Genomic DNA, 57,671 nt, shown 5'->3' with positions numbered 1-57,671 from the left:
CCCTCGTTCGACGCGTCGGTGCTGGAAATGCTGCTCGCCATCGGTCGCGGCGGCACGCTCGTCGTCGTCCCGCCGGGCGTCTACGGCGGTGAGGAACTGCGCGACATCCTCATCACCGAAGAGGTCACCCACGCGTTCGTGACCCCCGCCGCGCTGGCCACCTTCGACGCCCGCGGCCTCGATCACCTGCGGGTGCTCGCCGCCGGTGGTGAAGCGGTCCCGCCGGAACTGGTCGCCAAGTGGGCTGTGCGCCTGCCCAACGGTTCGCGGCGCATGCTGGGCAATGTCTACGGCCCCACCGAAACCACCATCGCGTCCAACCTCAGCGAAGGGCTGATCCCGGGGGAGCGGGTCGTCATCGGTGGCCCCATCCGCGGCGTCCACACCCTGATCCTCGACGACCGCCTGCGCCCCGTGCCGGTCGGTGTCGCGGGTGAGCTCTACATCGGCGGCGTCGGTATGGCGCGTGGCTACCACGCGCGCGCCTCGCTGACCGCCGACCGATTCGTCGCCAACCCGTACACCCCCGGCGAGCGGATGTATCGCACCGGTGACGTGGTGCGCTGGACCGCCGATCGCAATGTGGAATACGTCGGCCGCTCCGACTTCCAGGTGAAGGTCCGCGGTTTCCGGATCGAACTGGGCGAGATCGACTCCGCGCTCGCGTCGCACGAGACCGTCGACTTCGCGGTGAGCATCGGCCACAAGAACAAGGGCGGCAGCACCTCGCTGGTGTCCTATGTCGTCGCGGTGCCCGGTAGTTCGATCGATATCGCCGAACTGACCGACCACGTCGCGCAGCGTCTGCCCGCGTACATGGTGCCCTCGTCGATCATGGTGCTCGCCGCGGTCCCGCTGACCGTCAACGGCAAGCTCGACCGTCGCGCGCTGCCCGCGCCGGTGTTCGAGGTGCGCGAGTTCCGCGCGCCCACCACCCCGATCGAGCAGATCGTCGCGCAGATCTTCGCCGACGTGCTCGAGCTGTCGCGCGTCGGTGTCGAGGACGACTTCTTCGAACTGGGCGGCAACTCGCTGATCGCCACCCAGGTCGCCTCCCGCATCGGTATCGCCCTCGATACCCGTGTCCCGGTCCGCATGCTGTTCGAGGCGCCCACGGTGGCGGCGCTGGCCGCCCGCGTGGAGTCCCAGGCCGGTGACGGCGCGCGTAAGGCTCTGGTCGCCCGCGAACGGCCCGACCTGGTGCCGCTGTCGCTGGCGCAGCAGCGCATGTGGTTCCTCAACCGGTTCGACACCGCCTCGGCGGTCAACAACATCCCGGTCGCGATCCGGCTCTCCGGTGATCTCGATGTGGCCGCGCTGCAGGTCGCGGTCATCGATGTCATCGACCGGCACGAGTCGCTGCGCACTGTGTTCCCCGACTCCGGCACCGGCCCCGTGCAGGTGGTCCTCGATGCCGCGCAGATCGTCCCCGACCTCACCCCGTACCGGGTCACCGAGGACAACCTCATCGATCATCTGATCGATCTGGCGTCGATGGCGTTCGATGTGACCAGCGAAGTGCCGCTGCACGCACGGCTTTTCGAGGTTTCCGAGTCCGAGTACGTGCTCGGCATGGTGGTGCACCACATCTCCGCCGACGGCTGGTCGATGGCACCGCTCTCGCGCGATGTGATCATGGCCTACGCGGCCCGCACCTCGTGGGAAGCGCCGACCTGGGCCGAATTGCCGGTCCAGTACGCCGATTACTCGCTCTGGCAGCGTGAGGTCCTCGGCTCCGAGGACGATCCGCAGTCGTTGATCTCCTCCGAGATCGCCTACTGGGCGAAAGAACTCGCCGACCTGCCCGACGAGCTGGTACTCCCGGCCGATCACCCCCGCCCGCCTGCCGCGTCCTACCGGGGCGGTACGTACAGCTTCGTCATCGCGAGCGAAACCCAGCGCGCCCTGGTCGAATTGGGCCGCCGCTACAACGCGTCGCTGTTCATGGTCATGCACAGCGCGCTCGCGGTGCTGCTGGCCCGGGCCAGCGGCACCAGCGATATCGCGATCGGTACCCCGGTCGCGGGCCGCGGTGATCAGGCGCTCGACGACCTGGTCGGCATGTTCGTCAACACCCTGGTGCTGCGCTCGCAGGTCGACGGCGCGACTCCGTTCGCTACCCTGCTCGCCCAGGCCCGCGAGACCGACCTGCAGGCCTTCGCGCACGCCGACGTGCCGTTCGAGCGCCTGGTCGAGGTGCTCAACCCGGCCCGTTCGCAGGCCCGCCACCCGCTGTTCCAGGTGATGCTGTCGTTCCAGAACAACAAGCAGGCCTCGCTCCAGCTGCCCGGCCTCGCGGTGAGCGGTATCGACTACGACCCCCAACTGGCCAAGTTCGACCTGCAGCTCACCCTCACCGAGGTGCAGGACACCGACGGTGAAGCCGGCGGCATGGCGGCCGAGTTCTCCTACGCGCTCGACCTTTTCGAGGAATCGACGGTCGCCGCGTTCGCTCGCAGGCTCGACAACATCTTCGCCGCGGTCGTCGCCGATCCCGAGGTGTTCGTCGGCGATATCGATCTGCTCGCGCCCGAGGAGCACGCGCAGGTTCTCGTCGACTGGAACGACACCGCGCACGCCGTCGCGTACGGCACGCTGGTGTCGCTGTTCGACGCCCAGGTCGAGCGGACCCCGGACGCCGTCGCCCTGGTCTTCGAGCAGGAAGAACTGTCCTACCTCGAGCTCCAGGAGCGGGCCAACCGCATCGCCCGCCGCTTGATCGCCGACGGCATCGGCCCCGGTGACCATGTGGCACTGGCGATCCGGCGCTCCACGGAGCTGGTCGTCGCGATGTACGCGGTGCTGCAGACGGGTGCGGCTTACGTGCCGCTCGATCCGGATCAGCCCGCCGACCGCATCGGCCACATCATCGAGACCGCGCAGCCGCGCCTGGTGCTCACCAGCCGACGCGACTCGTTCGAAGCCGACGGTGTCACCGTGGCTGCGGTCGAGAACATCTTCTCGCCCGCCGACTTCAGCGGTGCCCCGATCACCGATGCCGAACGCGTGCGACCGCTGCGGGCCACCAACACCGCCTACGTGATCTTCACGTCCGGCTCGACCGGCCGCCCCAAGGGTGTGGCGGTCGACCACGCCGCGATCGTCAACCGGCTGCTGTGGATGCAGCACGAGTACCCGATCGACGCCGCCGACGCCGTCCTGCAGAAGACCCCGGCCACCTTCGACGTGTCGGTGTGGGAGTTCTTCTGGCCCTTGCAGACCGGCGCCCGCCTGGTCGTGGCCAAGCCCGACGGCCACCGCGACCCGGTGTACCTGGCCCAGATCATCGCCGAACGCCAGATCACCACCGCGCACTTCGTGCCCTCGATGCTGTCGGTGTTCGTCTCGACGCTGGGTACCAACGGGAACGGGCATGCGGTGCGCCTGCGTCAGGTGTTCGCCTCCGGTGAGGCGCTGCCCGCGCCCACCGCGCAGCGTCTGCGTGAGCTCACCGGCGCGCGCCTGCACAACCTGTACGGCCCCACCGAGGCCGCGGTCGACGTCACCTATCACGAGGTCGTCGACGCCGATGTGGAGTCCGTGCCGATCGGCCGCCCGGTGTGGAACACCAGGGTGTTCGTGCTGGATTCCCGGCTGCACCCCGTGGCCCCCGGTGTCGCGGGAGAGCTCTATCTGGCGGGCGATCAGCTGGCCGTCGGCTATCTCAACCGGGCCGATCTGACCGCCGACCGTTTCGTCGCCAACCCGTACGGCGCGGCCGGTTCGCGGATGTACCGCACCGGCGACCTCGTCACCTGGACCGCGGTCTCCGATGGTGACCTGACGTTCGGCGAGCTGAACTACCTGGGCCGCACCGACTTCCAGGTAAAGCTGCGCGGTCTGCGCATCGAACTCGGCGAGATCGAGGCGACCCTGCTGGCCCAGCCCGGCGTCGCGCAGTCGGTCGTCGTCGTGCGCTCCGACGCGCACGCCGGTGACCAGCTCGTCGGTTACGTTGTGCCAGAGGCGGAGACGACCGTCGACGTGGCCGCCGTGAAGGCGGGCATCACCGACGAGCTGCCCACCTACATGGTGCCATCGGCGCTGGTCGTGCTGGATGCCTTCCCGCTCAACGCTTCCGGCAAGCTCGACCGTAAAGCGTTGCCCGCGCCCGTGTTCGAGGCGAAGGTGTTCCGTGCGCCCTCGACCCCGATCGAGGAGATCGTCGCCGAGATCTTCGCCGACCTGCTCGGCGCCGAGCGTGTCGGCGTGGACGACGACTTCTTCGCCCTCGGCGGCAACTCCCTGGTCGCCACCCAGGTCGCGGCCCGCCTGAGCAAGGCGCTCGACGCCGAGGTCGGCGTGCGCACCCTGTTCGAGGCGCCCACCGTCGGTGCGTTGGCCGCCCGGGTGGAATCGCACGCGGGCACCGGTCTGCGTGCCGAGCTCACGGCCCGTCAGCGTCCCGAACATCCGCCGCTGTCGCTCGCGCAGCAGCGCATGTGGTTCCTGAACCGCTTCGACATCGCCGATACCGGCACCTACAACATCCCGGTCGCGGTCCGCCTGCAGGGCCTGCTCGACCTGCCCGCCCTGCGCGGTGCGGTCGCCGACGTGGTCGCCCGCCACGAAACCCTGCGCACGGTCTACCCGGTGTACGTGGCCCCCGAGTCGGGCCGCGCCACCATGGCGGACGGCACCGCCTATCAGAAGGTCCTCGCCGCCGCGGGCTCGATCCCGGACGTCGAGCTGATCGAGGCCGACGAGACCGATATGGCGATCTCGCTCTACGAGTTCGCCCGCCGCGGTTTCGATGTCACCGCGAACGCGCCTGTGCGCCTTCGGGTCTACGAGCTCAGCGAACGCGAGCACGTGCTGGTGATGGTGGTCCACCACATCGCCGCCGACGGTTTCTCGCTGCGCCCGCTGGTGCGCGACCTGATGACGGCCTACGTCGCCCGCACCGCGAGCACCGAACCTGGCTGGCCGCCGCTGGCCGTGCAGTACGTCGACTACGCGCTCTGGCAGCGCGAAATCCTCGGCGACGAAACCGATCCCACCTCGCTGATCTCCGAGCAGCTCGAGCACTGGCGCGGCGCGCTGGCCGACCTGCCCGACGAACTGCGCCTGGGCCACAAATCGCGGCCCGCGCAGGCCAGCTACCAGGCGGGCACGCACCGATTCGAAGTGCCGGGCGAGCTCGTCGAGGCATTGAACCGGGTCGCCCATGAGCACAGCACCACCCTGTTCATGGTGGTGCACAGCGCTTTCGCCGTGTTGCTGTCGCGCCTGTCGGGCACCTCCGACATCGCCATCGGCACCCCGGTCGCGGGCCGTGGTCAGCAGGCACTCGACGATCTGGTCGGCATGTTCGTCAACACCCTGGTGTTGCGCGCCCAGGTCGACCCCGGCGCGACCTTCACCGAGCTGCTCGGTCAGGTCCGCGAACACGACCTGGCCGCCTTCGCGCACGCCGACGTGCCGTTCGAGCGCCTCGTCGAGGTGCTCAACCCGGCGCGTTCGCAGTCGCGGCACCCGCTGTTCCAGGTGATGCTCTCGTTCCAGAACCTGGGCCGCACCACCCTGGAACTGCCCGGCCTCACGGTCTCCGAGCTGGGCATCGACCAGCACATGGCCAAGTTCGATCTGCAGCTCGCGCTCAGCGAGGTCCCGGCCGACGACGACAGCCATATGGATGCCGAACTCGTCTACGCGACAGACCTTTTCGACGCGGGATTCGCCGCGACCTTCGGCGCCCGCCTGTTGCGCGTGCTCACCGCCGTCGTGGTCGACCCCTCGGCCCCCGTCGGTGACATCGAACTGCTCGACTCCGCCGAGCGTGCCTTGGTGCTCGATCGCTGGAACGACACCGAATTCGCCGTCGACGCCGCGCTGAGCACGCCGAGCGACGACGATCCGGCCACCCTCCACGCCCTGTTCGAGGCCCAGGTCGCGCGGACCCCCGACGCGACCGCGCTCACGTTCGAGGGGACGAGTCTGGCCCACCCGTCGCCCGACCACCACCCCTCATCGAGTCACTCCGTGACGCTCACCTATTCCGAGTTCGCGGGCCGGGTCCGACAGCTGGCACGTTGGCTCAAGGACGCCGGTGTGGGCCCGGAATCGTATGTGGCCCTTGGTATGCGGCGTTCGATCGACCTGCTGGTCGGCATGTACGCCGTATCCGCCGCCGGTGGCGCGTACGTGCCCCTCGACCCCGATCACCCGGCCGAGCGCATCGAGCACATCCTCGAGACCGCGCAACCGGTCTGCGTGCTGACCTCCGGCGAGAGCCTGCCCGCCGCCGCCGGTCGCGAGGTCCGCATCGACCAGCTCGATCTGTCCGGCCACTCCACCGCGCCGGTCACCGATGCCGATCGGCATCGCCCGCTGCGCTCGGACAACACCGCCTACGTCATCTTCACCTCCGGCTCGACCGGGCGCCCCAAGGGTGTCGCGGTCAGCCACGCGGCGATCGTCAACCGCCTGGTGTGGATGCACGCCGCCTACGGCCTCGCCGCCGACGATGTGGTGCTGCAGAAGACCCCCGCCACCTTCGACGTGTCGGTGTGGGAGTTCTTCTGGCCCTTGCAGGTCGGCGCGCGCCTGGTCGTCGCCAAGCCGGACGGGCATCGCGACCCGGCCTACCTGGCCCGCCTGATCGTGGCCGAGCAGGTCACCACCGTGCACTTCGTGCCGTCGATGATGGCCGTGTTCGTCACCGAACCGCTTGCCGCCGAATGTGTCTCGCTGCGCAATGTGTTCGCCTCCGGTGAGGGCCTGCCCGCGCCGACCGCGCAGCGTCTGCGCGAATTGACCGGCGCCGCACTGCACAACCTCTACGGACCCACCGAAGCCGCGGTCGACGTGACCTATCACGAGGTCACCGACGCCGACACCGAGACGGTGCCGATCGGCGCGCCGGTGTTCAATACCCGCCTGTACGTGCTCGATTCGCGGCTGCGCCCCGTTCCGGTTGGTGTCGCGGGTGAGCTCTACCTCGCGGGCGTGCAGCTGGCCCACGGTTACGTCGGTCGCGCCGACCTGACGATGGACCGCTTCGTCGCCGACCCGTTCGCGCCCGGCGAGCGCATGTACCGCACCGGTGACCTCGTCACCTGGACGGCGGACGGCGAGCTGGAATACCTGGGCCGCACCGACTTCCAGGTGAAGCTGCGTGGTCTGCGCATCGAACTCGGCGAGATCGAGTCGGCGCTCACCGCACTGCCGGAGATCGCCCAGTCGGTGGTCGTGGTTCGCGCCGATGAGCACACCGGCGATCAGCTGGTCGCCTACGTCATTCCGCAAGCCGGCGTCACCATCGACACCGACGCGGTCAAGGACGCGCTCGGCACCGCGCTGCCCGTCTACATGGTCCCTGCCGCGTATGTGGTGCTGAACGCGTTCCCGCTCAACGCCTCCGGCAAGCTCGACCGCAAGGCGCTGCCCGCACCGGTCTTCGCCGCGCGCACCTTCCAGGCTCCGGTCACCCCGGTGCAGCAGATCGTCGCCGCGACCTTCGCCGAGGTACTCGGTGCCGGTCAGGTCGGCCTCGACGACGACTTCTTCGAACTCGGTGGCAACTCGCTGGTCGCCACCAGGGTCGCGGCGCGGCTGTCCGAGGCGCTCGACACCCAGGTGCCGCTGCGCGCGCTGTTCGAGGCCTCGACCGTGGCCGCGCTGGCGGCTCGCGTGGAAACGCACACCGGTCGTGGTGGACGCATCCCGCTCGCCCCGCGCCCGCGCCCCGAACTGGTGCCGCTGTCGCAGGCCCAGCAGCGGATGTGGTTCCTCAACCGCTTCGACAACCGCACCGCGGTCAACAACATCCCCGTCGCGATCCGCCTCACCGGTGACCTCGATGTCGCCGCGCTCGAAGCGGCCATCGCCGATGTGGTGGCCCGGCACGAGTCGCTGCGCACCTTCTACCCGGCATCCGGCATCGCCGCCGGCGCGGTGGACGAAGGCGCCGGCTACCAGCAGGTCCTGCCCGCCGACGAGGTCCGCTTCGCGCTGCCAGCCCAGCCGGTCGCCGCGAGCGACGTGGTCGCGCGCGTGATCGAGCTGGCGAGCGTGCACTTCGACGTCACCCGCGAAGTCCCGTTCCGCGCGAGCCTGCTGCGCGTCGACGACCGTAGCCACGTGGCCGTGCTGGTCATGCACCACATCAGCGGTGACGGCTTCTCGCTGCGTCCGCTGCTGCGCGATGTCGTCATCGCCTACACCGAACGCACCCGCGGTGAGATCCCCGCCTGGGCGCCGCTGGAAGTCCAGTACGCCGACTACACCCTGTGGCAGCGTGAGGTCCTCGGCGAGGAGTCCGATCCCGAGTCGGTCGCCGCGAGCCAGCTCACCTACTGGACCGAGCAACTGCGCGACCTGCCGGATCAGCTCGAACTGCCCGCCGACCGGCCGCGCCCCGAGGTTGCCACCAATGCCGGTGACCTGCACCGTTTCTCGGTCGACGCGCACCTGCACCACGCGCTGACCGAGATCGCCCGCGCCCGTGGCGTCACCCTGTTCATGGTGATGCACGCGGCACTGGCCACCTGGGCCGCGCGCCTGTCCAACAGCACCGACATCGCCATCGGCACCCCCATCGCCGGTCGTGGCGAGCGCACGCTCGACGACCTGGTCGGCATGTTCGTCAACACCCTGGTGCTGCGCAGCGAGGTCGACTCCAGCGCGAGCTTCAGCGACCTCCTGGATCAGATCCGCAAGGTCGACCTGTCCGCGTTCGCCAACGCCGATGTGCCCTTCGAGCGCCTCGTCGACGTGCTCAGCCCCACCCGTTCGCAGGCGCACCACCCGCTGTTCCAGGTGGCGCTCACCTTCGAAGCGGCCACCGCCGCCGACACCGGCACCATCGCACTGCCCGGCCTCGACCTGTCCGTCGTCGACTTCGACCCGGGCACAGCGAAATTCGATGTGCAGCTGACCGTGGGCGAAGCAGCCGACGGCTCCCTGGCGCTGTCGTGGAACTATTCCACCGATCTGTTCGACATCGAGACGGTCGCCGCATTCGGTGACCGCCTGGTACGCATCCTGCGCAGCGTCGCCGAGAACCCCGACGTGATCGTCGGCGATATCGACCTGCTCGGCGAGGCCGAACAGCGCGATGTCGCCCAGCGCTGGGTGTCCTCCGGTGTCGACGCCATCGGTCTGCCGGTCATCCACGACGCCAGCACCCCCGCCGGCTACCGGCGCGGCCTGTTCGGCAACAAGCACACGACCCTGGTCGACCTGTTCGACGCCGCGGCCGCCGCCTATCCGGACCGCATCGCCGCCAAGTTCGGTGTCGAGTCGCTGACCTACGCCGAACTCGATCGCCGCGCGAATGTGCTGGCGCGCAGGTTGATCGACGACGGCGCGGGCCCGGAATCGCTGGTCGCGGTGATCCTGCCGCGCTCGCTGGATCTCGTCGTCGCGCTGCTCGCCGTGGTCAAGACCGGTGCGGGCTACGTGCCGGTCGACCCGACGTACCCGGCCGAGCGCATCGCCTACGTGCTCGAGGACTCGCGCCCCACCAGCGTCGTCCTCGATTCCACCGTCCAGGTGAGCGTGCCCGAGCACCTGCCCTCGGTGGTGCTCGACGGATTCGCCGTGGAAACCGGCAATATCGAAGACGCCGACGACGCGCCGATCACCGACGCCGACCGGATCGCCCCGCTCTCGCCGGACAATGTCGCCTACGTCATCTACACCTCCGGCTCGACCGGCCGCCCCAAGGGTGTCGCGGTCGCGCACCGCAATGTGGTGCGCCTGTTCGCCAACACCGACCGCGACTTCGGCTTCGGCCCGCGCGATGTGTGGACGCTGTTCCACTCCTACGCGTTCGACTTCTCGGTGTGGGAACTGTGGGGCCCGCTGCTGTTCGGTGGCTCGCTGATCGTCGTCGACTACTACACCTCCCGTTCGCCCGAACAGTTCCTGGAACTGCTGCGCGTCGAACAGGTGACAGTGCTCAACCAGACGCCGTCGGCCTTCTACCAACTGGCCGAGGCCGACCGCAACGCCGGACCCGGTCTGGAACCACTCGCGCTGCGCTACGTCGTGTTCGGTGGCGAGGCGCTCGAGCTACGTCGTCTCTCGGATTGGGTCGCGCGCCACGGTGACAGCTCGCCGACGCTGGTGAACATGTACGGCATCACCGAGACCACGGTGCACGTGTCGTTCCGTGCGCTGGACGCGAAAACCATTGCCGCCGCTGCCGGTTCGGTGGTCGGCCGGGCCATCGCGGGTCTGGGCGTGTACGTCCTGGACAACCGGTTGCGTCCGGTGCCGGTGGGTGTCGCGGGCGAAATGTATGTCGCCGGACCGCAGTTGGCGCGCGGCTACCTCGGCCGCCCCGACCTCACCGCCACCCGTTTCGTCGCCAACCCGCTCGCGGGCCCGAACCAGGGCGGCTCGCGCCTGTACCGCTCCGGCGACCTCGCGCGCTGGAACCGCTTCGGTGAGCTCGAATACCTGGGCCGTGCCGACGATCAGGTGAAGGTTCGTGGCTTCCGTATCGAACTCGGTGAGATCGAAGCCGCCGTGCTCGCGCAGCCGGGTATCGCCCAGGCCGCGGTCATCGTGCGTGAGGATCAGCCGGGTGACCAGCGGATCGTCGCCTACGTGGTCGCCGAGGGCGACCACGAACCCGATCTGGAGACCATCCGCAGCGGTGCGGCCGAACAGTTGCCCGCCTACATGGTTCCCGCGGCGCTCGTGCGCCTCGAGTGGATCCCGCTGACCGTCAACGGCAAGCTGGATCGCCGCGCGCTGCCCGCACCCGCGGTGCAGGCACGGGCCTTCCGCGCACCCGTCACACCGGTGCAGGAAACCGTGGCCGCGGTCTTCGCCGATGTGCTCGGCCTCGACCGGGTCGGTGTCGACGACGACTTCTTCGACCTCGGCGGCAACTCGCTCATCGCCACCCGCGTCGTGGCCCGCATCGGTGCGGCGCTCGGCGCCACGGTGCCGGTGCGCGCGCTGTTCGAAGCCTCCACCGTGGAAGCCCTCGCGGCACGGGTGGAATCGCACACCGGCGGCACCGCCCGCGCGGCGCTGGTCGCCCGTGAGCGCGCCGACGGTGAACTGGTTCCGCTGTCGTTCGCACAGCAGCGCATGTGGTTCCTCAACAAGTACGACACCACTTCGGCCGCCTACAACCTGCCCGTCGCGATCCGCCTCACCGGTGAACTCGACACCGAGGCACTGTCTTTGGCGCTGGCCGACCTGGTCCGCAGGCATGAGTCGCTGCGCACTCGGTACCCCGAGCACGGCGGCACCCCGGTGCAGCAGATTGTTGCGGCGGAACGTATTTCGCTGGATCTGCGCCCGGTCGCCATCGATCGGGACGAGCTGTTCGAGACCGTCACCGAGTTCGTCTCCACCGGTTTCGATGTGGCCGAACAGGTTCCGATGCGCGCGCGTCTGTTCCGCGTCGCCGCCATCGACGACCGCACCGGCGTGACCCGCTCAGTCGGTGAGTCCGAGCCTGCCGGTAGCGCCGCTGCCACCGAGCACACCGCTGCCTCGGAGTCTGCCGGTCGTGCTGCGGCCGCCGAGCACGTCTTGGTCGTGGTCGTGCACCACATCGCCGCCGACGGCTTTTCCATTGCACCGCTGACCCGCGATGTGATGCGCGCCTACACGGCCCGCGCCCAGGGCACCGCGCCAGGCTGGGCACCACTGCCCGTGCAGTACGCCGATTTCGCGATCTGGCAGCGCGCCGTGCTCGGCACCGAGGACGACACCGAGTCGCTGATGTCGCGCCAGGTCGGCTACTGGCAGTCCCAGCTCGCCGGCGTCCCCGACGAGCTGACCCTGCCGTTCGACCGGCCGCGTCCGGCGATCGCCTCGCTGCGCGGCGCCTCCGTGCACCGCGAGCTCTCGCCCGAACTCGTCGCCAAGCTCGACGAGGTGGCCCGTCGCCAGGGTGCGTCGCTGTTCATGGTCATGCACACCGCGCTGGCGGTGCTGCTGGCTCGCCTTTCCGGCTCCGACGACGTCGCGATCGGCACCCCGATCGCGGGCCGTGGTGAGCAGGCGCTCGACGACCTGGTCGGCATGTTCGTCAACACCCTCGTGCTGCGCACCGGCGTGCGTCCCGCCGAGTCGTTCACCGATCTGCTCGAGCAGGCCCGCAAGACCGACCTCGACGCCTACGGCAACGCGGATGTGCCGTTCGAACGCCTGGTGGAACTCCTGGCGCCCGAGCGCTCGCAGTCGCGCAACCCGCTGTTCCAGGTGATGCTGGCCTTCCAGAACCTGGATCGCACCACCCTCGAACTGCCCGGCCTGGCTGTCTCCGCGCTCGACCTCGACGAGAGCGTCGCCCGCTTCGACCTGCAGTTCACCCTCTCCGAGCTGGGCGAACCCGGCCACGGCGGGATGGCGCTGGCACTGAACTACGCCACCGAACTGTTCGATGAGGACACCGTCGCCACTATCGCGACCCGCTGGGAACGAGTGCTCGAAGCTGTGGCCGCCGATGCGTCGGTGACCGTGAGCGCGATCGATGTGCTCGATGGCGCCGAGCGGGCCGACCTGGTGTTCCGGGTCGGTGAACCGCCGGTGCCCGCGCGCACCCTGCGCACCCTCCTGGCCGAGGCTGTCGCCCAGAACCCGACCGGCCCGGCCGTGGTGTTCCAGGGCGCGAGCGTTTCGTATGCCGAGCTCGATGAACGCTCGAACCGACTGGCGCGCTTGCTGATCGCCGAGGGTATCGGCGCCGAAGACCTCGTCGCGATCGGCGTCCCCCGCTCGGCCGACTCGGTGCTGGCCGCGTGGGCAGTTGCCAAGACCGGTGCCGCCTTCGTCCCGGTCGACCCGACTTACCCTGCCGACCGCATCGCCCACATGGTCACCGACTCCGGTTCGCCGCTGGGCATCACCGTCGCATCAGTACTGGGCGGACTGCCCGACATCGCGCCGCGTGCTGCGGCCGGTGTCGAATCCACGCCGCACGCGTCGGCTGGGGTGGGGGAGTCCGAGACGGGGCTCGACAGCTCGTCCGCGGATGCTCCCGCGGCCGGTTGGCTCGTGCTCGATGAGCTGGACCTCGCCCGCTTCGACGGCGGACCGATCGCCGACTCGGAACTGGTCCGCGAGACCAGCCCCGAGCAGCCCGCCTACGTCATCTACACCTCCGGCTCCACCGGCGTGCCCAAGGGCGTAGTCGTCACCCACGCCGGTCTGGCGAACTTCGGCGAGGAGCAGGCCAAGCGCTACGCCCTCGACACCGACACGCGCGCACTGCATTTCGCCTCACCCTCGTTCGATGCCTCGATCCTCGAACTGCTGCTGGCCCTGGCCCGTGGTGGCGCGCTGGTCGTGGTCCCGCCGGGTGTCTACGGCGGCGACGAGCTGTCCGAGCTGATCCGCACCGAGCGGGTCACCCACGCCTTCATCACCCCCGCCGCCCTGGCGACCTTCGACCCCAGCGGGCTCGACTCGCTGCGCGTGCTGGTCGCCGGTGGTGAAGCGGTGCCCGCCGACCTGGTGAGCAAGTGGGCAGTTCCGTTGGCATCCGGCACAACTCGTGCCTTCCACAACGGGTACGGCCCCACCGAGACCACGATCATGACCAACATCAGCGCCGCGCTGGTGCCGGGCGAGCTGGTCACCATCGGTGGCCCGACCCGCGGCATGCGTTCGCTGATCCTGGACGCCCAGCTCCAGCCCGTTCCGGTGGGTGTCGCGGGTGAGCTGTACCTGTCGGGCATTCAGCTGGCTCGCGGCTACCACGCCCGCGCCGGGCTCACCGCCGACCGGTTCGTCGCCGACCCGTTCGTCCCAGGGGAGCGGATGTACCGCACCGGTGACGTCGTGCGCTGGACCGCTGATCGCACGGTCGAGTACGTCGGTCGTTCCGACTTCCAGGTCAAGATCCGTGGCTTCCGTATCGAACTGGGCGAGATCGACTCCGCGCTCGCCTCGCACGAGACCGTCGACTTCGCGACTACCGTCGGCCACAAGAGCACCGCGGGCGCTGTCTCGCTGGTCGCGTATGTGGTTGCCGTACCGGGTCATTCGATCGATGTCGCCGCGCTGACCGCGCACGTCGAGGAGCGCCTGCCCGCCTACATGGTGCCGTCGTCGATCATGGTGATCGACCACGTGCCGCTGACCCCGGTCGGCAAGCTCGACCGAAAAGCGTTGCCGGAGCCGGTCTTCGCCACCGAGGTCACCTTCCGGGCCGCGCGCAACCCGATCGAGCAGACCATCGCCGAGGTCTTCGCCGAGGTCCTCGGTGTGGAGCGCGTCGGCGTGGACGATTCGTTCTTCGCCCTCGGCGGCGACTCGATCGTCTCCATCCAGCTCGTCTCCCGCGCCAAGGCTCGCGGCGTGCTGTTCTCGCCGCGCAATGTCTTCGAACAGCGGACCGTCGCCGGGTTGGCCTCGGTCGCCGAAACCGCCGATGTGGCAGCGGCTTCCGCGATCACCCTGGCCGAGCTGCCGGGCGGTGGCGTCGGCGAGATGCCGCTGACCCCGGTCGTGCGGTTCATGGCGGAGCGGCCCGGTTCGTTCCACCGGTTCAACCAGACCATGGCGCTCGAGCTGCCGGTCGGCATCGACCGCGCGGGCATCGCCGCCACCGTCGGCGCGGTCATCGACCGCCACGACATGCTGCGCTCGCGTCTGCACCAGGTCGACGGCCGCTGGATCGTCACCACAGCCCCCACGGGCACCGTCGAGGCCACCGCGCTCATCGACCACACCAGCTTCGACCCCGCCGTCTCCGACGCCGAGCTCGTCGACATCGCTTCGGCCGCACTGGATGCGAGCCTGGATCGACTCGACCCGGCTAACGGTGTCGTCGTGCGTTTCGTCTGGCTGGAGCCGGACGCGAACGCCGCCGTCGGCGGCACTGCCAAGGCGGGCACAGCTGAGGCGGGCACAGCTGAGGCGGGCAACGGTGTAGGTGCCGACGCCGCCACCGGCGATGCCATCGTGGCGGGCACCGCTGTCGCCGCCGGTGCGTCGAACGCGCCTCGCGCAGGCCGCCTGATCGTCGTCGCCCACCACCTGGTCGTCGACGGTGTCTCGTGGCGCATCCTCGTCCCCGATTTCGTGGCCGCGTGGGGTCAGCTCTCCGCGGGTCAGCAGCCCGAACTCGTCGCTCCCGCCACCTCCATGCGGGCCTGGGCGCACGCGTTGGCCGACGAGGCGCGCACCACCGAACGCGCCGCCGAGCTCGACTTCTGGCGTGCGGTCGTCGCCACCCCGGACCCGCTGCTCACCACGCGGGCGATGGACCCCGCGGTCGACGTTTCCGGCGTGATCGAGAAGCTGCCGGTCGAGGTGTCCGCCGAGGTCACCAAGGCCCTGCTCACCACGGTCCCCGCCCTGTTCCACGGTGGCGTCAACGACGGCTTGCTCACCGCGCTGGCGCTGGCCGCCGCCAAGTGGCGCTCCACCCGCACCGGCCCCGGCGCACTCGGCAACGGCCGCCGCGCCGACTCGGACAACGACGCACTGCTCGTGCGGCTCGAAGGCCACGGTCGCGAGGAAGAGGTCGCGCCCGGCGCCGACCTGTCCCGCACCGTCGGCTGGTTCACCGCGATCTTCCCGGTCCGCCTCGACCTGGCAGGCATCGACATCGACGCCGCGCTCGCCGGTGGTCCGGCGCTGGGCCAGGCCGTGAAGGCGGTCAAGGAACAGCTGCTCTCGGTGCCCGACAAGGGCATCGGCTACGGCCTGCTGCGGTACATGAACGCCGAGACCGCCGCCGAACTGCCCACGCAGCTGCCCGGCCAGATCAGCTTCAACTACCTCGGCCGCGTCGCCGACAGCGATGTCCCCGACGCCCTGCGCGGCTTCGGCTGGATCCCCGCACCCGAGCTGGCCGCCCTCGGCGGCGCCTACGACGCCGACATGCCCGCGATGGCGCCCCTGGACGTCAACGCGATCGTCGTCGGCGACAAGCTCAGCGCCAATATCGGCTACCCGAGCACGCTGCTCGCCGAGGCCGAGGTGCGCGAATTCGCGGACCTGTGGATCACCGCACTGGAAGCCGTTGCCCGGCACGCCAATTCGGCCGACGCGGGCGGCCACACGCCGTCCGACTTCGCCCTCGTGCGCTCCACCCAGCGCGATATCGACACCTGGGAGAAGCGCTACCCCGAGCTGACCCAGGTGTGGCCGCTGGCCGCGCTGCAGGCAGGCCTGTTCTTCCATGCCCGCCTCGCCGCCACCTCGGTCGACGTCTACACCGCCCAGGCCGTCCTCACGCTCACCGGCCGCGTCGACGCCACCCGTCTGCGCGCCGCCGCCCAGGCGTTGCTCGACCGCCACGAGACCCTGCGCACCGCGTTCGTCACCGACCACGACGGCAATGCCGTGCAGGTCGTCCTCGACACCACCCGTGTGGCATGGACCGAACACGACCGCATCGAGACCGGCGAATACGCCGACCTCGTCGAGGCCGACCGCACCGCCCGCTTCGACCTGGCCAACCCGCCGCTGATCCGCTTCACGCTGATCCAGATCGCCGAACACGAATGGCGCTTCGTGGTGTCCAACCACCACATCCTCCTGGATGGCTGGTCGACGCCGCTGGTCATGCGTGACCTGCTCGCCCTCTACGCCCTGCACGGCGACGCGAGCGCGCTGCCCGCCGTCCGCTCCTACCGCCACTTCCTGGAATGGGTTGCCCGCCAGGATCACTCGGTCTCGGTCGAGGCCTGGGCCGATGCGCTGCGCGGCGTCACCGAGCCGACCATGCTGGCCCGCCCCGACGCGAGCCGCGAGATCGCCGCGCTGTCCGAGGAGTACCTGTTCGACCTCGACGAGCCAACCACGGCGCGGCTCGTGGCGCTGGCCGCCGACCTCGGCGTCACCCCGAACACTGTCCTGCAGGTGGCCTGGTCGATCGTGCTCGGCCGGATGACCGGCCGCGACGACGTGCTCTTCGGCACCACCGTCTCGGGCCGTCCCGCGCAGCTCTCCGGCGTGGAATCCATGGTCGGCCTGTTCATCAACACCGTCCCGGTGCGCGTGCGGTTCGGCGCCGCCGAATCGCTGCGCGACGTGCTCACCCGCACCCAGGGCGAGCAGGCCGACCTGCTCGACCACCACTACATCGGCCTCGCCGAGATCCAGTCCGCGGCAGGCATCGGTGGCCTGTTCGACTCCCTCGTGGTCTTCGAGTCCTACCCGGTCGACGCCGAGGGCATCAAGGCACAGGCCGCCGATATCGACGGGATGGCTGTCACCGGCCTCGACGCCGCCGATGCCACGCACTACCCGCTCTCGCTGATCGCCCAGCTCGACACCCAGCTGCGCATCCGCGCCGGCTACCTGAGCGCGTTGTTCGACGCGGCCACCGTGCACCGCATCGCCGAGCGCCTGATCCGGGTGCTCACCGCGATCACCACGGAACCGACTGTGGCAGTGGGCGATATCGAACTGCTCGATACCGCCGAACGTGAACTCGTCGTCCGTGAGTGGAACGCCACCGCGCACGAGGTCGACGAGCGCGCCACCCTCGTCTCGATGTTCGAGGCCCAGCTGGCACGGACCCCGCAGGCCACGGCGCTGTCCTTCGAGGGCACGAGTCTTTCGTATGCCGAGTTCGCCCAGCGGGTCTACCGCCTGTCGCGCTGGCTGATCGACCGTGGCGTCGGCCCGGAAACCTATGTGGCACTTGGCATGCGCCGCTCGATCGACCTGGTCGTCGGCATGTACGCGGTGAGCGTGGCCGGTGGCGCCTATGTGCCCCTCGACCCCGATCATCCGGCCGAGCGCACGGAATACATTCTGGCGACGGCGGATCCGGTCTGTGTGCTCACCTCGGGCACCGATCTGGAGATCGACACCGCCCAGGTCCGCATCGACCTGCTCGACCTGGACGGCTACGCCGACACCCGCGTCACCGATGCCCAGCGGATCGTCGGGCTGCGTCCGGAGAACACCGCGTATGTGATCTTCACGTCGGGTTCGACGGGCCGTCCGAAGGGTGTGGCGGTCAGCCACGGTGCGATCGTCAACCGCCTCGTGTGGATGCGGGCCGCGTACGGCCTGACCGAAGCCGACGTAGTGCTACAGAAGACGCCCGCCACGTTCGACGTGTCGGTATGGGAGTTCTTCTGGCCCTTGCAGATCGGCGCGAAGCTGGTTGTCGCCAAGCCCGACGGCCATCGCGATCCGGCCTACCTCGCGGAGATCATTCGCCTCGAGGGTGTCACCGTCACGCACTTCGTGCCGTCGATGCTCGCGGTGTTCGTCGCCGATGCCGCGGCCGCGCGCTGCGAATCGCTGCGGATGGTGTTCGCCTCCGGTGAAGCGCTGCCGCCCAAGCCCGCGCACCGTTTGCGTGAGCTGACCGGCGCCGCGCTGCACAACCTGTACGGCCCCACCGAGGCCGCGGTCGACGTCACCTTCCACGAGGTCGTCGACACCGATGTGGACACGGTCCCGATCGGCGCCCCGGTCTTCAACACCCAGGTCTACGTCCTCGACGCGCGCCTGCGCCCCGTCCCGGTCGGCGTCGCGGGTGAGCTCTATCTCGCGGGTACCCAGCTGGCACGCGGCTACGTCGCCCGCCCCGACCTGACCGCCGACCGCTTCGTCGCCGACCCGTTCGGTGACGGCGGCGAGCGCATGTACCGCACCGGTGACCTCGTCGCCTGGACCGAACAGGGCGAGCTGGAATACCTGGGCCGCACCGACTTCCAGGTGAAGCTGCGCGGTCTGCGCATCGAGCTCGGCGAGATCGAGTCCGCGCTGACCGGCCTCGACGAGGTGGCCCAGTCCGTGGTCGTCGTTCGCGGCGATCAGCACACCGGCGACCAGTTGGTTGCCTACGTCATCCCGGCGACCGGCCGCACCGTCGACATCGAGGACACCCGCGAGGAACTGGGCAACAACCTGCCCGCCTACATGGTGCCCGCGGTGATCATCGTCCTCGACGAGTTCCCGCTCAACGCCTCCGGCAAGCTCGACCGTAAGGCGCTGCCCGCGCCGGTGTTCGAGGCCGCGGTGTTCCGCGCCCCGACCACGCCGGTCGAGGAGATCATCGCCGCGACCTTCGCCGGTGTGCTCGGCCTGGACCGGGTCGGCCTCGACGACGACTTCTTCGCCCTCGGTGGCAACTCGCTGACCGCCACCCAGGTCGCCGCCCGCCTGTCGGCCGCGCTGGACACCGATATCGGTGTGCGCGAGCTGTTCGAGGCCTCCACCGTCGCCGGGCTGGCCGCCCGCGCCGAGACGCACTCCGGTGCCGAACGCCGCGCGCCGCTGGTGCCGCAGCAGCGCCCCGAGCGGGTGCCGCTGTCGCTGGCCCAGCAGCGCATGTGGTTCCTCAACCGCTTCGACCCCGAGTCCGCGGTGGACAACATCCCCGCCGCCGTCCGGCTGTCGGGCCTGCTCGACCGCCAGGCGTTGCAGGTGGCCGTGGCCGACGTGCTCGCCCGCCACGAATCCCTGCGCAGCTACTACCCAGAGGTGGCCGGCGCCGGTTACCAGGTGATCGTCCCGACCGGCAAGGTCATCCCCGACCTGGCGCCGATCGAGGCCACCGCCGCCGAACTGCCGCAACGGCTTTCGGAGCTGGTGCGCACCGCGTTCGATGTCACCGCCGAGGTGCCGTTCAGCGCCGCGCTGTTCGAGGTGAGCCCCACCGAACATGTGCTCGCCCTTGTCGTGCACCACATCTCGGCCGACGGCTTCTCGATGGGCCCGCTCACCCGCGACGTGATGACCGCCTACAGCGCCCGCGTGGAAGGTGCCGAACCGGCCTGGCGTCCGCTGGAAGTCCAGTACGCCGACTTCGCGCTGTGGCAGCGCGGCGTGCTCGGTGACGAGGACGACGCGAAATCGGTGATCGCCCAGCAGATCTCGTTCTGGGGTGCGAACCTGCGCGGCCTGCCCGAGCAGCTCGACCTGCCCGCCGACCGGCCGCGCCCCGCGGTCGCCAGCGGACGCGGCGCCACCCACACCTTCGAGATCGACGCGAAAACCCATGCGGCCCTGGCCGATCTGGCCCGTACCCGTGGCGCGACGCTGTTCATGGTCGCGCACGCGTCGCTCGCGCTGCTGCTCTCGCGCCTGTCCGGCGAGCACGACATCGCCATCGGCACCCCCATCGCGGGCCGTGGTGAGCGTGCCCTCGACGACCTGATCGGCATGTTCGTCAACACCCTGGTGCTGCGCACCGAGGTCGACAGCGACGCGAGCTTCACCGACCTGCTCGGTAAGGTCCGCGCGAGCGATATCGCCGCCTTCGGCCACGCCGACCTGCCGTTCGAACGCCTCGTCGAAATCATCAACCCCACCCGCTCACAGGCGCGTCACCCGCTGTTCCAGGTCATGCTGGCCTTCCAGAACACCGGCCAGACCAGCCTGGAACTGCCCGGCCTCACCGTCAGCGGCGTCGACCTGCCGATCGACGTGGCCAAGTTCGACCTGCAGGTGGTGCTGACCGAGAAGCCGGGCGATGTATCCGGCATCGTCGCCGAACTGATCTACGCCACCGACCTGTTCGACGCGGCCACCATGGACCGCTTCGGTGCCCGCTTCGCCCGCCTGCTGGCCGAGATCGCGGCGGCCCCGAACCGCGCTGTCGGCGATATCGCCCTGCTCGATGCCGCCGAAACCGCACTGGCCGTGCGTGGCTGGAACGACACCGCCCATGAGCTGCCCGGCGCGGGCACCCTGGTGGACGAGTTCGCCCGCCAGGCGCTGGCCACCCCGGACACGGTCGCGATAGTCGACCCCGCCACCGGCGAGACCCTGACCTACGCCGAATTCGCCGCTCGCGTGCACCGTTTGGCGCATCGCCTGATCGAAGCAGGCGTCGGCCCGGAATCCCTCGTCGCGCTCGGCCTGCGCCGCAGCATCGACCTGGTCGTCGCCGCCTACGCGGTGCAGGAAGCGGGCGGTGGCTACGTGCCGCTGGACCTGGACCAGCCCGCCGACCGCATCGCGTACGTGCTGGAGACGGCCGCCCCGGTCGCCGTCCTCACCACTACCCGCGACGGGTTCGGACTCGATGACGGCGCGGCCGATGCTGCCGCGACCGGCTCGGCTGTCCGCGGCGAGGTGGCCGGTGACCCGATTACGCTGGTTATCGACGCGATCGACCTCTCGGCGTACCCGCAGACTCCGGTCAGCGATGCCGAGCGGATAGTTCCGTTGCTCCCGCAGCACCCGGCGTATGTCATCTTCACCTCCGGCTCGACCGGCCGCCCGAAGGGTGTGGCCGTGCCGCACTCGGCCGTGGTGAACCAGATCCGCTGGATCACCGGCGAATACGGCATCGACGCCGAGGACGTGGTGCTGTTCAAGACACCCGCCACCTTCGACGTGTCGGTCTGGGAACTGTTCGGCCCGCTGAGCACCGGCGGCCGGATCGTCGTGGCGAGCCCCGACGGGCACCGCGATCCGCAGTACCTCGCGGATGTTATTGCCGCGCAACGAGTCACGATGACCTCGTTCGTGCCATCGATGCTCACCGTTTTCGCGGGCAGCATCGATGCCGCCGCCGTTGCGGGCGGAGCTCTGTCCTCACTGCGCGCCCTGCTGATCGCCGGTGAGGCGTTCACCGCCGACGCGGTAGTCGCACTCCGCACGGTGAGCGACGCGGCCCTGTTCAACCTGTACGGCCCCACCGAGTTCACCGTCCACGCGACGCACGGACCGGTCGCCGACCAGGTCGACGGTGCCGTCCCGATCGGTTCGCCGGTCTGGAACTCGCAGGCCTACGTGCTGGATTCGCGACTGCACCCGGTCGCCGCCGGTGTCGCCGGTGAGCTGTACCTGGCCGGTGCCCAGCTGGCCCGCGGCTACTTCGGCCGCCCGGACCTCACCGCCGACCGCTTCGTCGCCGACCCGTTCGGGGCTGTATCCGATGGCGGGGCCGCCGAGGGCCCTGCGTGGTCACGCTCCGCTACCGCCTCCGGGCCCGCCGGCAGCCCCGCAGGCGGCGAGCGCATGTACCGCACCGGCGACCTCGTCCGCCGCGACGAGAACGGCGTCATCACCTATCTCGGCCGCACCGACTTCCAGGTCAAGCTGCGTGGTCTGCGCATCGAGCTCGGCGAGATCGAAGCCGCGCTCACCGCGCAGAACACCGTCACGCAGGCCGTTGTGGTCGTGCGTTCGGATGCGCGCACCGGCGACCAGCTCGTCGGCTATGTCGTCCCCGCCGCGGGCGAGACTGTCGAAATCGATTCGCTGCGTGCGCATCTGGCCGCGCAGCTGCCGTCCTACATGGTTCCGGCCGCGTTCGTCGTGATCGACGAGATGCCGCTGAGCGCCAACGGCAAGCTCGACCGCAGGGCCCTGCCCGAGCCGGTGTTCGAGGCGCGCGAGTTCCGCGCGCCGCGCACGCCGATCGAGGAGATCGTCGCCGCCACCTTCGCCGAGGTGCTCGGCTTGTCCGGCGACCGCGCGGTCGGCCTCGACGACGACTTCTTCGACCTGGGCGGCAACTCGCTCATCGCCACCCAGGTGGTTGCCCGCCTCGGGGCCGCCCTCGACACCCGCGTCCCCGTGCGCGCGCTGTTCGAGGCGCCGTCGGTGGCCGCGCTGGCCGCCAAGGTCGAGGTCCACGCGGGCAGCGGCAGCCGTCGCGAGCTCGTGGCCGGTGCGCGCCCGGAGCAGATCCCGCTCTCGCTGGCCCAGCAGCGCATGTGGTTCCTGAACCGCTTCGACAGCGCGACCGGCGTCAACAACATCCCCCTCGCGGTCCGCCTCACCGGTGACCTCGACATCGACGCACTGCGCCAGGCCGTCGCCGACGTGGTCGACCGGCACGAGGTGCTGCGCACCGTCTACCCGGAGACCGCCGACGGCCAGGGCGTGCAGGTCGTGCTGCCCGCGGGGCAGATGCCGATCTCGCTGAACCCGGTCAGCGTCGGCGAGGACGAGGTCCGCGATCGCATCAGCGAACTCGTGCTCGCTGGGTTCGACGTGACCGCCGAGGTCCCGGTGCGCGCCGAACTGCTGCGCATCGCGGGCTCCATGGACGGCTCACACCCCGACACCCACGTGCTGGTCTTCGTCGTGCACCACATCTCCGGCGACGGCTGGTCGGTGCGCCCGCTGGCCCGCGACGTGATGATCGCCTACGCCGCCCGCTCGCGCGGCGAAGCGCCCGGCTGGGCGCCGCTGCCCGTGCAGTACGCCGACTTCGCCCTGTGGCAGCGCGAAACGCTCGGCGCCGAAACCGATTCGGCGTCGATGATCGCCCAGCAGGTGGCCTACTGGTCGCAGCACCTGGCCGGGCTGCCCGACCAGCTCGACCTGCCCGCCGATCGCGCCCGTCCCGCCGTCGCGTCCAATCGCGGTGGCGTGCACGAGTTCTCGATCGATCCCGCCCTGTCGGCCGGACTCAACGCGCTGGCCCGCGAACACGGCGCCAGCCTGTTCATGGTCGTGCACGCCGCGTTCGCCGCGCTGCTGGCCCGCCTGTCGGGCAGCGACGACATCGCCATCGGCACCGCCGTCGCCGGTCGTGGCGAAGCGGTGCTCGACGACGCCATCGGCATGTTCGTCAACACCCTGGTCCTGCGCAGCACCGTCGACCCGGCCCAGCCGTTCACCGAGCTGCTCGACCGGACCAGGGAGAACGACCTCGCCGCCTTCGGCCACGCCGACCTCCCATTCGAACGCCTCGTCGAGATCCTCAACCCGGCCCGTTCGCAGGCCCGCCACCCGCTGTTCCAGGTGATGCTGTCCTTCCAGAACACCGGTGAGGCCTCCTTCGAACTTCCCGGCCTCGAGGTCGCCGGCGTGCCACTGGACGTGGTCACCGCCAAGTTCGATCTGCACCTGAACCTGGCCGACCGCCACCGTGCCGACGGTTCCGCCGACGGCATGACGGCCGAATTCGCCTACGCCACCGATATGTTCGACGCCGACACCGTCGCCGCCCTCGCGCAGCGCCTGGTGCGGATGCTGACCGCGGTCGTGGCCAAGCCCGCCCGCGCGATCGGCGAGGTCGACCTGCTGGCCCCGGCCGAATACCGCCAGGTGGTCGCCGACTGGAACGCCACCGAGCACCCGGTCGACCAGGCCGCCACGCTGGTGTCGATGTTCTCTGAACAGGCCGCGACCAGCCCGCACGCGACGGCCCTCACTTTCGAGGGGACGAGTCTGTCCTACCGCGAGTTCGCCGCACAGGTGAACCGCCTGGCCCGCCACCTCATCGCCCAGGGCGTCGGGCCGGACACCATGGTCGCGCTCGGCATGCGCCGCTCGCTCGACCTGGTGATCGGCATGTACGCGGTGAGCGTGGCCGGTGGCGCCTACGTGCCGCTGGACCCCGACCACCCGGCCGAGCGCACCAACTACGTGCTCGAGACCGCGGCGCCGGTGTGCGTATTGACCACGGCCCGTGACGAATTCGACGCGGGTTCGGCCATGACGCTGAACATCGAGCGCTTGGATCTCTCGGGTTACTCGGACGCACCGGTCACCGACGCCGAGCGGATCCTCCCGCTGCGTCCGGAGAACACGGCGTATGTGATCTTCACGTCGGGTTCGACGGGCCGGCCGAAGGGCGTGGCGGTCAGCCATGGTGCGATCGTCAACCGTTTGGTGTGGATGCAGCAGGCCTACGGTCTGACCGAGGCCGATGTGGTGTTGCAGAAGACGCCTGCCACGTTCGACGTGTCGGTGTGGGAGTTCTTCTGGCCCTTGCAGATCGGTGCGCATCTGGTCGTCGCGAAGCCTGACGGTCACCGCGATCCGGCCTACCTCGCCGAGCTCATCGCCACCGAGGGTGTCACCACCGCGCACTTCGTGCCGTCGATGATGTCGGTGTTCGTCGCCGAACTGGCCGAAACCGCGGCCGTTGCCCTGGCCGACGGTCAGCCGGTGCCGAACAGCCTGCGTCTGGTGTTCGCCTCGGGTGAGGCGCTGCCCGCGCCGACCGCACAGCGGATGCGCGCCCTCACCGGCGCGGCCCTGCACAACCTGTACGGACCAACCGAAGCCGCGGTCGACGTCACCTTCCACGAGGTCGCCGATGCCGACACCACCTCGGTGCCGATCGGTGCCCCGGTGTTCAACACCCAGGTGTACGTGCTGGATTCGCGCCTGCACCCGGTGCCCGTCGGCGTTTCCGGCGAGCTGTACCTGGCCGGTGTCCAGCTGGCGCGCGGCTACGTCAACCGTGCCGACCTCACCGCTGACCGCTTTGTCGCCGACCCGTTCGGGACCGACGGCGAGCGCATGTACCGCACGGGTGACCTCGTTGCCTGGACGGCCGATGGCGAGCTGGAATACCTGGGCCGCACCGACTTCCAGGTGAAGCTGCGTGGTCTGCGCATCGAGCTCGGCGAGATCGAGTCCGCGCTCACCGCACTGCCCTCGATCGCCCAGTCCGTGGTCGTGGTCCGCTCCGACGAGCGCCTGGGCGACCAGCTGGTCGGCTATCTGATCCCGGCGGCAGGCGCGAGCATCGACCTCGACGCCGTGCGCACCGAACTCGGCGCTGCGCTGCCGACCTACATGGTGCCCACCGCTTTCGTGATCCTGGATGCCTTCCCGCTCAACGCTTCCGGCAAGCTCGATCGCAAGGCGCTGCCCGCGCCGGTGTTCGAGGCCAAGGTGTTCCGCGCGGCGTCCACCCCGATCGAAGAGATCGTGGCAGGCACCTTCGGCGACGTCCTCGGGGTGACCCGGGTCGGCGCCGACGACGACTTCTTCGAACTCGGCGGCAACTCACTGCTGGCCACCCAGGTCACCGCCCGCATCGGCGCGGCCCTCGACATCCAGCTCTCGGTCCGCGACCTGTTCGAAGCCTCGACCGTCTCCGCGCTCGCCACCCGTGCCGAGCACAACGCGGGCTCGGGCCGGACCCGTCCGCGCCTGACCGCGGGGGAGCGGCCCGCCGTCATCCCGCTCTCGCCCGCCCAGCAGCGGTACTGGTTCCTCAACCAGTTCGACACGTCCACCTCCGCGGTCGACAACATCCCCCTGGCCGTCCGCCTCACCGGTGAACTCGACGTGCCCGCGCTCGAACAGGCCATCGGCGATGTGTTCGCCCGCCACGAGATGCTGCGCACCACCTACCCGAGCTCGCCCGACGGCCCGCACCAGGTGATCCTGCCGGTCTCGCAGAGCCGCGCGGTGGTGCACCACATCGCGGTCACCGAGGCCGAATTGCTCGGCACCGTCATCGAATTCGCGATGACCACCTTCGACGTCACCGAAGAGGTGCCGCTCGAGGTCGCGCTGTTCGAGCTGAACGACACCGACCACGTGCTCGCGTTCACCGTGCACCACGTCTCCGCCGACGGTTCCTCGATGGGCCCGCTGGCCCGCGACATCATGGCCGCCTACGTGGCCCGCGTGCAGGGCGAGGCGCCGCAGTGGGCGCCGCTGCCCGTGCAGTACGCCGACTACGCGCTGTGGCAGCGCGAAGTCCTCGGCGACGAGACCGATCCGGAATCGCTCGCGGCCAAGCAGGTCGCCTACTGGAGCGAAGCTCTCGCCGGGCTGCCCGACCAGCTCGAACTGCCTGCCGACCGGCCGCGCCCGCCCGCGCAGTCGTTCCAGGGTCAGGCCATCCGCTTCGAGATCGACCCGACCCGCCACGCAGCCCTGCACGAGCTGGCAAGGGCGAACAACGCCTCGCTGTTCATGGTCGTGCACGCCGCGCTCGCGGTGCTGCTCGCTCGCCTGTCCGGCACCGACGACATCGCCGTCGGCACTCCGATCGCGGGCCGTGGCGAGCGTGAGCTCGACGACCTGATCGGCATGTTCGTCAACACCCTGGTGTTCCGCACCGCCGTCGACCCCGGCGCCTCCTTCGCCGAACTGCTCGCCGACGTGCGCAACCGGGACCTGGAAGCCTTCGCCAACGCCGACGTGCCGTTCGAGCGTCTCGTCGAGGTGCTCAACCCGGTCCGCTCCACCGCGCGCAACCCGCTGTTCCAGGTGGGCCTGTCGTTCCAGAACCTGGCCGACACCACCTTCGAACTGCCCGGCCTGACCGTCAGCGCCGTCGACTACGACTCGCAGCTGGCCAAGACCGACCTGCACGTCACCCTCTACGACCGCTACACCGACGACGGCGCACCGGCCCAGCTGGTCACCGAATTCGGTTACGCCATCGATCTTTTCGACGAGGCGACGGTCCAGAGCTTCGCCGACCGCTTCCTGCTGGTGCTCGACGCGGTCGCCGCCGACGCCACCATCGCGGTCGGCGATATCGACCTGCTCACCACGCCGGAAGCCGAGCGGATCGTCACGGCGTGGAACGACACCGCGCACGCGGTCGACACCGACGCCACTCTGGTCTCGCTGCTCGACGCGACCGTGGCAGCCACGCCCGACGCGATCGCGCTGGTTGTGGATGAACCAGAATCCGACACGATCGCTCTGGTCATTGATGGCTCGGAATCCGACGGCGGTTCCGCCGACGTGACTGCGTCGGCCGGTACCTCCGAGGGCCTGATGGGCGCACATGTCGGTTCCGCCGGCCGCATCGTTGGCGGTCGTCGTGAGCTGACCTATGCCGAACTCGATGCCGAGGTCAACCGTCTTGCGCGGCACCTGATCTCGCGCGGGATCGGCACCGAAGACCGGGTAGCCCTGGCTATCCGCCGCTCCGCCGAGCTGGTCATCGCGATGTACGCGGTGGCACGCACGGGCGCGGCGTATGTGCCGATCGACCCGGATCAGCCTGCCGAGCGTACCGACTACATCCTGGAGACGGCCGCACCTGCTGTCGTGCTGACCACGGCGAACGCCGAATTCAGTACAGCGGCAGCTGAAGTGGTTGTCCTCGATGAGCTCGACCTGGCCGGTGTCAGCGATGCCGCGATCACCGGGCGCACCCTGGTCCCTGCGAATACCGCGTATGTGATCTTCACGTCCGGCTCGACCGGCAAGCCCAAGGGTGTCGCGGTCTCGCATGGCGCGATCGTGAATCAGTTGTTGTGGGAGACGGCTGAATTCGGTATCGGGGCTGATGACGCGGTCTTGCTCAAGACCGCCGCGACCTTCGACCTGTCGGTCTGGGAGTTCTGGACCGCCGCTGTCGCGGGTGCTCGTCTGGTGGTCGCTACCGCTGATGGTCATCGTGACCCGGCCTATCTCAACGATCTGATGCGGGCTACCGCCGTCACCACGTTGCATGTGGTGCCCTCGATGCTGGATGCGTTGCTGACCGAATCCGGTGCGGCACTGCCGCGTACGTTGCGTCGTGTTCTCGCGATCGGTGAGGCGTTGCCGGCCGTGACCGCGCAGCGTTTCCGCACGGCCAATGCCGCCGCGTTGTTCAACTTGTATGGCCCGACCGAGGCCGCGGTCTCGATCACCAGTCACGCGGTGACGGACGCGGACAAGGTGTCGGTCTCGATCGGTGTGCCGGAGTGGAACAGCCGTGTCTATGTGCTGGATTCGCGTCTGCGTCCGGTTCCGGTGGGTGTTTCGGGTGAGCTGTATCTGGCCGGTGCTCAGCTGGCGCGCGGCTACTACGGTCGCGCGGATCTCACCGCCGACCGGTTCGTCGCCGATCCGTTCGCGGTGACCGGCGAGCGCATGTACCGCACCGGTGACCTCGTCGCCTGGAACACCGACGGCGAGTTGGACTATCGGGGTCGTACCGACTTCCAGGTGAAGATTCGTGGTTTCCGTATCGAACTCGGCGAGATCGAAGCCGCGCTGCTGCGTCAGCCGGGCATCACGTCGGCTGCCGTGCTCGCTCACACCGACCCTGTCGTCGGCGACCGGCTGGTCGCCTATGTCGTGGCCGGAACCGCTTCCGAGGAGACCGCCGCCGTCGCGACCGACAGTGGCGCGCCGTCTCGCTCGGCCGCTGATCGCACTGAGGTCGACAAGTTCGCGCTGCGCACCGCCCTCGCCGCCGAGCTGCCGTCGTACATGGTTCCGACCGTGTTCCTGCAGCTCGACGCGCTGCCGCTGAACGCCAACGGCAAGCTCGACCGCAAGGCGCTGCCGGAGCCCGAGGTCGAGAAGGCCGTGTTCCGCGCGCCGGTGAGCCCGAGCGAACAGCTCGTGGCCGCCACCTTCGCCGAGGTCCTTCGCCTCGATGTCCAGCCGCGACCGGCGGGCCCGGAGGCGGTAGCGAAGCGTGACCACGCAGGGCCCTCGGGAGCGGCTGAATCCGGCACAGCCAAGCGTTTCGGCCTCGATGACGACTTCTTCGCCTGGGGCGGTAACTCGCTGCTGGCCACGCAGGTCGCCGCCCGCCTCGGCGAGGCGCTCGACACCCGGATTCCCGTGCGCCTGCTGTTCGAGGCGTCCACGGTCGCTGCCCTGGCTCATCGGGTCGAGCAGCACGCCGAAACCGGAGATCGCAAGGCGCTCACGGCCGGTCCGCGTCCCGAGCACATCCCGCTCTCGCTCGCACAGCAGCGGATGTGGTTCCTCAACCGCTTCGACACCCAGTCCGCGGCCTACAACGTCCCGGTCGCGGTACGGCTCACCGGTGACCTCGACGTGGCCGCGCTGCGTGCCGCGGTCACCGACCTGGTCTCGCGCCACGAGATCCTGCGCACCGTCTACCCGCAGACCGAATCGGGTGCGGCACAGGTGATCCTGTCGCCCGCGCAGGCCGCGCCGGAGCTGATCGAACGCACCGTCGCCGCCGACGAGGTGGAATCGGCGGTCGCGGAACTGATGTCGACCAGCTTCGATGTCACCGTCGAGGTGCCGCTGAAGCTCGCGCTGTTCCGCGTGGAGCACACCGATGAGTTCGTGCTCGCCCTGGTCGTGCACCACATCTCCGGTGACGGATCCTCGGTCGCCCCGCTGACCCGCGATCTGATGACCGCCTACGCGGCCCGCTCGATGGGCTCCGAGCCCGGCTGGTCGCCGCTGGCCGTGCAGTACGCGGACTACAGCATCTGGCAGCGCGACCTCCTCGGCAGCGAGGACGACGCGGAGTCCATGGCGGCCAAGCAGGTCGCGCACTGGAAGCAGGCCCTCGCCGATCTGCCCGATCAGCTCGACCTGCCCGCCGACCGTCCGCGCCCCGCGGTGCAGACCTTCGCGGGCAGCAAGGTCGACGTCCAGATCGACGCCGACACCCACCGTGCGCTGGTCGAACTGGCCCGCGCCGAGGGTGCGACGCTGTTCATGGTCGTGCACACCGCCCTCGCCGTGCTGCTCGCGCGCCTGTCCGGCACCGACGACATCGCCATCGGCACCCCGATGGCCGGTCGCGGCGAAGCCGCGCTCGACGACATGATCGGCATGTTCGTCAACACCCTGGTGTTCCGCACCAAGGTCGACGGCGGCGAAGCCTTCACCGAGCTGCTGGCCCGCCAGCGCGAGGACGACATCGCGGCGTTCGCCAACGCCGACGTGCCGTTCGAGCGCCTGGTCGAGGTGCTCAACCCGGTTCGCTCCACCGCGCGGCACCCGCTGTTCCAGGTGGGCCTGTCGTTCCAGAACCTCAGTCGCGCCACCCTGGAACTGCCGGGTCTGACCGTCTCCGGACTCGACATCGCCACCGAGCTGTCGCAGTTCGACCTGCACCTGATCGCCACCGACCGCTACGGCGATGCCGGTGAGCCCGAAGGCATCTCGGGTCTGTTCACCTACGCGACCGACCTGTTCGACCACGCCACGGTCGAAGGTTTCGTGGAGCGTTTCGTCCGCCTGCTCGGCGCGATCGTCGCCACCCCGCGCACCGCGGTCGGCGATATCGAGCTGCTGGCACCGGCTGAACGCACTCAGGTGCTCGACGCCCGCAACGCCACCGCCTACGCGGTCGACACCGAGGCCACCCTGGTCTCGCTGCTCGACGCGTCGGTGGCCGCCGACCCGAAGTCGACCGCCCTGGTCACCGACGATGGTGCCCAGCTCACCTACGCCGAACTCGACGCGAAGGTGAACCGTCTCGCACGGCACCTCATCTCGCTGGGTGTGGGTCCGGAGTCCCGGGTCGCGCTCGCCATGCGCCGCTCGGTGGATCTGGTTGTCGCGATGTACGCGGTGGCCAAGTCCGGTGGCGCGTATGTGCCGGTCGACCCCGATCAGGCGGCCGAGCGCACCGACTACATCCTCGAGACGGCGGCACCGGTCTGCGTGCTGACCAACGCCGAGTTCGCCACCGATGTCGCGCCCGTGGTCCGCATCGACGAGCTCGACCTCGAATCGATCGGCGCCGCACCGATTTCCGATGCCGAGCGCACCGAACCGCTGGGTCCGGAGAACACCGCGTACGTGATCTTCACGTCCGGCTCCACCGGTCGGCCGAAGGGTGTCGCCGTTGCGCACGGCGCGATCGCCAACCAGCTGCAGTGGAAGTTGATCGAGTTCGGCATGGACGCGGCCGACGCGGTGCTGCTCAAGACCGCCGCCACCTTCGACCTCTCGGTCTGGGAGTTCTGGTCGGCCGCGGTCTGCGGTGGCCGCCTGGTGATCGCCTCGGCCGACGGCCATCGCGACCCGGCCTACCTCAACGAACTGATGGCCCGCGAATGGGTCACCACCCTGCACGTGGTGCCGTCGATGCTCGACGCGCTGCTCGCCGCGGGGATCCCCGATTCGCTGTGGCGGGTCCTGGCCATCGGTGAGGCGCTGCCGGGCTCGCTGGCCCAGCGTTTCCGCACCGAGTTCAGCCGCACCGAGCTGTTCAACCTGTACGGCCCGACCGAGGCCGCGGTCTCGATCACCTCGCACCGCGTGAACGCCGCCGACCAGGTGTCGGTCTCCATCGGTTCGCCCGAGTGGAACAGCCAGGTCTACGTGCTCGACGAGCGCTTGCGCCCGGTGCCCGACGGTGTCGCCGGTGAGCTGTACCTGGCAGGCGCGCAGCTGGCTCGCGGCTACTTCGGTCGCCCCGACCTGACCGCCGATCGTTTCGTCGCCAACCCGTTCACCCCCGGTACCCGCATGTACCGCACCGGTGACCTGGTGGCCTGGAACAACCGCGAACTCGACTACCGCGGCCGCACCGACTTCCAGGTGAAGATCCGTGGCTTCCGGATCGAGCTCGGCGAGATCGAGGCCGCGCTGCTCGCGTTGCCAGAGATCGCGCAGGCCGCGGTGGTTGCGAAGTCGGACCCGCGCACCGGTGATCGCCTGGTGGCGTACCTGGTCGGCGCCGGGGCGACGGTGGGTGGAGCCACCGAAGTCGATGTGGCACTGGTCAAGTCGACGCTGGCCGCCGGCCTGCCGTCGTACATGGTGCCTGCCGCGTTCGTCGTCATGGACGCGCTGCCGCTGAACGTGAACGGCAAGCTCGACCGCAAGGCGCTGCCGGAGCCGGAGTTCGAGGCGCAGGCCTTCCGCGCGCCGTCGACCCCGATCGAGGAGATCGTGGCAGGCGTGTTCGCCGATGTGCTCGGCGCCGAGCGCGTCGGCGCCGACGACGACTTCTTCGCCCTCGGCGGCAACTCGCTGCTGGCCACCCAGGTCGCGGCCCGCCTCGGTGCCGCACTGGACAGCCGGGTGCCCGTGCGCCTGCTGTTCGAGGCGTCGACGGTGGCCGGTCTCGCGGTGAAGGTCGAGCAGGGTGCGGGCGCCGGTGGGCGACGTGCGCTGGTCGCCGGACCGCGCCCGGAGCAGGTGCCACTCTCGCTCGCGCAGCAGCGCATGTGGTTCCTGAACCAGTTCGACACCGCGTCCTCGGTGAACAACATCCCCGTCGCCGTCCGACTGTCGGGCGCGCTGGATGTCGAGGCATTGCAGCTGGCCGTCGCCGATGTGCTCGCGCGGCACGAGACCCTGCGCACGGTGTACCCGTCGACCGACGGCACCCCGCACCAGGTGATCCTGCCGGTCGAGGGCAATATTCCGGATTTGACACCGGAAACCGTTGTTCCCGAACAGGTTCGAGACAAGATCGCCGAGCTGATCTCCACCGGCTTCGATGTGATCGACGAAGTTCCGTTGCGCGCGAAGCTGATGCAGGTCGCCGACGAGGAATTCGTCCTCGTCTTCGTCGCCCACCACATCAGTGCCGACGGCTGGTCCATGGGCCCGCTGACCCGCGACGTGATGATCGCCTACGCCGCCCGTGCCGCAGGCGAGGCGCCGGGCTGGGCGCCGATGCCGGTGCAGTACGCCGACTTCAGCGTCTGGCAGCGCGAGGTCCTCGGCGCCGAGACCGACGACACCAGCTTGGTCGCCCAGCAGGCCGACTACTGGAAGCGCGCACTCGCCGGTGTCCCCGACGAGCTGAACCTGCCGCTGGATCGACCGCGTCCGAACACGCAGTCCTTCGCCGGTGGCCGGGTGCTGTTCCCGATCGGCGGCGACATCCACGCCGGGCTGTCCGCCATCGCCCGCGAGCAGAACGCGACGCTGTTCATGGTCGTGCACACCGCACTCGCGGTATTCCTGGCGCGCATGTCGGGCACCGAGGACATCGTCATCGGCACCCCGATCGCCGGCCGTGGTGAGGCCGAACTCGACGACGTGATCGGCATGTTCGTCAACACCCTGGCCCTGCGCACGCAGGTGGGCGGGCAGCTGAGCTTCGCGGAGCTGCTGACCCAGGCCAAGGAAGCCGACCTGGCCGCCTTCGCGCACGCCGACATCCCGTTCGAGCGCCTGGTGGAACTGCTCAACCCCGAGCGCTCCACCGCGCGGCACCCGCTGTTCCAGGTGGCGCTGTCGTTCGAGAACCTGCCCGACGCCAGCTTCGAGCTGCCGGGTCTGTCGGTCTCGGCCGTCGACTTCGACGTCGACACGGCCAAGTTCGACCTGCTGCTCACCGTGCGTGAAGCAGCGGCCGGTGACGATGCTGGTGCATACGCCGAGTTCTCTTACGCCAGTGCGCTGTTCGACCAGTCGACAGTCGAGAAGTTCGCGCAGCGCTTCCAGCGTCTGCTCGCCGAGGTCGTCGCCGACACCACCACCCCGGTCGGCGATCTCGAACTCCTCGACGGCACCGAGCGCACCGAACTGCTCACTCGCACAGGCGGTCCCGCCGCTTCGGTGAGCACACTGCCGGAGCTTTTGGCGCAGGCCGTGGCGGCCAACCCGACCGGACAGGCCGTCGTCGCGCCCGGTGAGTCGGCAGACAGCGGTCTGATCGGCGCGCTCACGACGGTGTCGACCGAGGGCGAGTCGATCGCGTCGCTGACCTACGCCGAGCTCGACGCGGCCTCGTCGCGCCTGGCCCGCGAGCTCGTCGAGCGCGGTGCGGCACCGGAAACGGTCGTCGCCATCGCCCTGCAGCGTTCGCTCGACACCACCCTGGCGATCTGGGCCGTCATCAAGACCGGCGCGGCATTCCTGCCGGTCGACCCGAAGTACCCGGCCGAGCGCATCGCGCACATGATGTCGGACTCCGGTGCGGCACTGGGCATTACGGTATCGGCCGAGGTCGACCACCTGCCGACGCCCGCACTGGGTGACTGGCTGACACTCGACGACACGGCCACTCGGGCCGCGATCGCCGCACAGTCCGACGCCCCGATCACCGAGGCCGACCGCCGTGGCGCGGTCCGCCCCGGCAACACGGCCTACATGATCTACACCTCGGGTTCGACGGGCCTGCCCAAGGGCGTCGTCGTCACCCACGCCGGTGTGCCCAACTTCGCCGCCGCCCAGGTCGCGCAGTTCGGTCTCGACAAGAACGCTCGGACCCTGGCCTTCGCGTCACCGTCGTTCGATGCCTCGATCCTCGAGTTCCTCCTGGCCGTCGGCTCGGCGGGCACCCTCGTCATCACGCCGATCGGTGTGGTCGGCGGCGAGGAGCTGGCCGACATCATCGCCAGCCAGCAGCTCACCCACGTGTTCCTCACCCCGCTGGTCGCGGCGTCGATGGAACCCGCGGCGCTGGCCGGACTCGAAGCGCTGATCGTCGGTGGCGACAAGGCCCCCGTCGACCTGGTCGCGAACTGGCACAGCGCGGGCTCCGACCCGGCGCACCACCGGTTCTACAACGCCTACGGTCCGACCGAGGCGACCATCGCCACCAACCTGTCCGATCCGCTGCTGCCGGGCGACACCATGAACATCGGTGGCCCGATCGCGGGCGCGACCGTGCTGGTGCTCGACAGTCGCCTGCGTCCGGTGCCCGAAGGTGTGGCCGGCGAGCTGTACCTCGGCGGTGTCCCGTTGGCTCGCGGCTACCACGCGCGCCACGGCCTCACGGCCGAGCGTTTCGTGGCCAGCCCGTACGCCGACGGCGAGCGCCTGTACCGCACCGGTGACGTCGTCGCCTGGCGCACGGTGCACGGCAAGCCGGTCGTGGAATACGTGGGCCGCAACGACTTCCAGGTGAAGATCCGCGGTTTCCGGATCGAACTGGGCGAGATCGACGCGGTCCTCACCGCGCACGACGACGTCGAGTTCGCCGCCACCATCGGCCGCAAGACCGACGCGGGCGCGACCATCCTGGTGTCCTACGTGCGCGCCAGCTCTGTCGATGACGGCGAGCCTGAGGGCCCTGCGGGGTCACGCTCCGCTACCTCCTCCGGGCCCGCCAGACGCGCCGTGGACCCGGCCGCCCTGGTCGAGTACGCGGCACAGCACCTGCCCGCGCACATGGTGCCCGCCGCGGTGATGGTCCTCGACGAGATCCCGCTGACCCCCGCGGGCAAGCTGGACCGTCGCGCACTGCCCGAGCCGGTGCTCGCCCCGCGCGAGTTCCGCACGCCGACAAGCGAAGTCGAGGCGATCATCGCCACCGTCTACGCCGAGGTGCTCGGAGTCGACGCCGTCGGTCTGGACGATTCGTTCTTCGCCCTCGGCGGCGACTCGATTTTGTCCATCCAGCTGGTCTCGCGCGCCAAGGACCGCGGCGTGCTCTTCAAGCCGCGCGATGTGTTCGAAAAGCGCAGCGTGGCAGGGCTCGCCGAGATCGCCGTGCTCGCGGGCGATGCCGAACAGATCGTCCTCGAGGAACTGCCGGGCGGCGGCGTCGGCGACATCCCGATGCTGCCGATCATGCGCCAGATCCTCGCCGGTGGCTCCACCTACGACCGGTTCTCCCAGTCGATGGTGCTGCGTCTGCCCGAGAACATCACCGCCGAGGTCCTGCACGCCACCATCGGTGCGGTCTTCGACCACCACGACGTGCTGCGTTCGCGCGTCGCTCGTACCGAAGCGCCCGTGAGCGCGGATCAGTCGGGCAGCGAGAACGGCTGGGTCTTCGAGGCTTTGGCGCCGGGCGAGGTCGACGTGACCGCACTCGTGCGCCGGGTCGAGGTCGCCGGTGACATCGCCGACGATCAGCTCTCCAAGCTGGCCAGCGTCGAATACGACAAGGCCATGGGTCGTCTCGATCCCGCAGGCGCCGCCATGGTGCAGTTCGTCTGGTTCGCCTTCGGTGAGCCCGCCGAGGGCCCGCGCCGCCGCGACGCGCTGCTCATCGTCGGCCACCACTTCGTGATCGACGGCGTCTCCTGGCGCATCCTGATCCCGGACCTCGGCATGGCCTGGGGTCAGATCGCGGCGGGTCAGCAGGTTGCGCTGCCCGTCAACGGCACCTCGATGCGGCGCTGGGCGCACAGCCTGGTGGAGCAGTCGACGGACCGTCGCGCGGAACTGCCGTTCTGGCGCGAGGTTTCGGCCACCGCCGATCCGCGGCTCGGTGCGCGGGCATTCGACCCGCAGGTCGACACCTTCGCCACCGTCGACCGGGTGCAGGTCACCCTCTCGCCCGAGGTCACCGACGCGGTCCTCACCGCGATCCCCGGCCTCTACCACGGCGGCGTCAACGACGGCCTGCTCACCGCACTCGCGCTGGCCGTATCCCGGTGGCGCGGTGACGAATCCGGCACCGCGGCGCTGATCAAGCTGGAAGGCCACGGCCGCCAGGAAGAGATCGTCGCCGGTGCCGACCTGTCGCGCACGGTCGGCTGGTTCACCACCGCCTTCCCGGTCCGCCTCGACCTGGCAGGCGCCGACCTCGACGACGCGTTCGCCGGTGGCGCCGTGCTCGCCGACGTGATCAAGTCGGTCAAGGAGCAGATGCTGGCCGTGCCCGACAAGGGCATCGGTTACGGCATGCTCAAGTACCTGACCGCCGAGGGCGCGGATCTGCCGAGCGTCGGCCAGATCAGCTTCAACTACCTCGGCCGCGCGACCGCGGGTGAGATCCCCGCCGAGCTCGCCGAACTCGGCTGGGTGCCGGTGGCGGACCTGGGCCAGCTCGACGCCGAGATGGACCTCGACATGCCGGCCAACGCGACGCTGGATATCAACGCCATCGTCAACGACGGCGACGAGGGCCCGCAGCTCGGCGCGAACATCGCGTTCCCGAAGGGGCTGCTCACCGTCGAACAGGCCCAGGGCTTCGCCGATCTGTTCGTGGCCGCGCTGACCGCGCTCGCCACCCACGCGCAGCGTGCCGACGCGGGTGGTTTCACCCCGTCCGACATGCCGCTCGTGCGGGTCGGCCAGTCCGATATCGAGCTCTGGGAGCGCGACTACCCGGCGCTGTCGGAGGTCTGGCCGCTCTCGCCGCTGCAGGCGGGCCTGATGTTCCACGCCATGATCAGCTCGGCGACCGTCGACGTCTACACCGTGCAGGCCGTCCTCGACCTGACCGGCACCCTCGACACCCAGCGGTTGCGCGGGGCCGCCCAAGCCGTGCTCGACCGGTACCCGAACCTGCGGACCGCGTTCGTCACCGATTCGGCGGGGCAGCCCGCGCAGCTGGTGCTCTCCGAGCTCGAGGTGCCGTGGCGCGAGGTCGACCTCACCGACCTGCCCGAAGACGAGCGGATGCCACGCATGCGCCAGCTGCTGCTCGCCGACCAGGCCAACCAGTTCGACATGGCCACCGCGCCGCTGATCCGCTTCGGCCTCTACACGGTCGGCGAGGGTAAGGCGCACCTGGCGATCACCGTCCACCACATCCTGGTCGACGGCTGGTCCATGCCGCTGCTCATGCGCGACCTGCTGGTTCTGTACGCGGTGCACGGTGACCTCACCGCGCTCCCGCGCGTGGCGTCCTACCGCAACTTCCTGTCCTGGCTCTCGGGCTGGGATCGTGAAGTGTCGCTGCAGGTGTGGTCCGAAGCGCTGGCCGGGGTCGAAGCCCCCACCCAGCTCGCGCCCGCGCCGCGCTCCGAGGAACGCTACGAACTCGGCAAGGTCATCGTCGAGATCGACAACGACCGCACCAGGGCGCTCGGCAAGTTCGCCGGTGAACTGGGTGTCACCGTGAACACGCTGTTGCAGACCGCGTGGGGCATCGTCGTCGGGCGCCTCACCGGCCGTGACGACGTGGTGTTCGGCGCGACTGTCTCCGGTCGCCCGGCCGAGTTGCCCGGCGTGGAGTCCATGGTCGGCCTGTTCATCAACACCCTGCCCGTGCGCATCCAGATCGACGACCGGATGACCGCGGAGAAGCTGACCCAGCGGGTGCAGTCCGAGCAGGCCGAACTGCTCAGCCACCACTTCGTCGGCCTGTCCGACATCCAGCGGGTGGCCGGTATGGGCTCGCAGTTCGACACGCTGGTGGTGTTCGAGTCCTACCCGATGGACAAGGACGCCGTCACCGCGGCGAGCTCGATCGACGGCATGCAGGTCACCGGTGTCGGCCTCGACGACGCCACCCACTACCCGCTCACGCTGGTGGTGATGGCCGAGTCGACCATCGAGATCACGATGAAGTACCTGACCAGCACCTTCACCGCCGACGAGGTTCGTACGCTGTCGCAGCGCCTGCTGCGCGTGCTCGACGAGCTGCTCGACAACCCGACCGGCCTGGTCGGCGACATCGACATCCTCGACGCGAGCGAACGGGCTCAGCTGCTCGCCGATTCCGGTGTGACAGCCGCTGTTTCGGCCCCGGTCGCGACGGGCGTCGGCGCGCAGACAGTGGCGAAGGTGCTGGCCGAGGTCGTCGAAGCCGACCCGCAGGCCCCCGCCCTGCTGCGTGGCGACAGCGAAATCGCCTACAGCGCACTGGATCGCAAGTCCTCGCAGCTGGCCCGCGTGCTCATCGCCCGCGGTGCGGGCCCCGGCGACGTGGTCGCGATCTCGCTGCCGCGCAGCGTGGATTCGGTCCTCGCCGCCTGGGCGGTCCACAAGGCGGGTGCCGCGGTACTGTTCGCCGGCGAACTCCCCGGCGTCGAGATCGCCGCTGCCGGAGCGGCATTCGGTGTCAGTGCGACCCCGGTCGCCGGCGTGGCAGGCCAGTGGTTGGTCCTGCCCGACATCGAGGCCGACATCACCTCTGCCGCCGCACATCCGGTTTCCTACGCCGACCGGGTCCGCCCGCTCGCCGAAAACCACCCAGCCTTCGTATCGGTCTCCGGCGAGAACGCCACGGTCCTCGACCAGTCCGAAGCGGTAGCCATGGCCGAACGCCTCCGCGACGAACACGGCATCGACTACGAATGCACCACCTACACCACCCACGCCTCCGGCCCGGCCGCCATCCAGGAATTCCTGGCCTCGTCCACCGCGGGCGCCCTGTCGGTCCTGCCCAACGGCTCGGTCGAAGACGACCTGGCGGACGGGGAGGTCACCCACTGGTTCGTCACAGCGGTAGATCCGACCGACGCGGCCGACGGTGAAGTCCGGGTGATCATCGCGGAGTAGGCCCGAAGCTGCTCGCCCACCAGGTCATCTCTGCTGGGCGAGCAGCAACGGGCATGCCGGATGTATCTCGCAGCCGCTAGACTCGAATCGACCGACGCGGGCGGCGCGCGGTGCATTCGACGAGGTCGGAGGTGGATGTATGGCGATGCCGTTGCCGCGCTCCGATCATTGGACTGCCGCGGATCTCGATCACATGCCCGATGACGGTCTGCGATATGAGGTGCTGAATGGCCAGCTCGTCGTGAATGCGGCGCCGAAACCGATGCATCAGTGGTTGATAAAGCGGCTCACGCAGGTCCTCGACGCGGTTGTACCCGCCGACCGATTGGTGATGGACGGCGTCGGCGTGCTCATCGGCGATGACGAGCCCATTCCCGACCTCATGGTGGTCGCGGGCCCGATCGATTGGCACGGGCGCGGGGTGCCGGCCAGTCAGGTCGAACTCGCCGTCGAAGTCGTGTCGAAGTCGACAACGTTGCAGGACCGGATGGTAAAGCCCGTGCTGTACGCACAGGCGGGCATCCCGACGTACTGGCGTTTCGAGATCAACTCGTTCAAGGGCCGTCTGGTCGATGAGCAGTTGCCGGTGCTGTTCGCCTATGCGCTCGGCCCGGACGGAGAATACGAACACACGCACCGTGCGTCGGCCGGTGACCCGGTGACGTTGCGAGCACCGTTCGAGGTCACATTCGACCCGGGTGCGCTGCTCCCTCGCTAGGCCATCTCTCGAGTACACCCGCCGCGGGGTCGCCGTCGTGCAGTACTCGGACGCTGGCCGGGTGGATGTGATGTGGGGTCTTTGTTCTCGAAATGTGCTCGACGCTGAACCGGGATAGGGTCCGGGTTGTCGCATGCATCGCATCGACGTTCTCATCCCGCCGCGCCGCCTCGAGGCGCTCGCGGGCCGAGCGGCGGACTTCGCGGCGGTCGGCACCAGCCTGATGTGTTCGCCGCTGTCGGCGGTGAAGGCGCTGACCGACAAGGTTCGCACCTATGAGATCGCCCGTGCGGCAGGCATTCCCGTGCCGCCATGGCGGGAGGGACGAATGTTCAATTGCGTTATCGCGGTGGGGAATCGGTGCTGCTCGAGGCGAATCCACGTCCCTCGGCGGGTTTGTTCCACACGTCCTTCGCCGATGTGAATCTGCCGTGGGCGGCGGTTCGGCTACTGCTGCAGGGGGATTCGGGGTTGCGCAAGCCACTGCGGTTGGGTGCCTGTCTCGCCGTGGCGGAAGCGGTCATGGAGGTCGCGCCGCAGGTGGATGGTCAGCTGCCGGGTGCGGTGCGCAGGAGTGCGGACCTGGTTCCTGGCTGACCGATTTCGTTCCCCGACCGTGATCGACGGGCAGAACATTCACTTTCTGCACGTCCGCTCGGCCGAACCCGATGCGGTGCCGCTGCTGCTGACGCACGGCTGGCCGGGCTCGATCGCGGAATTCCTCGATGTGATCGGCCCGCTGACCGACCCGCGCGCGCACGGTGGCGACCTGGCCGATGCCTTCCACGTGGTGATTCCGTCGCTGCCCGGTTTCGGGTTCTCCGGACCGGTCGCCGAGGGGTGGCCGGTTCGCCGGATCGCCGAGGCCTGGGTCGAGTTGATGACCAGGCTGGGGTACGAGCGGTTCGGGGTGCAGGGTGGTGATATCGGCGCGGCGGTGAGTCCGGAGGTCGGGCGAGTGGCGCCGGATCGGGTGGTCGGCGTGCACGTCAACGGTGGTGCGGGCTCGTTCCCGCAGCTGCCGCTCTCCGATGCGGACATGGCGAGCCTGACCGAACTCGAGCGCGACCGCATCGCCCGGATCGAGGCGTTCATGAACGAGGAGTTCGGCTACATCGCTGTCCAGTCCACCCGCCCGCGTGATCAGCGGGCGGTCGGCGGGGCGATCTGCCAGTGCTGGTTGAGCGCGCCCGCGATCTCGGGCAGCACGGTGATCGGGATTCGCTTGGCGCGCAAAATCTCCCGGATCTCGCTCACCTGCTCGCGTTTGCGCATGTCGTAGGCGCCGGTGACGGGCCCGATCACCGGGGGGATCGACAGCAGCACGAGCTCGTCGGCCGACTCGCCGTTGAGGTCCAACGCCAGGACCCAGCGCGCGTGCTCGTCGAGGGTGAAGCGGCCCGCGACGACGCGGTCCCACGGCACGGTCGACGAACGGAACGGAGTCCGCGCGTAGATCGCGTGCTCGTGCAGTTCGACGACATCACGGACGAACAGCGCGACACCGACCACGAACCCGCCGACCGCACCGACCAGCAACCCGGTGATCACCCGGTTCACCCCGAACATCGCCAGGAACAACCCGACGACGCCCGTGGTGACCAGGACTCCGATCAAGCAATAGAACAGGCTCCGCCTGGCGGACACCACACCGGCACGCACGACCGACATGCGGACCTCCCTCTCCATGATTCGTGGCCCACCCTAGCGGCCGCGCTCACGAGCCGAGCGACACCGCTGCTTCGGAGGTCTCGACGAGGAAGGTGAAGGTCTCCTGGAAGTACAGCTGCACGGTCTCGGCATCGTGGCTGAGGTACCCGATCGACAGATCCTGACCGAGCGCCAGTTCGAAGTCGCCGCCGCGGGTGGTGAGCGCGAATCCGCCGGAAATCGCCGGTGCCCAGATGATCTCGCCGTCGATCAGCCGCTCGATATGGGTCCGGATCGGGTGACCGTGATCGGAGGTCTCGCTGACCTGGGTGTACAGCTCGGCACTGAGCACGACCGAGTACGGGCCCTGCACACCGGCCAGGCGCAGGCCGGTGAGCGCGTGCGAGATGGCATCGGGAATGTCGACGACATTGCTCGGCAGGGCGACGGGGGAGTTCGAGGCGGCGTCGCGGATACCGGTGATGCCCCCGGCGGCGTAGCTCTCGAAGATCGCGCGGTCTTCGGCGAAGGCGATTTTCTGCGCCGCGTCCTTGAGATTGTCGAAGTCGGCATCGCCCGCTCCGCGCGCGATATCGTCGAGCTCGTCGCGCTGCAGGGTGAACGGCACCCGCAACTCGATCACCGGCTGGATCACGCGCTGACGGGCCTGCACGCCGTCGTCGGGCGAGGCGATCGAGGTGACCCGGCCGAGGTTGCGGGCCGAGAAGTCGAACCCGTGCGGTCCCGACACGTCGACCACCCGGCGGCCCGCGATGTTGCGCTTGAACGTGCGAGTCGCCTCCTCCTCGATCTGCGACCAGGCTTCGCCGGTGATCGGCGCGAGTTCGCGATGCAGGTTGTTCATTCAGTTACTCCTTTTCATCGTGCCGATAGCGAGGGAGCCGTCCGAGCGATCCGCCGTCGCGTTCGCGCGTTCGACCGGGGCGATTTCCGGCAGTGTCGACGGCTCGATCGCGGCGCCTGCGGTGATGGGCGCGTCGGGCAGGTCGTCGAGGAAATCCACGGTGGGAACGAAGAAGAGCGTGCCGGTGACCGCGAAGGAGAAGTCGAGGATGCGGTCGTAAGCCGCCTCGCTGGTGCCGAGGAACATCCGCTCGAGCATGCGCTCGGTGACGCTCGGGGTGGCGGCGTAAGCCACGTAGTAGGTGCCGAACTCGCCGGTGCCGATGGTGCCGAACGGCATGTTGGCGCGCACGATCTGGCGCTCGGTGCCGTCGGGGTCTATGAGGGTGTTCACCGCGACATGCGAGTCGGCGGGTTTCACATCGTCGGGCAGTTCGTAGTCGGCGAGCTTGGTCCGCCCGATCACCCGCTCCTGTTCCTCGATCGACAGCGCGTTCCACTGATCGAGCGGGTGGGTGTACTTCTGCACGATTACGTAGCTACCGCCGGTGAACCCGGGGTCCTCGTCGCCGATCAGCGCCGCCGAGGCCGCGCCGGGGCCTTCGGGGTTCTCGGTGCCGTCGACGAAGCCGAGCAGGTCGCGCTGTTCGAAATACCGGAAGCCGACCGTCTCGTCGACGATGGTCGCCGCGCCTTCGAGGCGGGCGCCGATCGCCATGGCGAGTTCGAAGCACGGGCCGTGGGTTTCGCCCTTGATGTGGAAGAACAGGTCGCCCGCGGTGGTCGGTGCGCTGTGGATCGGGCCGTTGTAACCGGGAAACTCGTGCAGCTCAGCCGGTTTCGGGCCGATGAACAGTCGATCCCAGGCTGTGGAGCCGATCGCGGTGACGCAGGTCAAACCCTCACCGGGAACCCGGAACCCGACCGAACGGCGCAACCCGGAGATGTCTGCCAAGAGGTCGCGGACCGCGGATTCGCCACCGGAGTCGATGGTGGCGACCAGGAAAATCGCGGACGGCGTGAGTGGATCGAGGATCGGCTGTGGCTCACCCATGGCGTCCACAGTACGGCTCCGCACCGACAGGTTCGATCAACACCTCGAGGTGTCAGCGCAATTCGGGCGAACGACCTGCTACTTCGCGACGGTCAGCAAAAATGTGACGTCGTCGACGGCTTTGACGCTGTGGCGGGCGCGCGGCACGACGATCAGATCGCCCGCCGAGCCCTTCCATTCGTCGGTGCCCGCGATCAGCACCAGCGTTCCGGTGAGCACCTGGATGGTGGCGTCGCCCGCATTGTCGTGTTCGGCCAGGCTCTGTCCCTCGGCGAGTGCGACGACGGTCTGGCGCAGCGCGTGGGTGTGGCCGCCGATGAGGGTTTGCGAGCTCCGGCCGCTCGTCGAACAGGCCGCCAGCTTCAATTGTTGGCGGGCCACCGCGGTGAGCGATTTCTTGTCCATGAATCGGGCCTTTCGCAGGCTTCTCGCGGGCAGGTCTTGCGAAGGAGTATGCCCGACGCCGCCCACGCGTTCGGGCGTTTTGCCGTGACCGTTAGCCATTTGCCGTGACCGTCGGCCAGGTGTTCCTCAGTCGCGGGTGTAGTGGCGAATGCGGTAGCGCAGACCGGTTTTCGAGGTCAGCCACGGGGTGTCGTCCGCATGCCATTCCGGGCCGATGACCGGGGCGAACGCGTCGCCGGCCACGGTGGTGTCGACCTCGGTGACCAGCAGGATCGTCGCCAAGGGCAACGCGGCGCGGTAGATCTCGCCGCCACCCGCGACCCAGGTGTCCGACTCGTCGGTCATGGTCAGCGCGTCGGACACCGACGCGGCGCGTTCGGCACCGTCGCCAGACCAATCAGTCTGGCGGGTGACCACGATGTTGCGGCGCCCGGACAGCGGACGAAAACTCGCCGGGAGCGAATCCCACGTCCGTCTGCCCATGATCACCGGGTGACCCATGGTGGTGTCGCGGAAATTGGCCATATCCTCGGGCACACGCCACGGAATGGTGTTGTCGAGGCCGATCACCCGGTCGTTCGCCTGCGCCCAGATCAGGCCGATCTGCTTCACACCGCCACCGGCGCCTTGATGCCAGGGTGATGTTGGTAGCCGGACAGCTCGATATCTTCGTAGGTGTAATCGAACAGGCTCGTCGCTGGACGCAGGTGCAGCGTCGGGAAGGGGTAGGGCTCGCGGGTGAGCTGCTCGCGAACCTGGTCGAGGTGATTGTCGTAGATGTGCACGTCGCCGCCGGTCCAGATGAACTCGCCCGGCTCCAGCTCGGTCTGCTGGGCGACCATCAGGGTGAGCAGGGCGTAGCTGGCGATATTGAACGGCACCCCGAGGAACAGGTCGGCGCTGCGCTGATACAGCTGGCAGGACAGTTTGCCGTCGGCGACATAGAACTGGAAGAAGGCGTGGCAGGGGGCGAGCGCCATCTTGTCCAGGTCGGCCACATTCCAGGCCGACACGATCATCCGGCGCGAATCGGGGTCGGTGCGCAGGGTGTGCAGTACCTGGGCGATCTGGTCGATGTGGGTGCCGTCGGGGGTCGGCCACGAGCGCCACTGCACGCCGTAGACGGGGCCGAGTTCGCCCTTGGCGTCGGCCCATTCGTCCCAGATCGTCACGCCGTGTTCGCGCAGCCAGGAGACATTGGAATCGCCGCGCAGGAACCACAGCAGTTCGTAGGCGATGGATTTCATGTGGACCCGCTTGGTGGTGATCAGCGGGAAGGACTCAGCCAGGTCGTAGCGCAGCTGGTGACCGAAGATGCTGCGGGTTCCGGTGCCGGTGCGGTCGGCCTTTGGCGTGCCTTGCTCCAGAACGTGCCGGAGCAGATCCTCGTACTGCGTATCAGGGGTGGCCACGCCTGGTGATTCTACGGGGGTCGGCTCGGCGGATCGGCACCTGGCAAGCTGTTCGGCTATGCGCAAGCTCTACGTGATCGGCATCGGTGCGGGAGACCCCGACCAGGTGACGATGCAGGCGGTCAAGGCCATGCGAAAGGCCGAGGCCTTCTTCGTGATCGGCAAGGGCACCGAGAAGCAGGAACTGGTCGACGTGCGCACCACGATCCTGGCCGAGCACGTCGACACGCCGCACCGGATCATCGAGATCACCGATCCGCCGCGCGAGCGCACCCCCGCGGACTACGCCGGTGTCGTGGTGGACTGGCACGAACGGCGCTCCGAACTCCTCGAAGCCGCGTTCGACCAGGTGGACGGCATCGGCGCGATCCTCGTGTGGGGCGATCCGGCGCTCTACGACAGCACCCTGCGCATGGTCGAGCACGTGCTGGCGCGGGGTCGCGCCGATTTCGGCTACGAGGTGATCCCCGGCGTCACCAGCATCGCCGCGCTGGCAGCCCGGCACCGGATGGTGCTGCACCGGATCGGCGAACCCGTCCACGTCACGACCGGGCGCAGGCTGCGCGATGAAGGGCTCGGTCCCGGATCGACGGTGGTGATGCTCGACGGTGAATGCTCGTTCACCGAGGTCGGCGGCGACGATATCCATATCTGGTGGGGCGCCTATCTCGGCATGCCCGACGAAACCCTGATCGAGGGAAATTTGCGCGAGGTCGAACGCGACATTGTGGCCCGCCGCGCGGAACTACGCGCGGAAAAGGGCTGGATCATGGACGTTTATCTGCTCCGCGCGGGCTGATGGATCCCGCGCCGACGCGCGATAGATCGCTAAACTGGCAACCGTGCCCGAACTGCCGGAAATAGAGGCGTTGGCGCAGTTCCTTCGGGATCATGCGGTCGGCGCTGTGGTCGGCCGCGTCGACGTGGCGGCCCTGAGCGCGGTGAAGACCTTCGACCCGCCGGTTACCGCGCTGTCCGGCCGGGATGTCACCGGTGCGGGCCGGTGGGGGAAATTCCTCGGAATGGATTGTGGCGGACTGTGGTTGATCACCCATCTGTCGCGCGGTGGGTGGTTGCGCTGGATCGATGAGCCGAATCCATTGCCGCCCAAGCCGGGTGGGAAGAGCCCGCTGGCGCTGCGCGTGCATTTCTTCACTCCCGATGGTGCGACGCCCGCGATCGACCTGACCGAGGCGGGCACGAAGAAACGGCTCGCGGTCTATGTCGTCGACGATCCGGAGCTGGTGCCGGGCATCGCGCGGCTCGGACCGGACGCGCTCGGACTGACCGAGGACGAATTCGCCGCGCTGCTGAAAAGTACCTCGCAGCGGATCAAGACCGCGATCGTGGACCAGACCCTGCTCGCCGGAATCGGCAACGCCTATTCCGACGAGATTCTGCACACCGCGAAGATCTCCCCGTTCGCGAACACCAAAACAATGTCGGCGGAGAAGGTTTCGCAGTTGTACACCGCCATGCGCACGGTGCTACTCGACGCGGTCGATCGTTCGGTGGGCCAGGACGCGGCCAGGTTGAAAGGCGAAAAGCGTTCGGGCATGCGGGTTCACGCCAGAACCGGGCAGCCGTGCCCGGTGTGTGGGGACGCTGTGCGCGAGGTGTCCTACGCGGAGCGGTCGTTCCAGTACTGCGCCACCTGCCAGACCGGCGGCAAGGTGCTCGCCGACCGGCGGATGTCGCGGCTGCTCAAATAGTCTTCTCGCGCCAGGCTTCCAGCAGCCGCAGCCAGAATTCGCTGACGGTCGGGAAGGCGGGTACCGCGTTCCACAACGCGTCCAGCGGCACCTGCCCGACCACCGCGATGGTGGCCGCGTGCAGCTGTTCACCCAGGTCGGGACCGACGAAGGTGGCACCGAGAATGCGGTCGGCGGCGGTGTCGATCACGAGCTTCGCACGGCCGTGGAAGTCGCCGCGCGAGAGCGCGGAACCCGCGACGTCGATATCGAGCTCGACGGTGTCCACCGCGTGTCCGGCGGTGCGCGCCTCGTGTTCGGTGAGGCCGACGGCCGCGAGTTCCGGTGCGGTGTAGACGACTTGGGGTACCTGCTGGTGGTCGGCGCTCGCGGTGAACCGCGTGCCGTCGAGAGCTATGCCCGCCGCGCGGGCGGCGATCACGTCACCGCAGACTCTGGCCTGGTACTTGCCCATATGCGTCAGTGCCACACGGTGATTGACGTCGCCGACGGCATAGAGCCAGCCGCCGGGCACCTCGCGCGCGGTCAGCTGGTCGTCGACCTCGATATAGCCCGCGGGCAGTCCTACGGCGTCGAGGCCGAGATTCGAGGTGGCGGGGGTGCGGCCGGTGGCTACGACGAGTTCGTCGACCTCGAGTTCGCCGTCGTCGAGCACCAGGGTGACCGGACCGCCGTGGATGCGGCCGACACCGGTGTCTTCGGGATCGCGGCGCGAGACCAGCAGGGGTTCGGTATGGAACCGCACCGTGACATTTCCGGTGTCGCGCAAACCCCGCAGGACCAGCTCCGAAGCGAACGGCTCACTGCGTGGCAGCAGGCGGTCGCCCCGGACCAGCAGGGTCACCTCCTCGGCGCCGAGTTCGGCCAGCCAGGTCGCCGTCTCGCAGGCGACGACACCGCCACCGATGATGGCGACCCGGCGCGGGACGACGGTCAGGTTGGTGGCGTCACGGGAGGTCCATGGCAGGGTCTCCCGCACGCCCGGAATGTCGGGGATGGTGGCGGTGGTGCCGGTCGCCAGGACGACCGCGTGCCGGGCGCGCAGGACCTTGACGCCGTCCTCGGTATCGACCTCGACGAGTCGTTCGCCGATCAGTCGCGCCGCGCCGCGAACGGGCACGATGCCGGCCGATGTCGCCCACTCGACCTGGGAACTGTCGTCGTGGTTGTGCACGAAGGAGTCGCGGCGGGCGAGTATGTCGGCCACCCGCGGGCCACTCGCGCTCACCCCCGGCATCGACTCGCCGAGGTCGAGGACGGCGCCGGGCCGCAGCAGCGCCTTGCTGGGGATGCACGCCCAATAGCTGCACTCGCCGCCGAACAGCTCCCGCTCGACGAGGGCGGCGGTCCGGTCGCTGCCCGCGATGGCATAGGCGGCGGCGTTCTCACCTGCCGGGCCCGCGCCGATGACGATGACGTCGTACTCGGCCTCGGTCACTGCAGATAGCCCTCGACCTCATGGGGGGAACGCATCCCGGTGTCGTCGGGTGATTCACCGGAGCCGGTGCGAGCGCGCCGCTGCCGCAACAGATCCCATGCCTGATCGAGCATCACTTCCAGCTCGGCCAACTGCTTGCGTTCGGCTACCGGGTCGATCTCGCCCGCGGTGGCCTTGGCTCGCAGCGCGTGCTCGTCGTCGACCAGCTCTTTGATCCGCGCCAGAATGTCCTGATCGGTCATGTGCTCACCTCTTCGATAGTCGCCAGGGGTAGTGCCGGTTCCTGGTCCATGCTACGACCGCGATGGGCCGGCTACGCGAGCTGCTTCGGCGAGACAGTCGGCCGCGATGGGCACGGCTCGGGCGAGGTCGGCGCTGTTCAGGGCGGTGTAGCCGATGGCGACGCCGAAGTGGTGTGGGTCGGCGAGGTGGTGCCGGGCCAGGCCGTCGAGGAGGACACCACGCGCGCGGGCGGCGTCGACGGCGTGGCGTTCGGCGGCGGGGTTGGGGAGCTCGACGACGACATGCGAGCCCGCGTCGTCACCGATGACGGGCACACCACGGCGGGCGAGTTCGTCGACGACCAGGGCGCGCCGGGGCGGCACGACCCGGCGCAGCCGGCGCAGGTGCCGGGACAGGTCGCCGTGGCGGGCGAATTCGCTGAGGATCCGTTGCCCGGCGGGGCTCGGGGAACTGCCGATCTCGGCGCGATGGGCGAGCACGGCGTCGGTGATGCCGGGGCGGGCCACGAGCCAGCCGACGCCGAGGGTGGTGGCGATGATCTTGCTGGTGGTGCCGAGATGAACGACGACGTCGGGTGCCATCGCAGCCAGCAGTGGCAGTGGGGCTGTGTCGTAACGCAATTCACCGTCGTAGTCGTCTTCGATGATGAAAGTAGCGGTTCTTCTGGCGAATTCGATGAGCTCGACCCGGCGGGACGCGGGCATCATCGCACCGAGCGGGAACTGGTGTGCCGGTGTGCAATACACCGCGCGGACACCGGACGGGATTCGGTCGACACACAAACCTTCTGCGTCGACGGGCACCGGGACAACCTCGATCCCCGCGGCACGCAACGCGCCGACGGCTCGCAGGTAGCCGGGGTCCTCGATGGCCACGGTGTCGCCGGGGCGGAGCAGCGCGGTGGCGAGCTCACCCACCGCCGCGCTGGTACCGGCGGTGGCAAGGACCACCGATCCGGCCCCGGCGGCCAGTCCGCGATGGCGCAACAGGTGATCGGCGACCGCCGCCCGGAAGTCCGGTTCGCCCGCACGGTTCTTGCGGGCCTCGGGAGCCTGGTCGCCTGCCGCGCGCCAGGCCCGGCGCCATGCGGCGGAGTCGACCGCTTCGGCGCACGGTGCGCCGGGGCCGAGATCGAGCAGGCCCGCGTCGGGGTCGGTGTTGTGGCCCGCGCCGGTGCTCGGCGGTGCGGTGGCCGGGGCGGTGCTCAAGAAGGTGCCGGAGCCGTGTCGGCCGGTCAGCCAGCCTTCCGCGTGCAGTTGGTCGTAGGCGCCTGCCACCACGGTCCGGCTCACCCCGAGTCGCTGTGCCAGGGCGCGCGAGGACGGCAAACGGTCGCCGATGCGCAGCACCCTGTCGGTCGCGGCGGCGCGCAGGGCATCGGCCACCTGCGCCGACAGCGGTACGGGGGCGGTCCGGTCGAGTGGAATCGGAAGGTCGTCGAGCATCGTCCACCTCGAATTGGCCTGTTGAACTTCTATTGAATTGGACCTCCACACGGTCCACTTCTTCGGCGAAGCTCACCTTATGAGCACGCACGACGTCAACCGCAACCCCCTGTCGCCCACCCCGCGCACCACGCTGACCCGCGCCAAGGAACGCGGCGCCACCGATCGCGCCGCACTCGACGCGGTGCTCGACGCGGGTCTTCTCTGCCACCTCGGCGTGCTGCTCGGTGGGTCGCCGGTCGTGCTGCCCACCATCTATGGGCGCGTCGGCGACACCCTCTACCTGCACGGATCCACCGGAGCCGGCAATCTGCGCGCCGCGATCGACACCGATATCTCCCTCACCGTGACCCACGTGGACGGGCTGGTGTACGCCCGCTCGGCCATGCACTTCTCGATGAACTACCGCTGCGCGGTGATTCGGGGCAGGGCGGTACTGGTCACCGACGAAGCCGAGCGCGACAACGCCCTGCGGGTGATCGTCGAGCACGCCGCGCCCGGTGCCTGGGATCGGGTGCGCCCGCCCAACCGCAGGGAGATGGCGGCGACGATGGTGCTCGCGCTCGACCTCACCGAGGCGTCGGTGAAGGTGCGCTCGGGCGGGCCGAACGACGACGAGGGCGACATCGCGACCGGCGGGGTGTGGGCCGGTGTGCTGCCGCTGCGGCAGGTCTGGGGCGAGCCGATCCCGGCCGACAACCTCGAGCCGGGCATCGACCTGCCCGCTGACGTGCTCGCGCGGGTGACGCCGAGCGCGATGCCGGTGAGTTGAGATCCCTGATCGACCGCCGGTGAACTGAGCCGCGCCGATCGGCGTGTGAGCGCCGGTGCTATTTTCCCGCCGCCCCGAGAACCATCAGGTCCTTTGCCGAGACTTCGGGCAGGTACGCCTTGGTCAGAGCGATGCCGATGCGGGGCAGGTCCGCCTCGTCGCGATAGCACAGGTACACCGGCTCGTGGCGGGGCTGGAACTTGGCCTTGAACGAATGCAGTGACCGGAAGCCGTAATACGGTTCCATCGCGGCGCCGAGCCCTTCGAGCAGACGATCGATCGGTTCGGCGCCATCGGTGCCCGCACTGCGCGCCAGCGGCGCCCCCGAGAGCGAAACAATCTCGGCGCCTTCCTCTTTGAACTCCCGGCACGCCGAGGCGATGAGAAATTCCACGACCGGCCGGAAGCCGTCGGGGCGCCTGCGCATCACGTCCAGCGTCCAGCCGCGGATCTCGTCGCCGGGGCCGTAGACGGGCAGCCAGGAGGTGACGCCGTGCACGCTGCCCTCGGCATCGATCGCCAGCCCGACCCGCACGGCCGGATCCATGGCTTCCTCCACGCCGCCGAGCGTGAATCCCATTTCCGGCAGCCCCTTTTCGCCTACCCACTCCTCGGAGATCGCGCGTACCTGCTCGATCACCGCGAACGGCTGGTCGGCCAGTTCGACGAGGCGGAACTCGATACCCTCCTTGGTCGCCCGGTTGATCGCGGACCGGATGTCCTGCCAGGCTTTGCCTTTGAACTCCAGCTCGGGCAGGTCGACGATGGTGTCCTCGGCGATCTGCACACTGCGCCACCCGAGTTCGCCGGCGATATCGGCGACCGCCCGCGTAGTGGAGAACAGGCACGGGACGAGTCCGTCGGCTTCACAGCGATCGGTGAACCCGGCGATGGTGGCGGGGAGCAGGTCGACGGGACCGATCGGATCGGTGAGCACGATGACGGTGCCCGCGTGGCGCTGGTAGGCGACGCACCGTTCACCGTCGGCGGCGAACCAGTATTTGTTCTCCGGCCAGGTGGTCATCCACGACATGGTGCTGCCGCCGTAGCGGGCGAGCAAGGCGCGCACCGCGGCGCCGGGTTCGGTGCCGGTGAGCGCGCCGTCGGAGATCCTGCGCCGGACCGGCACCCGGAACGCGCCGCGGCCGCCGTAGAGCAGCGCCACCTCGCCCGCCCACAGCAGGGCGGTGCCGACGGTCAGCGCGCCGGTGGTCTCGTAGTCGGTGCCGATGGCCACGCCGAGCAGCACCAGCGTGAGCACCACGTGCAGCAGGCCGTAGGCGAGGGTGCCCCACCATGCCCAGCGCCTGCCCTTGCGCAGCTGATCGGCGACCACCGCGATCACCACCACCGTGAGGATCGTGCTCCAGAGCGAGCCGCGTTCGTTCTCGGTGGGGCCGAGCAGGCTGTTGGCGGGGAAGAAGTACACCGCCACCGAGGCCGTGGCGATCACCAGCAGTCCGGCGAAGGCCAGCATGCGCACCTCACGTCGAGTGCGCGGCCAGAAGCCGTGTTCGGTTCGGCTGAACAGCTTTTCGCCCGCGGGCAGCCACACGGCGACGGCGATGAGATGCATGAGATCGGCGAAGGTCGATTCGAACAGGAAGGTGATCGCCACGTGTGCCATCAGCACGGCGCGCACCCGAAGGCGCCACGGGGATCGCAGGGTCGCCGAGACCGCGGCCAACGCCGAGATCGCCGCGGTGGTGAACCCGACATCGCGTACCTCGGAAAGCCGGTCGGCCCAGCCGAGGTGGGTGTGCGCCAGCAGCCCGACCGTCACCGACGCGCCGAGGACGCCGATCAACTGACCCGACAGGCAGACCGAGGCGGTGCGCCCGGTGCCGAGACGCCACTCCGTCCAGCCGACCGCAGCCGCGAAAATGATTGCCATGCACACATATTGGAAAGGGGTGAGCCCGAAGAACCAGCCTGACAGCGGCGTCCACCACTTACCCTCGGTCAGCGCGGGCCAGCCGTAGGCGATATCGGGAAACCAGGAACGCTGGTCGAGCCTGCGCCAGAGGCCGCCGGTGGCGAGGCCGAGAACCGCGACCACGACGAGGAAGCCGAGTGTGAACGGCACCCGGCGGATCACGGTGTGCGCCAAGGCGAGGCCGCGCGAGGGAGCAGGTTCGGTGGCAGCCGCGATGTCGTCCATAGAACCACCCTTTGCTGCGAGTGCGCCGCACCGGCTCGGTGCGGTCTTCTGTGTACCGTATGTCATCGCGGCCGTACCGGGACCGTGATGCGCGCGCAAGGGCGGTCGAGGTGGCATCTGTGGAGGTCAGCGATGACGCGAATCATCGATCTGTCGTTGCTCGCCGGATGGCTGCCGGTGGCGTTGACGGTACTGGGCGTCGTGGGTGCGGTGTGGTTGCTGTTACCCCGTGTACGACGGTATGTCACGACGATCATGCCGATCGTGGTGCTGTCCGCCGTGGTGGCGACCGTGGCGCTGTATCTGGTCGTGGAGGAGGTGTGGCGGCCGTTTCCCGATCCGATCGCGGTGTCGGTGTACGTGCTGATCGGGATCGCGGTGGCCGCGGTGCTGTTGGTGGTGCCACGAATTCTGGTTCGCCGCAGCGTGTGGACCGGGGTGGTGACCGTGCTTGCGGCCGTTGCCGTGCTGGTCGCGGTGGGTGTGCGGATCAACCTGGTGTACGCGTCGTATCCGACAGTGGGCGCGGTGCTCGGGGTCGAACAGGTCGATCGGGTCGAGGCCGGTGAGCTGACCGGGCGCGAGCAGGTGATCAGCGCGCGGCCGCTCGAGCCCGCATGGCAGGCGCCCGGCGGTTTGCCCGACGGCGGGCGGGTGCTGACCGCGACGGTGCCGCCGACCGCGTCCGGGTTCGCCGCTCGCGATGCCCAGATTTATTTGCCGCCTGCCTATTTCGCGGATCCGCGTCCGCTGCTGCCGGTGCTGGTGCTGCTCGCCGGTGAGCCGGGCGCGCCGCAGGACTGGTTCGTCGGTGGTCAGTTGGCCGAGACCATGGACTCCTTCGCCCGCGCGCACAACGGGCTCGCGCCGGTGGTCGTGGTGGCCGACGGGACCGGTTCCGAGCTGGCGAACCCGCTGTGCCTGGATTCCGCGCTGGGCAATGTCGCCACCTACCTGGCCGTCGACGTGCCTGCCTGGACGCGGGCGAATCTGCAGATCGATCCGGATCCGCGATCTTGGGCGGTGGGTGGGCTCTCGTATGGCGGCACGTGCGCGCTGCAACTGGCCACCAATTATCCCGAGGTCTATCCCACCTTCCTCGACCTCTCCGGGCAGGACGAGCCGACACTGGGCGACCGGCAGCGCACGGTGGACGCCGCGTTCGGCGGGGATACCGAGGCGCTGCTGCGGGTCAATCCGCTCGATCTGCTGCGGTCGCGGACGTACCCGAATTCCGCCGGTGCGTTCGTTGTCGGCGCCGATGACCAGATGTACCGGCCGCAGGTGGAGCGGATGTATCAGGCGGCGAAAGACGCGGGGATGGACGTGCGGTTGCGGATTCTGCCGGGCGGACACAACTTCGCGCTGTGGGCGCATGGGCTGCGCGATCAGCTGCCGTGGCTGGCCACCCGGCTCGGTCTGACACCCTGACGCGGAAACCCGCCATGGACCGACTACCAGGGGCTAGGGCGTAATCCGGTTGTCGCGCAGGCCTTGTCGATGGCATCGGGGAGGGAATCGTTGTCGGCGGCGAGGCTGACCAGGGCGAGTGTGTAGGTGTCGTCGAGGTGGGAGAGGTAGCCCGCGAGTTGGGTGCGGGGAAAGGTGGTGATGTCAGGATGGATCGCGCGTGCGGCTACCCGGGTGCAGTGGTGCGGTCCGACTTTGCGCACGGCGTCGGGTAGGTGGCCGATGTTGGAGCACAGGATGTCTCGTTCGCCCGCGCCTTTGCTGAGGGCGTAGGCCCAGCGGTCGGGGACTACCTGGAGGATTTCCTCAGGAAGGCCTACGGGGCTGGACATTCGGCGTTGATAGGCGGCCTTTGCCCGGTCGCGAACTGTCGCGGGAGTGTCGGTGCGTTCGATGGCGATCTCTGTCATCGCGAGGTCGTTGTCTACGCGGGGTTCGTCACGGGTGTCCACCGGAAGGCTCGCGGTGATCGTAGGTTTCGGGAAACCGGTCTGCCACAGGATGTTTGCCATCAAATGGATGAACAGGCTGTTCGGAGTTCCGCCGAGGGTGATCGCGGTGGTGTCCCAGTGGGTGGCATCGAAGGTGAGCAGGAGCGGCCGCAGGTGTCGGTCGCTCATGTCGGCCTGCGATGACTGGGGTTTCCGCGATGTCGGCACGGCGCCGCTCGACACAGGGACGGGCACGGCTTCGCGGAAGGTGCGATCAGGGGAAAAGTCCGGTGCGGGCGATACTAGCGGTCGAGCAAGCTTTTGGTGCAGCGCGCGTGCGGTGCCGCCGAAGATGGTGGTCCATTGGGAGACCGCGTCTGCCCACTCTGAATGCGTTGTGCGACTCCATAGTTCGTCGTCACGCGTGGGGCCGAACTCGGCTCCTGCCAGCTCTGCCGAGGCGGTGGATTCGAGCGATCGAAGGGCGGCGGTGATGGCGTGGATCAAGCCACGTGCGTCCGCCAATGCATGCGAACAGGTCAGGGCGACAACGGTTCCACCGTCGTGAAGGCGCGCGGCGGACAGGCGCCAGCCAGGGCCGTTTTCCGGGTCGAGGTCGGTGCCGAGGGTGTCGGCCCATGGCAGGATCTCGCTTTCGCGAAGTGGGCCGATGGCGACGTCGAGTGGATGAGCTCTGGTGTTGGGCCGCCAGGTGCGACGGGCGCCGGGGACTCGGGGGTTGACCACTCTGCGGCCGAGGTGACCGACGCGCAGGCGGTCGTGAATCGCCTGCAGAAGAGCGGGTTCCATCGCATCGGGGGTGCGCCACAGACCCTGCAGGGCGATGGGGGTGCCCATGCCGCGATGGGTGCGCAGGAAGATTTCGTCGACGACGGTGAGGTGGTCCATCAGCGGTGGTCGGCGCTACCGTGCCTGCCCTCGCCCGCGGCGAAACGGGCGGCCCCGTCGAGTGCGCCGCCGGACAGGGCCGTCATGCCGTGCCGGAATTCGACGCGCAGCGCCTCTTCCTCGGGGTGGCCGTACTGGTCGTACAGGGCGGCACGGTCGGTGCGCAGACAGGTTTGGGGGAGTGCGGCGAGCTGGGTAGCCAGCTCCTCGGCGACACGGCGGGCATCGCCGACGGGGACAACGCGGGTGACCAGGCCCATCTGCAGCGCTTCGGGCGCGCTCACCGGGCGGCCGGTGAGGATCATGTCGAGTGCGCGACCTTCGCCGACGATGCGCGGGAGGCGCACGGTGCCGCCGTCGATCAGTGGGACGCCCCAGCGGCGGCAGAAGACACCGAAAGTGGCGTCCTGCTCGGCAATGCGCAGATCACACCACAGGGCAAGTTCGAGCCCGCCCGCCACGGCGTACCCGGCGACCGCCGCGATCACCGGCTTGGACAGGCGCAGCCGGGTCGGACCCATCGGGCCGTCACCGTCTTCGGTGGCGTGATTGCTGTTCTCGGTGCCGAGGGCCTTGAGGTCGGCGCCGGAGCAGAAGGTGCCGTGTTCGCCCCACAGCACGGCCACCGAGGAGGTGGGGTCGGCGTCGAATGCGCGGAAGGCCTCCACCAGCGCGCGAGCGGTCGGGCCGTCCACCGCGTTGCGGGCCTGCGGGCGATTCAGGATCACCGTCGTGACCGGGCCCGTGTGCTCGACGCGCACGGGGAGTGAGGTCGGCTGCCCGGTTGATTGTTCCATTCCTCGACCATACGGACCCGGTGCCCTTGTGTGAAGGGGTGAATTTGTGCTTCACTTCTTCACATGGTGTACCGCAGGACCCCGGCCGTGCAGGCCCGGCTCGACGCGCAACGGGCGCTGATCGTGCAGGGTGCCACCGGCGTGCTCTCGCGTGACGGGTTCGCCGGGCTGTCGATGGCCGCGGTCGCCGCCGAGGCGGGGATCGCGACCGGCACCGTGTACAAGCAGTTCGAGAACAAGGCCGAGCTGGTCGCGGCGGTGTTCGAGACGGTGGTCGCCCGCGAGGTCGACGCGGTACGGGCCGCGGTGGCCGAGGGTGACGCGGTCGGTCGGGTCACCGCTGCGGTGGAGACTTTCGCCGGCCGTGCGCTGAAGAATCCAAAACTGGCCTATGTGCTGCTGGCCGAGCCCGTCGACGCCGCCGTGGATACACAACGGCTGCAATTTCGGCGGGCGTTCGCCGCGTCGTTCGAGACCGCTATCGCGCACGGTGTCGCCGAACGTCGCTTGCCCGCGCAGGACCCGAGCCTCACCGCCGCTGCTCTTGTCGGCGCGATCGGCGAGGTGCTCGTCGGCCCGTTGGTCGCCGCACCGCACGCCGAGACCGTCATCCCCGAATTGGTCGCTTTCGCCGTGCGTGCACTCGGTGCGCGCCCGGAAACGCTGTAGTCGAAGGAGTTACCACGACATGCCGACCCACGAAGTGTTCAACCAGGCGCCACCGCTGATCCCCTTCGATGCCGCGCGCAACCCCGCGCTGCTGGAAGGCCTGCACCGCGAAGGAGCGGGCTGGGCCGAAGCGGAGGTGCGCGAACTCGGTGCGC

21 protein-coding genes and 1 pseudogene (2 of these 22 only partly in view) are annotated in these 57,671 nt (G+C 69.2%); 10 read left to right on the top strand and 12 right to left on the bottom strand.

From position 1 onward, the window contains the following. The 4 genes and pseudogenes from ACFXKN_RS13040 to ACFXKN_RS13025 form a co-directional block, all read left to right on the top strand. Positions 1-39,366, top strand: the 3' portion of a protein-coding gene (locus tag ACFXKN_RS13040) for a non-ribosomal peptide synthase/polyketide synthase (RefSeq protein ID WP_379433021.1). Its footprint begins 5,205 nt before the window's first position; the window shows 39,366 of its 44,571 coding nt (coding positions 5,206-44,571); its start codon lies off the left edge, out of view; the stop codon is at positions 39,364-39,366. A 139-nt stretch (positions 39,367-39,505) separates the two neighbouring features. Further along, positions 39,506-40,084: a Uma2 family endonuclease gene (locus ACFXKN_RS13035; protein WP_378940909.1), complete on the top strand. Its 579-nt coding sequence runs from the start codon at positions 39,506-39,508 to the stop codon at positions 40,082-40,084. Between the two features lie 312 nt (positions 40,085-40,396). Beyond that, positions 40,397-40,681 carry an ATP-grasp domain-containing protein gene (locus tag ACFXKN_RS13030; protein ID WP_378940907.1) on the top strand — a complete coding sequence of 95 codons (285 nt, stop codon included), beginning with the start codon at positions 40,397-40,399 and terminating at the stop codon, positions 40,679-40,681. Further along, positions 40,629-41,153 (top strand): annotated as a pseudogene (locus ACFXKN_RS13025) (alpha/beta fold hydrolase); the annotation flags it as partial. The gene ACFXKN_RS13030 and the pseudogene ACFXKN_RS13025, both read left to right, overlap by 53 nt. 74 nt (positions 41,154-41,227) lie before the next feature. On the opposite strand, the gene ACFXKN_RS13020 reads toward ACFXKN_RS13025, so the two are convergent. The 6 genes from ACFXKN_RS13020 to ACFXKN_RS12995 all read right to left on the bottom strand — a co-directional run bounded on the left by ACFXKN_RS13020 (position 41,228) and on the right by ACFXKN_RS12995 (position 45,469). After that, entirely contained in the window at positions 41,228-41,755 is a 528-nt protein-coding gene (locus ACFXKN_RS13020) for a hypothetical protein (RefSeq protein WP_378940905.1), read from the bottom strand. Positions 41,756-41,801: 46 nt separating this feature from the next. Next, positions 41,802-42,599, bottom strand: coding sequence for a family 1 encapsulin nanocompartment shell protein (locus ACFXKN_RS13015; RefSeq protein WP_379433020.1), 798 nt, complete (start codon positions 42,597-42,599; stop codon positions 41,802-41,804). Next, positions 42,600-43,652, bottom strand: coding sequence for a Dyp-type peroxidase (locus ACFXKN_RS13010; protein ID WP_379433019.1), 1,053 nt, complete (start codon positions 43,650-43,652; stop codon positions 42,600-42,602). Between the two features lie 78 nt (positions 43,653-43,730). Beyond that, positions 43,731-44,057 (bottom strand): cupin domain-containing protein, encoded by a 327-nt coding sequence (locus tag ACFXKN_RS13005; RefSeq protein WP_378940899.1) that lies wholly within the window; start codon positions 44,055-44,057, stop codon positions 43,731-43,733. 126 nt (positions 44,058-44,183) lie between these two features. Further along, positions 44,184-44,669 carry a dihydrofolate reductase gene (locus tag ACFXKN_RS13000; RefSeq protein WP_379433018.1) on the bottom strand — a complete coding sequence of 162 codons (486 nt, stop codon included), beginning with the start codon at positions 44,667-44,669 and terminating at the stop codon, positions 44,184-44,186. Further along, a complete protein-coding gene (locus ACFXKN_RS12995) occupies positions 44,666-45,469 on the bottom strand; it encodes a thymidylate synthase (RefSeq protein WP_378928811.1) in 804 nt (267 codons plus the stop codon). The genes ACFXKN_RS13000 and ACFXKN_RS12995 overlap by 4 nt, the downstream gene beginning before the upstream one ends. A 58-nt stretch (positions 45,470-45,527) precedes the next feature. On the opposite strand from ACFXKN_RS12995, the gene cobF reads away from it, so the two are divergent. After that, positions 45,528-46,268 carry a precorrin-6A synthase (deacetylating) gene (gene cobF / locus ACFXKN_RS12990; RefSeq protein WP_378940893.1) on the top strand — a complete coding sequence of 247 codons (741 nt, stop codon included), beginning with the start codon at positions 45,528-45,530 and terminating at the stop codon, positions 46,266-46,268. 43 nt (positions 46,269-46,311) lie between these two features. Further along, entirely contained in the window at positions 46,312-47,181 is an 870-nt protein-coding gene (locus ACFXKN_RS12985; RefSeq protein WP_379433017.1) for an Fpg/Nei family DNA glycosylase, read from the top strand. On the opposite strand, the gene ACFXKN_RS12980 is transcribed toward ACFXKN_RS12985, so the two are convergent. Genes ACFXKN_RS12980 through ACFXKN_RS12970 form a run of 3 tightly spaced genes read right to left on the bottom strand, consistent with a single transcriptional unit; the run spans position 47,174 to position 50,307 of the window. Next, on the bottom strand, positions 47,174-48,619 hold the full coding sequence (locus ACFXKN_RS12980) for a dihydrolipoyl dehydrogenase family protein (RefSeq protein ID WP_379433016.1): 1,446 nt from the start codon (positions 48,617-48,619) through the stop codon (positions 47,174-47,176). The two genes, ACFXKN_RS12985 and ACFXKN_RS12980, sit on opposite strands and share 8 nt — an antisense overlap. Next, complete coding sequence (locus ACFXKN_RS12975; RefSeq protein WP_378940887.1) at positions 48,616-48,861, bottom strand: DUF2630 family protein; 246 nt, start codon at positions 48,859-48,861, stop codon at positions 48,616-48,618. The genes ACFXKN_RS12980 and ACFXKN_RS12975 overlap by 4 nt, the downstream gene beginning before the upstream one ends. 51 nt (positions 48,862-48,912) lie before the next feature. Then, complete coding sequence (locus ACFXKN_RS12970) at positions 48,913-50,307, bottom strand: PLP-dependent aminotransferase family protein (RefSeq protein ID WP_379433015.1); 1,395 nt, start codon at positions 50,305-50,307, stop codon at positions 48,913-48,915. A gap of 79 nt (positions 50,308-50,386) precedes the next feature. On the opposite strand from ACFXKN_RS12970, the gene ACFXKN_RS12965 reads away from it, so the two are divergent. Beyond that, the gene (locus ACFXKN_RS12965; protein ID WP_379433014.1) at positions 50,387-51,079 is read left to right on the top strand and encodes a pyridoxamine 5'-phosphate oxidase family protein; all 693 of its coding nucleotides are present in this window, start codon (positions 50,387-50,389) and stop codon (positions 51,077-51,079) included. A gap of 58 nt (positions 51,080-51,137) precedes the next feature. On the opposite strand, the gene ACFXKN_RS12960 is transcribed toward ACFXKN_RS12965, so the two are convergent. Next, complete coding sequence (locus tag ACFXKN_RS12960) at positions 51,138-53,240, bottom strand: bifunctional lysylphosphatidylglycerol flippase/synthetase MprF (RefSeq protein ID WP_379433013.1); 2,103 nt, start codon at positions 53,238-53,240, stop codon at positions 51,138-51,140. Between the two features lie 132 nt (positions 53,241-53,372). Between ACFXKN_RS12960 and ACFXKN_RS12955 the strand changes: the two genes are divergently transcribed. Continuing rightward, complete coding sequence (locus ACFXKN_RS12955) at positions 53,373-54,671, top strand: alpha/beta hydrolase (RefSeq protein WP_379433012.1); 1,299 nt, start codon at positions 53,373-53,375, stop codon at positions 54,669-54,671. A 23-nt stretch (positions 54,672-54,694) separates the two neighbouring features. Here the strand turns inward: ACFXKN_RS12955 and ACFXKN_RS12950 are convergent, their stop codons facing one another. Together ACFXKN_RS12950 and ACFXKN_RS12945 are read right to left on the bottom strand one after the other, a co-directional pair. After that, entirely contained in the window at positions 54,695-56,050 is a 1,356-nt protein-coding gene (locus ACFXKN_RS12950) for a hypothetical protein (protein WP_379433011.1), read from the bottom strand. Beyond that, positions 56,050-56,847 (bottom strand): crotonase/enoyl-CoA hydratase family protein, encoded by a 798-nt coding sequence (locus ACFXKN_RS12945; RefSeq protein WP_379433010.1) that lies wholly within the window; start codon positions 56,845-56,847, stop codon positions 56,050-56,052. Before ACFXKN_RS12945 ends, ACFXKN_RS12950 begins: the two co-directional genes overlap by 1 nt. Before the next feature lie 63 nt (positions 56,848-56,910). Here ACFXKN_RS12945 and ACFXKN_RS12940 point away from each other — a divergent pair, with 63 nt between their 5' ends. Together ACFXKN_RS12940 and ACFXKN_RS12935 are read left to right on the top strand one after the other, a co-directional pair. Continuing rightward, positions 56,911-57,516, top strand: a complete 606-nt coding sequence (locus tag ACFXKN_RS12940) for a TetR/AcrR family transcriptional regulator (RefSeq protein ID WP_378940873.1) — start codon at positions 56,911-56,913, stop codon at positions 57,514-57,516. Between the two features lie 19 nt (positions 57,517-57,535). Then, a protein-coding gene (locus ACFXKN_RS12935; protein WP_378940871.1) for an acyl-CoA dehydrogenase family protein crosses the window boundary here: on the top strand, positions 57,536-57,671 show its beginning. Its footprint extends 1,493 nt past the window's final position; 136 of the gene's 1,629 nt are visible here — the first part of the coding sequence; its start codon is at positions 57,536-57,538; its stop codon lies off the right edge, out of view.

This window comes from Nocardia sp. NPDC059195, assembly GCF_042754695.1.
Taxonomy (GTDB): domain Bacteria; phylum Actinomycetota; class Actinomycetes; order Mycobacteriales; family Mycobacteriaceae; genus Nocardia.
The sequence above is the reverse complement of the archived record's forward strand: the minus strand, read 5'-3'. Positions and strand labels throughout refer to the sequence as shown.

Bases quoted from the DNA above. Each gene is read 5' to 3' on its own strand.
- ACFXKN_RS13005 (WP_378940899.1), bottom strand. From the start codon at position 44,057: ATGGACAAGAAATCGCTCACCGCGGTGGCCCGCCAACAATTGAAGCTG.
- ACFXKN_RS12940 (WP_378940873.1), top strand. From the start codon at position 56,911: ATGGTGTACCGCAGGACCCCGGCCGTGCAGGCCCGGCTCGACGCGCAA.
- ACFXKN_RS12945 (WP_379433010.1), bottom strand. From the start codon at position 56,847: ATGGAACAATCAACCGGGCAGCCGACCTCACTCCCCGTGCGCGTCGAG.
- ACFXKN_RS13035 (WP_378940909.1), top strand. From the start codon at position 39,506: ATGGCGATGCCGTTGCCGCGCTCCGATCATTGGACTGCCGCGGATCTC.
- ACFXKN_RS12955 (WP_379433012.1), top strand. From the start codon at position 53,373: ATGACGCGAATCATCGATCTGTCGTTGCTCGCCGGATGGCTGCCGGTG.
- ACFXKN_RS12975 (WP_378940887.1), bottom strand. From the start codon at position 48,861: ATGACCGATCAGGACATTCTGGCGCGGATCAAAGAGCTGGTCGACGAC.
- cobF (WP_378940893.1), top strand. From the start codon at position 45,528: ATGCGCAAGCTCTACGTGATCGGCATCGGTGCGGGAGACCCCGACCAG.
- ACFXKN_RS13015 (WP_379433020.1), bottom strand. From the start codon at position 42,599: ATGAACAACCTGCATCGCGAACTCGCGCCGATCACCGGCGAAGCCTGG.
- ACFXKN_RS13020 (WP_378940905.1), bottom strand. From the start codon at position 41,755: ATGTCGGTCGTGCGTGCCGGTGTGGTGTCCGCCAGGCGGAGCCTGTTC.
- ACFXKN_RS13010 (WP_379433019.1), bottom strand. From the start codon at position 43,652: ATGGGTGAGCCACAGCCGATCCTCGATCCACTCACGCCGTCCGCGATT.
- ACFXKN_RS12965 (WP_379433014.1), top strand. From the start codon at position 50,387: ATGAGCACGCACGACGTCAACCGCAACCCCCTGTCGCCCACCCCGCGC.
- ACFXKN_RS12950 (WP_379433011.1), bottom strand. From the start codon at position 56,050: ATGGACCACCTCACCGTCGTCGACGAAATCTTCCTGCGCACCCATCGC.
- ACFXKN_RS12960 (WP_379433013.1), bottom strand. From the start codon at position 53,240: ATGGACGACATCGCGGCTGCCACCGAACCTGCTCCCTCGCGCGGCCTC.
- ACFXKN_RS12970 (WP_379433015.1), bottom strand. From the start codon at position 50,307: ATGCTCGACGACCTTCCGATTCCACTCGACCGGACCGCCCCCGTACCG.
- ACFXKN_RS13030 (WP_378940907.1), top strand. From the start codon at position 40,397: ATGGCGGGAGGGACGAATGTTCAATTGCGTTATCGCGGTGGGGAATCG.